Below are 57,671 nucleotides of genomic sequence, written 5' to 3'. Positions count from 1 at the left end.
GTGTCGGTGTCTTACGAACAACGCGCACTTTTGGTCAGCACGTCGACGACCTTCTGGATGTCATGGCTGTCCATTGTAGACTTCTACCTGGTCTGTCCCACAGCGGCCGTCGGCTCGATGCGGCCGGAGCCGTCACAGCAAGCGTACCCGGCCCATCAATCTCGAACACCTGCTTCAATCGGCAAGGGTTGCAGCGTTTCACGGTGGCGGGTATCGCGGGATTCCGGCTAACCGGCAGCAGGGTTTGGCGCCATCCGTGAAGACACGCCGGTCACCAAGCCGGATCGTCACACGTATGACGAAGCCTGTGAAGGCACCAGATCGGAGCCCACGCCCCGCGAAGCCGCTGCTTTCAACACTCGACCCGACACATCCCGCCGAAGCCGGCGACCACGGTGAGGACGATGGAACCGAGTGTGCCGGGAGTCTCGTGGCAGGCCGCTATCGGGTCGAGTCGCTACTGGCCCGCGGCGGAATGGCGCTGATCTGGCTCGCCGAGGACGAGTTCCTACGGCGGCAGGTCGCGCTGAAGCAAGTCAACGTGCACTACCGCGCATCTGAGCAATCACGCAGAGCGGCTCGCGTGCGGGCACTCCGGGAGGCGCGTACCGCTGCGCGAGTGGGCCACCCCGGCGTTGTCACGGTCTACGACGTGGTCAGGCAGGACGGCGATCCGTGGATCGTCATGGAACTGCTGCGGGGGCGGAGTCTGGCCGAAGCGCTCGACGCCGAGGGACCGCTGCGGGGCGAGCACGTGATCCACATCGGACTGAGCCTTCTCGACGTGCTGCGCGCCGTACACCGGGCGAACATCGTGCATCGCGATGTCAAACCGGCCAACGTGCAGCTCTGCGATGGTGCGCGGGTGATCCTCACCGACTTCGGCATCGCGACCGCCCCAGGCAGTGACTCACGAACTCAGATCCGCATGGTGGCCGGCAGCCCGGGCTATGTCTCGCCCGAACGGCTCCGCGGGGGCAAGGCCGGACCGGCGTCCGACCTGTTCTCTCTCGGCGCAACGCTGTTCACCGCCGTCGAAGGCACGTCACCGTTCGCCAGGGACAACATGGCCGCCACACTCACCGCCGTGGCCGAGGAACCACCGGCCCCGTTCTTGCGCGCCGGCCCGTTGCGCCCGGTCATCGAGGGTCTCCTAGCCAAGGAGCCGAACCGACGACTGAACGCCGACCAGGCATGCACCCTCCTTCACGAAGCCGCTCTATTTGTCAACGAAGGCGAGCGGTACTGCGCCGGGTCAAGTCCTGCATCTCTGGCCCCAATCCGGCGAGCACTGCGCGGCCGGCGTCGGTGAGGCCGACGAACGTGCTGTCGACCAGCAGCGTGTCGCCGCCGATATCGACCGCGAGCGCAACCGGCGGTGGGAGCGGTCCGGCCGAAGGCCCCGCCGGGCCGTCACCAACTAGTTCAGCCCGCGCCCAGGTGAGGCATGAACGCCTTGTTCCGTACCGGGTTTGATGGAGACCAGCAAGCCTGGATGATGAGGACTGATGGCCCCACCGAAGAAGTACCCAGACGAGCTGCGTGAGCGGGCAACCCGGATGGCCGTGGAGGCGCGCCGGGACCCGGCTGCGGCGACTGGTGCGATCAAGCGGATCGCCGAGCAGCTCGGGATCCACCCCGAGGCACTGCGGACCTGGGTCAAGCGCGCGGAGATCGATGCCGGGGACCGGCCGGGCACCACGACCAGCGATGCGGAGCGGCTCGCGCAGCTGGAACGGGAGAACCGTGAGCTGCGGCGAGCGAACCAGATCTTGAGGTCAGCGGCCAGTTTCTTTGCGGCGGAGCTGGACCGTCCGTCGCGATGAAGGTCGCGTTCGTCGACTCCCAGCGGGAGGAACACGGTGTCCAGCCGGTCCTGCAGGCGCTCGCGCAGACGCCCGCCGAGATCGCACCGTCGACGTACTACGCGGCCCGTTCCCGCCCGGAATCGGCGCGTGCAGCACGAGACCGGGAGCTGACCGGGACGATCAAGCGGGTGCACCAGGACAACTACGGCGTCTACGGGGCGAGGAAGGTCTGGGCCGAGCTGCACCGCGAGGGCGTCGACGTGGCCCGGTGCACGGTCGAGCGCCTCATGCGCGAGAACGGACTGCGCGGCCTGCTGCGCGACAAGTCTCCGCGCACGACACGACCAGCGACGGAGACCAGCAGGCCCGCTGACCTGGTGAACCGGGACTTCACGGCCACGCGTGCCAACGAACTGTGGGTCGCGGACATCACCTACGTGCGCACCACCGCCGGCTGGGTCTACGCCGCGTTCGTGCTCGATGTCTTCTCCCGCCTGATCGTGGGCTGGCAGGTCGCCACCAGCCTCTACACGGATCTGGCGCTGGACGCGCTGCAGATGGCCATCTGGCGCCGCCAGGCCGCCGACGCGGACCTGACCGGGCTCGTCCACCACAGCGACCGCGGCGTGCAGTACCGGGCGCTTCGCTACACCCAGCGCCTCGACGAGGCCGAAGCTGTCACATCTGTTGGCAGCAAAGGAGATTCCTACGACAACGCGATGGCAGAGGGTTTCAACTCGCTCTACAAGGCCGAACTCGTCCGCAACAAGGGCCCGTGGCGAGGCATCGACGACCTCGAGATCGCCACCATCGAGTACATCGACTGGTACAACAACCGACGCCTGCACGGCGAGCTCGGACACGTGCCGCCCGCCGAATACGAAGCACTACACGCGATGACCCACCCAGTCACCGCAACCCTGGAAACCAACTAATCCAGTCTCCACCAAACCCGGTACTTGACACCTCGTTTTGACAGGTAAGGCCCGAAAAGTGCCGCCCGTGTATCAACTGGCGTTTCTCGACGATTTGGTGGTGTTGATCGAGGAAGCGACGGGGGATGGGTGCGGTGACCGAAGCAGCGGTGGGGATGTCCTGCACAGGTGTGGGCGCCAGGCAGTGCGGCGGTGGCCGTGGGCACCGGTGACGACGGGACCGAATCGTTGGCGGTGTGGCAGGTGAGCCCGGCGGGGGCGCCGACGGGAGCGTGGATGGTGCCCGCCGCCGAGGCCGTGGCATCGCAGGACACCGCGCGGCGGCTGGTGTCGGCGCTCGAGCGTCGCGCGATCGCCGCGAGGGATTCGGTGGAGGTTGTCAGGTTGCCGGCACCGCCCAAAGCCTCGCCCTCAGTGCCACCACCCGTTGCCTGTTGTACGGCAGCACCCTTGCCGACCGGGCACCGATCTTCAGCGTCGTCTACCTCCTCTCCTACAGCGGCGCCACGATCCCGGCCCACATCGCCGGCCAACTTTCGGGCACCTTCTCGCTGCCGCAAATCGCCCTCGGATACGGCGGACTCGCCCTCGTCGCCACCCTGTTCACCGTCCTCGCCGCACGCAACCCGCGCAGCGGCGCGACCAGGGACCCTCAGCCCAGTGAGTAATCGCGACGAACCTCATCGCCATTCGGACGTGGCGCCGCCGGAAGCAAATAGAGCGGGTTCCCCAGCTCGTCGCGACGACCGTGCCGATCCGATCGGGATCGTTTCGTCCTGGGGCGCCGCCGCGCAGGAAGTCCAAGGTGTGGTTCTTCTCGCTGGAGCTCAGGTCGTCTTCCAGCCCCGCTTCGGCACAGGTGACGTTACGGGCGTCGACACTCATCGGCATCGGTGCATCCGGATTGCGCGGCGCTGTACGCCTGCACCGAGGTATAGAGAATGTACCCAGTCTGGACCGAGTGTCGGCAGCAGAGGGGCCCGCTCTCCAATACCCACAAGGTGATCACCGTCGACCTGCGTGGCACTGGCGACTCCCAGGTCACTAAGAGCGGTTACCAGGCAGCGCAGTTGGCCAAGGACGTGCATCCTGCCGAAGCGGCTGGGGCTCAACAACGGCGTCGAGGTAGTCGGTCGTCGCGGTGGCACCAAACTTCATCCTGGTGCTGATCGCCCGGATGTCCTTCGGCGCCACCCTCGGACCCTTCTGGACCGTGGTCTCACCGGACCCAAGCTGGGGGCCCCGCCGGCGACACTCGCGCCATCACCATCATCGCGGCGGGTATTTCGGGTGGAACGGTGGTGGGGCTGCCTGCGGGACAGTTCCTCGGCAACCTCTGCATGATCTCGTGGGAGTCGTGACGAGGCGGGCCGCCCGGTTCGCAATGGCGGCGGGCGCTGGTGTTCATCGGACAGTTCACCGCCTGGACGTACGCATTCGATGTCAAACTTCCGGTAGACGCAAGACGGAGAAGCAGCCGGGCTGACCATCAAGTGTTGCCGCACTCCGTCGCTGGTGTACCCCGACTTGATCCCGGTGGAGCGTGTGGCCTTGTCACATGCAGATGAGGATCTGTCTCTGGTTCGGGTCAAGCCGGTGTGTCGGCGTCAGCCGGCGGTAAGAACCGATCGTCGACTGACGCCGACAAGAAGACCAGTACAGAGGAGAGCGCGAATGGCTGAATCCAACGAGCGGCTGGACTCCGCCGGCAAGGATTTGCGAGTATCGAATGCCTCGGTGTTCGAGCTCGTCGAAAGGTCGAGCAGGCTTGGTCGTTCCGCTTCGCAGGGCTTAAGCGCCACGGAGGCGCCGGCGGGCGCAACATCCCCATGTCGACGAGCCTGGTACGCGAGTGGATCCGTGCGGCGAAGTCGGTCCGCTCGGTGATCACGAGCAACGTCGAGCGCGGCAAGCGACGGTGAGCCCGTCGCGGGCCCGAGGCCGCTCGAGCATCTCCCACCATCCGCGGGCTGGCGCAGCTGCTCTTCGTCGCAGGTGTCAGTGGGCGCACTGGTTGGCGCCACATGGTGTGGTCGAGTTCCCATGGGGTGCGGCCCAGCCGAGTTGCGAGGGCGGCGAGCAGGTCGCGGGCTTCCGGCACGCTCACCGCGCCGTCCTGGTTGAGGGGTCGGCCCCGGTGAGCATCCACGGGTAACTCAGTCTGGCTGCGCGACCGTGCCCAGGCACCGTTGCCAAGCGGGTCTGCGCTTCAGCCAGCGCGGTAAGAGCGCCAAGTGGGTTTCGGGAAGCACCCCTGACGGCCGATAACGAGCCAGCGCGCTGGGAGACCAACGGCTATGACGACCACGGTGACCCGTGGCGGGAAGAACGGTACAAGGGCGACTGATGATCCTTCCCCCATCGTGGCAGACAGCGACAGGACTGCAGTTCGTGCCCAAGACGCCTCGGACCAAGACCTGGAACCGGGTCCGGATTGAACTTTTCGGTCCGACAAGGTGAGTTCTCCACGAAAGATCAGGCCGGACCGGTGCCGTCGAACGGCTCACAGCCTCCGGACCCGGGATCAAAAAGCAAACAGTCCAGCATCCAGCCGGAGGAAGTCATGCCGACCATCACGCCCAGCCCGGTCGTAACGCGGCCCTATCGCACGCGCGTTTTCACGAAGGGCGCGGCGCTTCTTCGGCTGATGCGGACGACGGACCACAAGCAGATCGGCGTGATGTACCTGGTCACGGCGTTCGCCTTCTTCATGGCCGGCGGTGCGATGGCCATGCTGATTCGCACGGAGCTGGCCCGGCCCGGGCTCCAGTTCCTCTCGCAGGAGCAGTACAACCAGCTGTTTACGATGCACGGCACGGTCATGTTGCTGATGTATGCGACCCCGGTCCTGTTCGGGTTCGCGAACTTCGTGCTGCCGCTGCAGATCGGTTCGCCCGACGTCGCGTTCCCGCGGCTCAACGCGTTCTCGTACTGGCTTTACCTCTTCGGCAGCCTGATCGTCATCTCGGGATTCCTGACGCCGGGAGGTGCTGCCGAATTCGGTTGGACGGCTTACACGCCACTGTCGGAGGCCACCCACACGCCAGGCCCCGGCACCGATATGTGGATCGCTGGCCTCATCGTATCCGGTCTCGGCACGATCCTCGGCGCGGTCAACATGGTCACCACCGTGGTCTGTCTCCGCGCGCCCGGGATGACGATGTACCGGATGCCTATCTTCACCTGGAACATCCTGGTCACGAGCATCCTGATCCTGCTCGCGTTCCCGATCCTCACGGCCGCGTTCTTCGGCCTGGAGGCCGATCGCCGCTTGGGTGCGCACGTGTTCGACCCGGCCAACGGTGGGGTAATCCTGTGGCAGCACCTGTTCTGGTTCTTCGGCCACCCTGAGGTCTACATCATCGCGTTACCGTTCTTCGGGATCGTCTCGGAGATCCTCCCGGTGTTCAGCCGCAAACCGATCTTCGGGTACAAGGGCCTGGTCTTCGCGACGCTGGCGATCGCGGCCCTCTCGTTCTCCGTGTGGGCACACCACCTCTATGCCACCGGCGCCGTGCTGCTGCCGTTCTTCTCCTTCATGACCTTCCTGATCGCGGTCCCGACCGGCGTGAAGTTCTTCAACTGGATCGGCACGATGTGGAAGGGCCAGCTGTCCTTCGAAACACCCATGATCTTCGCCGTCGGCTTCCTGGTCACGTTCCTCCTGGGCGGCCTGACCGGGGTGATGCTGGCCGCCCCGGTCATCGACTTCCACGTGTCGGACACGTATTTCGTGGTGGCGCACTTCCACTACGTGCTCTACGGCACGATCGCCTTCGCGACCTTCGCCGGCATCTACTTCTGGTTCCCGAAGATCACGGGCCGGATGATGGACGAGAAGCTGGGCAAGTGGCACTTCTGGACCACGTTCATCGGCTTCCACGGCACGTTCCTGGTCCAGCACTGGCTCGGCGCCGAAGGCATGCCCCGCCGCTACGCCGACTACCTGAGCTCCGACGGGTTCACCACGCTGAACACGATCTCCACGATCGGCGCGTACATCCTCGGTGCGTCCACGCTGCCGTTCATCTGGAACGTGTTCAAGAGCTACCGCTACGGCGAGATCGTCACCGTCGACGACCCATGGGGCTACGGCAACTCCCTCGAATGGGCCACGTCCTGCCCGCCGCCGCGGCACAACTTCACCGAACTGCCCCGGATCCGGTCCGAGCGCCCCGCGTTCGAACTGCACTACCCGCACATGATCGAGCGCATGCACACCGAAGGCGAGATCGGCTTCTTCGGCAAGTCGCGCCACCAGGCCGCGCCGTCGCAGAAACTCGTCGACGCGACCATGCCGGGCGACCACAGCAAAGACAACGCAGGCGAGCAATAATCCTGTCGTCCGCTCCGCATCCAGAGAAGACGAACCGAGCTACGGGAGCAAGGCTTGCGCCCGCGCGCGATGAGTCCGGTCCGGACGCACGGGGTGTGGGCGATCGGCTCGCAGGTCAGGCGTGGCGTCCGGGGAACTGTGAGCCGTCTCCGCAGTGGGTGAAGCGCAGGCCGACGATCGAGCCGTCCTCGACCATCCAGTGCAGATCGTAGGAGGCGCGGTAGTCGGTTTTGGAGACCAGACGACTCTCCGACGACCTCATCCTCGGAAACCTCAACATCGACTTTTCCTTCACCGACCGCCCGACGGTCAACGTCTACCTCAGCATCCTGCTGAAACGGACCGAAACGGCTGGGCCATCGCCCTCTACCAAGTCTCCAAACTCGACCAGGACACCACCGGCGAAGACCCCGAGTGCCAGTAGCAGCGGGGCACGAACATCGAAGGAGCGGCTGTTCAGGCCCAGTGAAAGGACCCCATCCGAGGTCTACCCTGGCAGCCGGCGCCTGCCTTCACCAGCCCCACCGGCCAAGATCACGAAGTCCCGCTGGAGTATCAGATGGAACGTCCGTGCACGTCAGCATCGCGTACAGGGGCATCGCAACGATGACCCACCTGCGGCGAACGCCGAGCCGCACGGGTAAGGAGCAAGAAATGAACGATAGCAAGCAGTCCGCCGAAGATCCGACGGTCCTCGAGCAACTCGACCTGAACCGTCACCATGTCTGATATCGCCGCCCAGACGCGCTACGAACAGTTCGTCGAACTCCATCGTGGCCCCGATACGTTCATCATGCCCAACGCATGGGACGGCCTGTCGGCCCTGCTCTTCAAGGAGGCCGGGTTCAAGGCCATCGCGACCTCTTCAGCGGCTTTCGCGGCGACACTGGGCCGGCTCGACGGCGTCCACGCCGTCAGCCGTGACGAGCACCTCGACCACGCCGCACTGCTCACGTCCGTGAGCGGACTGCCGGTCAACGGCGACTTCGAGGACGGCTACGGCGAGACTCCCGAAGATGTCGCTGCCACTGTCGACGCTGCCATTGCCCGGCGTCTCGCCGGCATCGGAGTCGAGGACACCACCGGTGACCCCTCCAACCGGATTCGCGGCTTCGAGGACGCGGTTCGCCGCACCGAGGCCGCTGCCGCAGTTGCGCGCAGACGGATCGTTCTGACCGGCCGTACAGACAACTTCTTGTGGGGGATTTCGGACATAGATGACACCATCCGCCGCCTCACGGCCTTCGCGGAAGCGGGAGCTGACGTCCTGTACGCGCCAAACCTGCCGGACATGGCCTCGATCAGTGCCGTCATCAACGCTGTCGCGCCGAAACCGGTCAACGTCCTCGTCAGCCCCCAGGACACGACCACCCTCGCGGAACTCCAGACGATCGGTGTCCGCCGGATCAGCCTTGGGGTCGACCCGTACACGCACGCCCTCGGAGCTACGAAGGCGGCTGCGGCGAAGCTGGCCGAGGGAGACCTGACGGCGCTCGCATCAGAGCTCAACTTCGGCCACGTCATCGACCTCATCAAGGGCTGACACGGCCACGCAACCGGCCGACCACCGCTGCCACCCGACGCGCTACTTCGCACATCCGCGCAAGTTCACGGCCGCCACGTGTCCTCGTGTCACACCCGGGGTGGGTGCTGTCATGGCTGGGACGGCCCGCGGGACGGGTGCATCGAGTCCGAAGAACAACCCCTGGCCAGCGGGCGACTGCCCGCGCGGTGACACTGGGACGGCTGGGACGGGTACACGCGAACCTGTCCCAAGCGCTGTCGAGCGCCTACCTGAAGGCCCGTTCGGGAGGGGCCGGGCTGTGCCGGCAGGTTCGTCCCACCGCGTGCACTGTCCGCGACGTCGGAGGTGGCACACGAAGCTGAGGTGACTCCTGTTCAGTTCGGGTCCACGCCCACGCGCTACAGGGAGACTTCAGCCAGAACGGCGGTGCCCGCGCCGGGCGCAGTCTGCACCCAGAGCCGGCCGCCGAGCGCTTCCACCCGGTCCTTGAGCCCGACCAATCCGGATCCGCCGGCGAAGTCAGCGCCGCCACGGCCGTCGTCGCGCACCCGGATCCGCAGCACGCCGCCGCCACCGTCGACGATCTCGACCTCGACGTGGACGGTCGAGGCCCGCGCGTGCTTAGTCACGTTGGTCAGCGCCTCGGAGACGACGTAGTAGGCGGCGATCTCGACCGGCTCGGGCAGGCGCCGGTCGACCTGCACCGCCAGCTCGACCGGGACTGAGGAGCGGCGGGCGAGTCCCTTGAGCGCCGGGCGCAGCCCACCCGCGGCGAGGGCCGCCGGGTGGATGCCGCGGGCGAAGTCGCGCAGCTCGTCCAGGGCAGTGGCGGCTTCGGCCTCGAGAGTCGAGAGCTGTTCCCCCAGCTCGCCGGACCCGGGCGGGACGGCCGCTCGGGCGATCCGCGCGAGCATGACGAGCGTGACCAGACGTTGCTGGGCGCCATCATGCAAGTCCCGCTCGATCCGCCGACGGGCCTGGTCCGCGGCGACGGCGATACGCGCGCGCGAGGCGGTGAGGTCGGAGTAGAGCTGGGCGTTGTCGAGGGAGACGGCGAGCTGCGCGGCGATGAGCCTGACGGCGTCGAGCCGTTCCGTGGCAAACGCGGCGCGCATGAGGCGGTTCTCCAGCAACAGCACCGCGCGCAGCGCGCCGCGGCCGAGGATCGGCATGGCCAGCAACGAACAGGCGTAGAGGCCGGCGATGTACGGGTCGCGGGCGAAGCGGTCATCGCGGGTGGCGTCGTCGACGATCAGGATCTCAGCCGTCCGCTGGACGTAGCGCACTGCCGACATCGGCAGGTCGCGTTCGTGCGGGCCGCCCGCCGTGGCGGTATCCGTGGAGTGGTTCGGTGTGGGCACCAGCCAGTCGTGGCGGTCGTCGTCCCACAACAGCAGGTGCACGCCGGTGGCGCCGGTCATCGCACTGAGCACCTCGAAGACGCGGGTGTGCAAGCGTTCGATGTTGGTCTCTGAGCTGAGGGCCTGCGACGCGGCGAGGATGCCGCGAAGGTCGAGCGTGCCGGTTGTGACCGCTGAGGACAGCCGGAGATCACCGGCACGCTGGTCGCCGCCGGGCTCGCCGGTCGTGGGTGCTCCCAGCCGTGAGGTCGGGTAGGCCCAGTCCAGCTGGGCGACCTTCGCTGTCGCGCCCCATGCGGCGTAGTACTGCCGCGCGTGCGCAAGCAGGTCGCGGCCAGCCTGCTCCAACCCGTGTGCGAGGTAGAAGCGGGCGGTGCGTTCGGTGATGAGGGCCCGGTGCCACGGGCGCTGCCGGCCGGCGGCCTCGCGCCGGGCGGTGTCGAAGGCGAGGGCTCCGGCGCGGAAGTCGCCGACCGCCCAGGCCCGCTCTGCCTCCAGCAACCGCTGCAGGTGCCGGAAGTTGTCCGGCGCGTCCGCGGCGCGGGCGGCCAGCCAGCTCGTCATCTCGTCCAGTTCGGACAGCAGACCGCCGCGCTCGTCACCATGGAGGGCGCGGGCCTGCTCGGCGAGGGCAAGCCCGCGCAGCAGGCGGGCCACGGCGGTGGGGTAGAGACCCGACACAGCTGTTAGCAGCGGCATCGCCGCCGCAGTGTGCCGCGCCAGGTCGCCTGGATCGCCGAAGATCGCGGCGACGAGCGCGTGGCCGAGATGCGCGTGGAAGAGCGGCATCAGGTTGTTGGCGTACCTGTCGGTGGGGACATCCTTACCGGTTGTGTCGACGCTTTCGCCGCGCAGTACACCGGCCAGCCACTGGTAGCTGTCGAGCCACTGGCCGGTCTGCTCGTTGCCGGTACGCCGTACGAAGGCCAGCCCCGCCTCCACTTCGGCGACGAGTACGTCCAGTGACGGCGCGCAGTCGAGCAGGTAATGCGCGGTCGGGTGGTAGGTATAGCCGGCGTTGGCCAGGTCGCCTCCCGCGATCAACCCCTCGCGGGCGCGCCCCGCGGCTTGGACCCCGTTCTCGATCGGCTCGAACCAGCAGCTCAGCAGAGCGAACCGGCGGCGGGCCTCGGAGGTGCCGGGCTCGTAGCCGCGGGCCTCACCCAACGCCAGGACGCGGCGCACCGCCTGGTACCCGGCGGCGTGGTGGCCACACCGCGCCACCGTGGCGACGGCGGCAGCGCTGACAGGTCCGATGAGGGTAGGGCCCGGGCCGTGCTCGATCCAGATCCGCAGCGATTCCAGGCTCAGCCAGGCGCCCGTGGCGTCACCGCCGGCGAAGTAGGCCGCCGGCTGGACTGCGTCGATCAGACGGGTCGTAGCCAGTAGTGTGGTCTCGGTGAGGTCGGGCCGAGCCAGATCACCGGCAGCGTCGGTGCGGTCCAGCCACCGGTACAGGCGGTCGAACTGGTGGTCGAGCTCGACAGCGAGCCGGTCCGCCGCCGGCACGGTGATGCCGAGCTCACGCAGCGAGTCGATGCCGAGTCCGATGGCGTCCGCAAATCGGTTCCGGTGCGTCAGGCTGCTCACCTGCACCGCCGTCGCGGCCGCGCGGTCCAACGCGGTGGGGCCCAGCGCTTCGATCGTGCGGTATTCCTCGTCTGCATCATCCAGGCGCCCCAGGCCGTAGAGGGCGGCGTGGCGGCCGGTGTGCACCGCGATCAGCGTGGCGGTCTCACCCGGGTCGATCAGCCGCAGCGCGGCGGCCAGCAGCGCGTTCACCAGCGCGTGGTCCCCGATCAACGTGGCCTGGTCGGCAGCGCGCCGCATCAGCCCCACCACCCGACGCCGCTCGCCGCCATCGTCGATCGCGTCGATGACCGGCAGGTACTGCTCGGCGGCGACCGCGAACAGCTCAGGCACCTCGGCCAGCCGCCGGGCCGTGGCGAGCTGCAAGGTGCGTCGCCGCCCCGAGTCGAGCCCGCGCAGGATCGCCTCGCGCAGCCGGTCGTGGCGGAACCGCACCGCCTCGTGGGCGCCGGGCTCCATCACGAGAAGGCCTTCGGCGAGGGCAGGCGCCAGCATCGATTGCACCTCGGCCGCCGGGTCACCGGCCGCAGTCTGCAGCAGGCTCAGCTCGGCGCGGCCGCCCAGACAGGCCATCACCTCCACCAGCTGCCGGGACCGCAGCGGTACGGTCTCGATGCGCGCCGCCAACAGCTCGCCGACCTTTGACCGGCCCAGATGAGCGCGCACCGCCGCCGTGTCCCACCGCCATCCCGTGGCGGTCGCGGTGAGCACGCCTTCGCGGCGCAGCGCGTTGAGCAGCTCCACGGTCTCGTACGGGTTGCCGGACGTGTGCGGCCCGATCACCTCGGCCAATCCGGCCGCCACGGCCGGGGCCGCGTGCAGCATCTCGGCGACCATGGTGACCAGGCTCGGGACGGACAGGTTGTCCAGTCGCAGGTGCCGCACTCCGGCCTGCTGACGCCATCGGGACAGCGGCGCCGCCAGCGGATGCGCCGCGTCCACGTCCTCGTCGCGGTAGGCGCCCACCAGCAGCAGACCCCCGACCAGTTCCTCGTCGAGCATCATGTCGACGAGGCCGAGTGCGCCGCGCCCGGCCCACTGCAGGTCGTCGAGGAACAGCACCACCGGGCGTTCCCGCGACGCGACCGCCCGCAGCGCCTGCACGCCCATCCACTGCGCCCGGTTCTGCGCAGTCAGCGGATCCCCGGGATCGGACGGCACCGCCAGCAGCGCGGCGAACTCCGGTACCACCGCGGTCAGTAGCCCGGCGTTCGGGCCGAGCGTCGCCAAGATCCGTGCGCGGATCTCGGTCAGCTCGGCCTCCGGCTCGGCCAGCAGCAGCCGGCCCAGCGCCCGAAACGCCTGGTGGACCCCGTTGAACTCCAGGTCGCGCCGGTACTGGTCGAATTTGCCGGCCACGAACCAGCCGTCCCGGCCGGCCACCAGTGGCCGCAGCTCGTCGACCAGCGCGGTCTTGCCCACCCCAGGTGTCCCGCCGACCAGCACCAGCCGGCACCGGCCCTCCTGCGCGTCCTCGAACGCCGCCCGCAGGGTCGCCACCTCGTCGTCGCGGCCCACCAGCCGCTGCGGCAACAGCCGCAGCGGAACATCGTGCTCGCCGACGCGAACCGAAGCCGTCGCCGGACGCACCTGAACCTCCCGCACGCGCTCCAGGTCGTGAACCACGCCGTCGGCGGTCTGATAGCGGTGGTCCGGTTCCTTCTCCAGCAGATGCAGGATGATCTCCGACAGCGGCCCCGGTACCGCCGGGTTCACCTTCGCCGGCGGCGCCGGCACCCGCGCCAGGTGATCTCGGGTGAGGCGCAGCGGATCCCCGGTACCGAACGGCGGCTCCCCCGTGGCCAGCTCGTACAGCGTCGCGCCCAGCGCGTAGAGGTCAGCCCGATGGTCCACCGACCGGCCGGTGCGCCCGGTCTGCTCCGGCGCCAGATAGGCCAACGTCCCCACGATCAGCGTGTGGTGGGTGAACTCCGGGCGGATCTCGGCGAACGAGGTCGCCAACGCGAAATCGACCAGGCACGGGACACCATCGCCGGAGATCACGATGTTGGCCGGGTTGATGTCACGGTGCATCACACGCCGCCGGTGCATCCCCGCCACCGCCTGGGCCAGCCCCACCGCCAGCCCGATCAGGACATCAAGCGGCAGCGGCTTGGCCAGCCCCGCCAGGCTGGTGCCACCGACATCCGCCAGCACCATCGACCTCGGGTACAGGGGCGCCTCCAGCTGCGCCACCCCCGCGACACCGCGCAGCCGCTCCAGCATCGCCCGCTCATGCCGAAGCCGACGCTCGGCATCCGGCCCCAGCGGCTCCTTCCGGATGACCGTGCGCCCAGTCAAAAACAGCCGACTCACACGCGTGCGGTCGCTCTCGTGCAGTACCTCGGCCTGCGGATCTCGGCCCGGCAGCACCCCGCCTACCCCATCCGACACCTCCACGCACGGACGGATTTCGCTCACACCTTGCCTACACCTGTTCGCGGGCGAAGGCGACTGTTCGCAACACCGCGACACGGAACGTCCCGGTCGCCGCACCCGGCACCGACCGGCCGACACCCTCCAGTCGCGCCGCCCTACCGCGCCCTCGCCGGCAGCGGGGGATCTGCGAAGTATTCGGGAAAAATCGGGCGGATATGGCTGGGTGGGCTCTTGACGAGGGCATCTTTGGGGTTCTGGTGGGAGGTTGCCGGTGGGCGCTCCGGTGTTCACGGACGAGGAGCTGGAGGGGCTTCAGTTCCTGGGATCGGCCGGGAGGACTTGTTCCAGTTCTTCACCCTGGCCCCGGCGGACGTGGCGTTCGTCGATCCCGGCTGCGTCACACGCGCTGACGTGGCTGCGCCAGGCCGACCGGCGCGACCGCACCGCCGGACAGCCCGCCGCGGGGGATCCTCGCCCTTGGTGATCAGAGCCCACACCGAGGAATGCCGACCCGGTGAACCACTTCTCCGCGAGTTCTGGGGTAACCGCGTCGAAGCGGCCCGGGCCAGCAACAGCTTCCCGAGGTCACGGACCTGACTGATCGGCACCCGGACCGACCCGATGCGAAGTGGACCTGGCATCGACGGCTGGCCGGCGATGGAACTTGGGATGTGGTGTTGCAACGTCTGCTTACCGAAGCGGACGCGTCTGGGCCGGTGGATCGGGCGGTGTCGGTGGATTCCACGATCGCGGGCGCATCAGCACGCCACCAACGTCAGTCGTGTCACCGGGGGCCGGGTCGAATTACACGGACCTGCTGAGCGAGCCGCCTGATCATGCGATGGGCCGCTCCCGTGGTGGCTGAAGCACGAAGGTCCATCACCTGCTCGACGGGTGCGGCCGGCCGCTGGTGGCTCTCGTCGGTCTCGGTCAGGCCGGGGATGCTCCGATGTTCGCGCGCCTGATGCGCCATCTGCGAATCCGTCGGGCTGGGCGCGGTCGGGCCCGCACCCGCCCCGACCGGCTCCGGGCGACAAGGCGTATTCGTCCCGGGCGATCCGCGGGCATGTGCGCTCCCATGGCATCACCGCTGTCGCTCCCGAGCCCGCTGACCAGGCGGGGCATCGGAAGCCTCGTGGCTCACGCGGTGTCGTCCGCCGGTATTCGATTCGGTCGACTACCGCGGTCGCAATGTGGTCGAGCGGGGCTTCAACGTGCCCAAACAATGGGCAACCGTCGGCAGCCAGGCCCAAGGCAACTACGGACGCGATCGCGGACTACCTGCCGTTGCCTTCTCCAGTCCGAACGATGATGCCTGCAGGTCCCCACAAAAGGTGCGGCCCGCACGGGTGGCCTCGACGAGGATCCCAGTGGGCCCCGCGAAACTCGACGAATTCCGAGAGCCACCAGGCGGCGCTCAGCCATCAGATGCGCCTGGGAACGACCACGCGCGCATAATCTGCCGCATCCTGATCAAGGAGTGCACCGCCGGTGGCACGGCGATGCACCAGCCCGGATTTCGACTCTTCTGACGTCGGATGGCATCAGATCAAGAACGCCACCATCGCTTGGGACGTGCGAGTACGCGCGACATCGCTGCTGATCACCCAACCCGGAGTCATCGCCGCAGACAAGCGACCGCTGCCGCGCGCGGCAGAAATGGCGCGCGAATTCCCACCTTCCCAGCATTAGTCATCCTCATACGAAGAGTTTCAATCCGCCGGGCATCGGCAACCGATCAGGCCGGCGCCGGCGCGCATTGTGGTGCGCTTCAGCGCTCGCACTGGTAGGTGAGGGTTCAGTCTCCCGCGCGTGTGGGCCTGACCTGAAGCACGACTGGGCCGCCTTTGGCGCCCGAAACAGCGCGCTCGAGCGCTGCCGCCGCCTCGGCGAGTGGCAGGACGGTGCCCACCGACAGCGCCAGTCGGCCATCGCCCAGCAGCGCACAGAGCTCTGCCAGCTGGGTGGCGTCCGGGCGCACATAGACGTCGGCGACACTGATGCCACGCTCGGCCGCCGGCGGGTCGCCGGTGATGGTCGCCATCCGGCCGCCCTCCCGCAGAGCCAGGACAGCGTCGGCGCTGCCTCCAGGGACGGTGTTGACGGCAGCGTCGACGCCAACGCCGCCGGTCAGTTCACGGACGCGATCGGGCCACCTGGCGTCGTGGTAGTCGACGATCTCAGCCGCTCCCCCCTGCGCTACCCGAACCGCGCTCGACGGTCCGGCAGTAGCGATCACCCGGACCCCACGCAGGGCAGCGAGCTGCACAAGCAACCCACCGGTCGTGCCACCAGCGCCGTGGACGAGCAGCGTCTCGCTCTCGACGACCTCGAGCGACTCGGAGATCACCTGCTCCGCAGTCAGCGCAGGCACCGGGAACGCCGCCGCCTGCTCCCACGACACGCCACGAGGCTTCAGCACGACCAGACCCGCGTCCACAACCACACGCTCCGCCCAGCAGCCCTGGTGACGCAGTTGAAGCGGATGACCGAGAACCTCGTCGCCGACCCGAAGGTCCGTGACCTGCGAACCGACCGCGACAACCGTGCCGGCGACTTCCACACCAAGCGCCATCGGCGGAGTCAGGCCGACATTCCACGCCCCGGCTCGGACGATGTCGTCCCAGTTACCGACTCCGGCTGTCTCAACCTCAAGCACCACTTCGTCCGGACCGGGACCATCGGGCTCGGGCAGCTCGAGCAACTCGACCCGGCCACCGACTTCACGCACTCCAGCAGCACGCATCACATTTTCTCCATTTCACTCTGACCAGTCTGGTACTTCTTCGACCATTCGGCTATGAGACCGGTTTCCTCGGCACCACCGAACGCATAAGCGGGCGACATGATCGGTCGGATGCGATCGACGTGCACCAAGACAGCCTCGTGCGCGGGGTAGCCTGGTCCGTTCAGGTCGAGCAGCCAGCGGTGCAGCCACTGGTAGACCGGCGATTCGTGATCATGAATCGCCGCTGTTCCGGTGAACCGATAGCCCCGGCGCCGGAAGATGTCTACGACATTCATCTCAATACGCGGGTCCGCCGTCAGGTTCTCGATCGTCCCGGGTGAGGCGATGTTCATGAACGCGATGTGCTCATCGTCGTACACCCGCGCCGACGCCTTCGGCGACAAGCTGGGCGAACCATCTGGCCGCACCGTCGCGACAAAGGTGAGTTTCGCAGCCTCCACGATCAGCCTCATATCGGCGTCGATCACGTTCGGCTCCTTTCGTTTCGAATGTGCCCCAGCTGTGAGGCAGCGGCCTGGAAAAGTGAAAAGCTCTCACAGACAAGCCGGCCCGGGTTGTCGTTGGCGCGCAGCGCGGTGAGTCGGCCGAGGCGGTCGCGCGTGCTCGAGGGTATTGGTCGCGGGTGGCTTGGTGGCGTTCGTCGGACCGGCCGAGCGCGGCGGCGAGCGCGACCGGCGATGTCTCGACTGCCTCGAAACCGGCATCGGCCAACATCAACGCCGAGCGACGATCCCGAGCGTTCGCGAGACGAGGTCCTGCCGCCTTACCGGGGGCCACCGGTCAGCTGGGCGCAGCGGCCGAGTCGACGGCGGGGATGTCGATCTCGGTCTCGTTGACGTTGTTGATGAAGTTGGTGAACAGAGCCTGCACCGCGACCGCGACGATCGCCAAGATCTGCGAGTCGGTATACCCAGCGCCTCGCACAGCCGCGAGATCTGCGTCACTGACCCACCCACGACTCTCAACCACTCGCTGGGCGAACCGAGCGACCGCAGCACGCTTGGGATCGACTGAGCTCCCGGCACGACCGAGGGCGATGTCCTCACTCGACATACGACCGAATTCGGACGATACGTACGTGTGGAGCGCCAAGCAGTAATCGCAGCCGTTGGCCTCCGACACGGCCAGCGCGATGCTGTGCCGGGTCTTCGCGTCCAGCACTCGGCTCAAGTTGCCCTGCAACGTCGTGACAGCCTCAAGAACAGTCGGGTTCGACGCAATGACCTTGAACATGTCCGGCACGAAACCGAGCTGCGCGCCGACGCCGGCGAGAATCCGCTGCACGCCGGCGGGTGCATCATCTGGAGCGGCAACATTCAGTCGTGACACGGCGAATCAACCTCCGATAAGTGGGTGAATGGTCGGCGTCGAGCCCACGTCGACTCTTACCGTCGCAGGGTCACCGTCACGTTTTGCGGCCGTGAACCCTGGCGTATACGGGGCCAGGGGCATCTGGGCCGAGCTGAACCGCCACGGTGTGGATGTGGCCCGGTGCACGGTCGAGCGGCTCGTGCGCGAGACCGGTTTCGCGGTTGCTGCGGACAAGTCCCCACGCACCACTCACCCTGCCGCCGAGACCGGACGGCCGGGGCGATCTGGTCGAACGCGACTTCACCGCAACCAGGCAGAACCGGTTGTGAGTCACGGACCAGAGCTACCCCGCACCGCCGGCGGCTGGGTCTACGCCGATTTCCTCCTGGACGAGTTCTCGCGCCTGGTCGTGGGTTGGCCGGCTGCCACCGGTCTCTGCGACCTTGCCCTGGACTCGCTTCAGATGTCGATCTGGCGCCGCCAGGCCGACGGCGCCGACGAGATCCGCGTGGTGCAGGGCGATCCGGACGAGGTCCGGTTCGTGGCGCTCTACCGCTCGGGTGCAGAGACGAATCCTACGACAACGCTATAGCCGAGGCGTTCGAACTCCCTCTACAATGCCGAACTTGTCCGCGACCGGGGCCGCTCACGAGGGATCGACGACCTGAAAATTGCGACGGTGGAGTGCATCGACTGGTACAAAAACCTGTGTCTGCTCGGCGAACTGGGACACGTCTCCCCGCCGAAATACCATGATTCGGCAAAGTGTTCGATCACGCGCCTCAGTGTTGTGAGAATCGGCTTCGACTGGCAAGATCTTTTGCTCGACCAGTCGGGCTGATCGTATGTCTTGCTGCCCGGTCGCGATTGTATCCTTACAACGGCGTAGGGGTGTTCGCCGAAACCGTACTCGGAAAAGGAGTGGACCTCATGACAGACCCTGCGATCGTCGTCGGCGTCGATGGATCGGACCAGGCGCTGGACGCCGTACGTTGGGCCGCCGCCGAAGCCGCACCCCGGGCCCTTCCGCTGCGGTTGGTGTCCGCCGTCGACCCGGCGATCGCCGTCGCTACAGCCGGGCCGCCCGTCGTGGAAAAGGCGATCGAGGCCATCGAGCCGATCGCGCAGGCGGACCTCGAGAAGGCCGCCCAGCTCGCCCGTGTGACCGCAGACATCACCGCCCGCACCGAGTACTTCTCCAGTCCGGCGATCCCGGTACTGGTCGAGCAGTCCAAGCACGCTCGCGTGCTCGCCCTCGGTGCGTCCGGGCGTAGCGGGTACGCCGGCATGCTGCTCGGGTCCACCGCGGTGTCCGTGGTGGCGCACAGCGAATGTCCCGTTGTGGTCGTCCGCCCGGCTGCCGAGCCCGCGGGTCCGGTGGTAGTCGGCGTCGACGGCAGCGAAACCAGCCTCGGAGCGCTGGCGGCGGCCTTCGACGAGGCGGCCTGGCGGCGGGCGCCTTTGGTCGCCGTGCACTCCTGGTTCGACTCGGACTACCTGCTCGCCACCCAGTACGGCCTGGTCAAAGGTGAGTCGGAAGAGGACGAGCAGGCTCAGGTGCTGGCCGAAAGCCTCGCGGGGTGGCAGGAGAAGTACCCGGATGTGACGGTCCAGCGCGTCGTGGTCCGCGACCAGCCTCGCCACCAGCTGCTGGAGTGGAGCCGCAAGGCCCAGCTCGTCGTGGTCGGTAGCCGGGGCCGCGGCGGGTTCAAGGGACTGGTGCTCGGTTCGACGAGCCAGGCGCTGATTCAGCACGCGCCCTGCCCCGTCATGGTCGTGCGCGGGTAACGGGAGAGCCCGTGCGCGAAGGGAGCGACGTCAAGGCCGGCAGCCGCACATTCGCTTTACCTCGTAACCCACTGGTCTAATTAGGACGACGCTGACAATGACGAACCTCCGGGGCCAGTAACCCCGGAGGTTATTCCTCACTCTGTCGACGTCGAACACGACCCTGCCGCGCAGCCCACCGCCTCAGGATCATGGCTGTACGGTGTGGACAGGCACCACCAGCCACCCCTCGCTCGGGTGGCCGTGATCGACCCTGCTGACCTGCCTGGAAACGGCCGTGCACATGTTCGGGCACTGACTCCCGGCGCGGCGAATGGAGAAACCGGCCGTGGCCGCGCGAAGCGCCGCCGCGATCTGCTCGGGCATAGTCGCGGCGCATGACGAGCCCCGCCAACTGCGTGACCTGCGCGCAACGGGGCGAGTTGTTGCCGGTTTATCCAGTCCGATTTGGATCTGAACACTTGCTTGGCCCGCGCGGACGAACCGGCAACCGCGGATTGTCCGGTGGCTACTTACCGTCCCGGCGGTTCCGCGGTCGCGTCGGCCTGCGGGTTGCGTGCGGAGAGGACGGTGAAGAGGGTGGCGATGAGGGCGAGTCCGCCGTAGCCGAGGGCGATCTGCGGCAGCGAGAAGGTGGTGGAAAGTTGCCCGGCGATCAGCGCCGGGATCGTGGCACCGCTGTAGCTGAGGAGATAGACGACGCTGAAGATCGGCGCGCGGTCCGCCAGGGTGCTGCCCGACAGCAGGCACCGGGTGGAGGCGCTCATGGCGATGCCTTGACTGGCGCCGGCGACGATGGTTGCCGTGATGAACAGCACTAGTGTGCCCGTGGCGATCGCCGTGATGATGCCGATCATGCCGGCCAGGAAGGCGATCATGCCGAGGCGTTGGGCCGCTGCTGGGGTGAACCGGCCGCTGAGGGGAGCGCCGAGAACACTAGGGCCCATATAGGCGGCGAACACGAGTCCGAGGACGAGCGGGCTGCTGGCGTGGAGTTGATCTTCGACGAGGGCGGGCACGAACGCTTGATAGAAGGCCCCGGTCGCCCAGGTGGCGAGCAACACCGCTGCCGCAACGGGAAGCAGGTGCCTGGCCCGCGCGGGTACCCCGACCCGGGGGCGCAGCGACCGCCAAGCACCCGGCGTCGGAGTGGCCGTTTCCGGGCTGACGACGATGAGTGCGATGGAAAGCAGAAGCAGGCCGATCACGACCAGGTAGATGAGATCACGTGGCCAGGGGCCGAACTGGACGAGGGCGCCGGAGGCGATGGCGCCGACGGCGAGGCCGAGCATGACTGTCTGACTGGAGGCGACCGAGGCCAGCCACGCCGGCCTGGCGGGTGCGGCGTCCACTATGTACGACGTGAGACTGCTGCTGGCCAGCCCGGCACCGAAGCCCATCAGGAGCCGGCCGGCGATCAAGACGCCGAGGTGGTGCACGTTCAGCAACAACAGGCAGCCCAGCAGGAGCAGGCCGAGGCTGGCGATCGACGTGGGCCTTCGACCCAGGTGATTGGACAACCGCCCCAGCGTCAGCAAGGTGCTGAGGGTGGCGGCGGAGTAGGCGACGACGGTGATCGAGATCCCGGCGTTGGTGAACCCGTCCTCCGCCCGGTAGACGTTGAACAGCGGAATCGTCGAACCCACCGCCACAAACACGGCCACCAGGGAGACCACCGCCGATACGAATGCCAGCCGGAGCGTCCTGACCTTGCCGGCAGGGTTCGTCACTGGTGCCGCGTTGTGCATCGAGCCACGTCTTTCTGGTGTTGGCTACGCCTAAAGGTTTTGTGCGGTCCCGATCGAAGTGCACGGATGTCTCACGACCAGGAGTCTCGCGGGCGGCGGGGCAGGTGCCCGGAGCGACGCGCCGGCCGAGACACAGACCCAGGCGCCATCACGCCTCTGATACACGTCTGTGTGCAGAGCGCGAAGAACTCCTCAGGGTTGCGCGTGACACCTGAAACCTACCTGATGAAAATCCTCAGCGAGCACGGCCCCGAAGCACGCGGTATCGCTAGCCTGGTCGGCTTCGACGTAGCAAAGGTTGAGCGACTCGAGGATCGCCAGATCCTCGAGTGACTGCTTGGTTTCGCTCATTTTCCTTGCCCCTCTGCGTGCGGTTCAGCGGTCGTTGTAGGCGCGCACAGCGACCAGCGCCATCGTGCAAGTGCTTAGCGCCGGTCCGTCGCGCCGTCTTACGAACAGCGAGGTGTTCTCGGTAAGTTGATCAATCCGGGTTGCTCGTGGCCGGCGGGCGATTGCTCTCGCTGGCCGGTTGGACGTACGCGCCGCAGCTGGCCGACCTGCCGGACGGAGCGCCGCACAAGCTTCGCCGTAAGTTGCGCAATCTGCGACGCGTCTTCGCCACCGCAGCCACGACCTCGCCCCGCGGTCTCCACACCGCTAGAGGCACCTTCGCTGGCCTTCTGCGCAGATTGCAGCAGTGCGGACAGGTCCTGGGTGCGCAGCCAGTACGCGTCCGCCGCAGGCCCCGACCACGGCCGCAGATCAGCTGACATCGCGTCGTTCAGGTCGGACGAGACGCTCCCGAGCTCCGACCTCGAACAGCCTCAGCTGGTCCCTTCGCACCAGCATCGAGGTCACGAACGCCACCGGCACCGAACTTCCCGGCTCGACCGGCGTGGTGTCTCAAGGCACCGGAAACGTCGTGAACCTGTCTGTTTCCGGCGATGGCCGCGCCGTCTTCGCCGGGACGACGCGCTTGGGCAGGGGCCGTCACGACCGGTTTCTCATCGATATTCCCACCGCGCACCCCCGGAATGAACAGTCAGTCACGGGGGTGCAGGACCGACGCCAAGAGCGCGAGGTTGGCAGACGTGAACTCGCCGGGTGCGGACACGCGGATGCCGAGCATCGCGGTGAACGCGGTCAGAGCGTGGAGGGCGATCAAATCTCCTGCCGGGCCGTCGCCGAACGAGGCAGCGGCCGCAGGGAACCGCCCCTCGAAGAGCGCGTCCAACGCGGTCGACACGGCCAGCTCGTGGTGCGGTGGCACCGTCGCGGCCAGCCGCGACAGAACCCCGGTCCGGATCTGCGCGGCCCTCAGCCGGACACCCGCGGCGCGGGCCTCGGCGGTGAGGTACGCGGCGAACCGGGTTGCCTCGGCGAGTACCTCGCCCACACGCCCGCTTGCGCCCACCTGACGGATGACCCGAGCGATCCGGCCGACATCGTCCTCGACGTAGCCGCCGATCAGGTCGAAGACCAGCGCCGCGCACCGGCTGCGGCGCGCCTGCTCGCCGATCTTGGCGCCGCTCCCCCGCTCGTCGGCTTCGCCCGGCACGGCTTTCGCTCCAAGCCGAACGCCGACGGCAGAGTTCAGCTGTGCCGATGACTCGTCCACACGCCCACTCCTCTGCAGCTTGGCTCAATACTGGCGTCGGGCGACGTTCAGTTCTTACCGGCGGATGACGCCGACGTACCAACGCCGCGACGAGCCGCCAAGCGGTCCAGCCTTCCGCCTATCAGGCGCGGAAACCATGGTGACGCTGCGGGATGCGCGCCCACGCGGCGACAAGTCCGCCAGCCACAGCATGGCGCCTTCCGGTGTCATCTCCTCGGCTGTTCGCCTCGCGAGCGAAATGCGATCACTGCCCGTTCCGGACGAGGAGGCTTTCCAGGCCGTGCATGAGCGTGCTGTCACGCCAGCGGAGCTCGTCCGGCGCGACGGCGAGGCGCAGGTGCGGAGAGCCTGTGATCAAGGCGGCCACGGCGAGGCGGCCCTCCAGCCGCGCCAGCGGCGCGCCCGGGCAGTAGTGGATGCCGTGGCCGAAGGCCAGGTGCCCGGCGGCCGAGCGGGTGATGTCGAAGCGGTCCGGGTCGGGGAACACCGACTCATCACGGTTGGCCGAGAGTACCGACAGCAGCACCGTCTCGCCCTCGGGGATGGTCCCGCCGGCCAGCTCGATCGAGGAACCGGCGAACCGCGTCGGCAGGATGTTCACCGGGGACTCGTACCGCAGCACCTCTTCGACGACGTTGTCCACCAGCGAAGGATCGGCGCGCAACGCGGCGAGCTGGTCCGGCGAGGTCAGCAGGCACAGCACGGCGTTGGCGATCAGGTGCACCGACGTGTCGTGCCCGGCGATCAACAGCAACAGCGAAGTGGCGACCAGCTCGTCCGCGCTCAGCCGGTCACCATCCTCGTCGGACACCGCGATGAGTTCCGAAAGCAGGTCCGTCCCACGGTTCACCCGCTTGCGTTCGATCAGCGCGCTCAGGTACTCAACGGCTTCGGCGAGAGCCTCGTAGTACCCGTCGCCGGCTTCGGCGTCGTTGATAGCCTGTGCCCAGCCCCAGAACGCGCCGCGGCCGTCCTGCGGGATACCGAGCAGTTCACAGATCGCCAAGGTGGTCAGCGGCACCGCGAACTCCCCCACCAAGTCCACCGTCGCGCCCGGCGCGAATGCGGCGACCAGCTCGTCGGCCACCGCCGACAGCCGCGGGCGGAGCCGCTCGACCGCGCGCGGGGTGAAGGCCTGGTTCACCAGCCTGCGCAGCCGCGTGTGGTCGGGTGGGTCGCGGTAGATCATGCTGCCGCCCAGCGCCCAGTACATCAGCTCTTCACGGGGCGTGAGCTCACGCCGCTCGGCCGCGGCCTCGCGCTCGGCCTTCGAGCGCACGTCGTGGCGGACTCGGCCGTCAGCCAAGAGGGCCCGCACATCCTCGTAACGGGTGACGAGGGCCGCCGCGGGCTGGCGCGCCTCCGAAACCGGGCATACCGGCGCTGACCCGCGCAGCTTCGCCATGAAGCCGTGCGCGTCCTGCATCGCTTCACCATCCACCGCCACTCGCATGCATGCCACCGTAGGCGCACACATCGATTGATCAACTACTACGCAGAAACCACGACCTGATGAGGCAGCAGACGAAGGTGTGATCAGGCAGTAAGACCTGACGATCGGGAACAATCGGATATCAGGAGCAGTGGTGGGCTCGTGCTTCTCCAGCCAAGCCAGGATCGGCCCATGCCAAACCCGGGAACATCGAGTTACCCGTTTGCCGGAGGACCTTCGCCACCACCTCCTGGTCGCGCCAGCGACGCAGCGTCGACGCGCCACGAGCGTCCATCCAGGACACCGCGCAGCGCACCGCGCGCCCGTGCTCATCGGCGAGTCACACCCCATCTCCCTGACCGGTCAGCCCGATCAATTCCGGGGTGGTGCGGCAGCGACCGCCGCGCGGGTGACATCGACGACCGAGCGGAGCACTTCTACCGAGTCCAGTTCGAACTGGCCGGGCGCGGGCCGGTGCACCTTCGTCCGCTGGGTCCGCGCCGCCGGCAGCATGCCGTTCTCGTCCATGAACCACGGCCTTGATGATCGACGTACCGAGATCAATACCCAAGGAGGTCACACTCATCACAGATCCCTACGCGGCTCGGCGGGCCGCGCGCTCACTCAGACAGAGTGACGGTGCCTAAATTTTTGCTTCTCCTTGCCCGACCGGTCTTACCGGTTTGCAGGCGACCAAAATCACTTTGCGGGGCCCGAACAAGCCGGCAGTTCGCGGGCGCAAGTGGCTGCGGGCGCTGACGACGGGCGGTGCTCGGGGCCGGCACCGCATTCGCCGCGTACCTTACTGACACATGACCGGTACATGCGTGATCATTATCATCAGTCCGCGCTCGGCAACCGCATGTCCGCCGATGAATGTCCATTGTGGCTGATGGCAGTGCGCGGTACGGCAAGTACCGGCGCAGCGCGGGCGCAGCATGCATCGAGTGGCCGGCAACTTCCACGGCCGCACCACGACGATCGTCAGCTTCTCCGACGACCCGGACGCGCAGGCCGGGCTCGGGCCCTTGACCCGGGATTCGGGCCCCAGCAACTTGTGCGACCGAGCGAATCCGGCGAGCAGGCCGGATACCATGCGTTGCAGACCGTCCACTGGCACACCTTCACTGAACAGTGCCGATGACCCTTTGACGAGAGACTGAAGTGGCACCTGAACGAACTTCCCACACGCTGCCGGGGCTCACTGCGCCCGCGGAGATCGTGGTCGACCGCTGGGGTGTGCCGCACATCTACGCGGCCAGCACCTACGACGCGTTCCGCGTGCAGGGCTTCAATGCCGCCCGCGACCGGTTGTGGCAGATCGACTTCTGGCGCCGGCGGGGTCTCGGCCGGCTGGCGGAGGTCTTCGGGCCCGAGCATGCCGAGCGGGATCGCGCGGCGCGGTTGTTCCTCTACCGCGGCGACATGCACCGCGAATGGCTCGCGTACGGCTCGGACACCAAGCGCGCGACGACGGCGTTCGTCGAGGGCGTGAACGCGTTCGTTCAGCTCACCCGACAGAACTCCGATCTGCTGCCGGCCGAGTTCCGCGAGCTGGAGTACGAGCCGGCGCTGTGGGAGCCCGAGGATGTGGCGCGCATCCGCAGCCACGGCCTGTTCTATAACGTCCGCGAGGAGGTCGCCCGCGCTCGCACGCTGCGCGACCTGCCGGCCGAGGCAGAAGAGCTGCGCCGCCGACGCGAGCCGTGGCGTCCCCTCGAGGTCCCGGACGGCCTCGACCTCGCCGCGATCCCCGACGACGTGCTGCGCGTGTACGACCTGGCCACGACCGCGCCGGTCTTCGCGCCGCCCGCGCCGCAGGACCCGCAGGGCGACGTCCTACCCGAAGGCAGCAACAATTGGGTCCTCGCCGGGTCCCGCACGCGCTCGGGCCGTCCGCTGCTGGCCAACGACCCGCACCGCCCGGCCGCCGAGTTGCCCGGGCTGCGCTACATCGTGCACCTCAATGCGCCTGACTTCAACGTGATCGGCGGCGGTGAACCCGCGTTGCCCGGCGTCTCCATCGGCCACAACGGCCGGATCGCCTTCGGGCTCACCATTTTCGCGATCGACCAGGAAGACCTCTACGTCTACGAGACCGACCCGGCGGACCCGCGAAGCTACCGCTACGACAGCCGCTGGGAGCCGATGCGGCGCGTGACCGAGACAATCGCCGTGCGCGACGGCGACCCGGTGGAGACCGAGCTGCTCTTCACCCGCCACGGGCCGGTCGTGTACCGGGACCCGGAGAAGCACACGGCGTTCGCGGTGCGCGCAGCCTGGCTCGAGGCCGGCATGGCGCCCTACCTCGGCAGCATGGACTACATGCGCGCACGGAACTGGGATGAGTTCTCGGCGGCGATGAACCGCTGGGGCGCCCCGCCGGAGAACCAGATCTACGCCGACCCGTCGGGCCGCATCGCGTGGCAGACCGGTGGTCTCACACCGATCCGGCCCAACTGGGACGGCACGCTGCCCGTGCCCGGCGACGGCCGCTACGAGTGGGCCGGCTTCTACGACACCGACCAGCTGCCCGGCGCCATCGACCCGGAGACGGGGTTCCTGGCCACGGCCAACGAAATGAACCTGCCTCCGGGCTTCCCGTCGGACCGGCATATCACCTACGACTGGTCCGCGCCGTATCGCAAGCACCGCATCGACGAGGTGCTCGCGCAGACCACGGACGCCACCCCGGAGAGCATGGTCGCCCTGCAGAGCGACTTCCTGTCCGTGCCCGCGCGGCGGGTCGTGGCGCGACTGCGGGAACTGCGGGCAGACGTCGACGGGCTGGACCTGCTGAAGAGCTGGGACGCCGTGCTCGCCCCCGACAGCGCGGCCGCCGCGCTGTTCGAGGTCTGGTACCGCCGGCACCTGCGGCCCGCGCTGCTGGCAGAGGCTCTGGAACCGCTGGTGGGCGCGGAAGCTGTCGACACGACGACCGCTCGTATCTCACCCGCGGAGGACTCGCTCGCCGACCCTCGCGTCGACCTCGAACTGGTCGAGCATTCCGATGCGTTCGCCTATGTCGTCGCGAAAACCCTGCCTGTCGCGGTGGCCGAGCTCGAAGAACTGCTGGGCACCGACCGGAGTGCGTGGGAGTGGGGCCGGCTGCACGTCGCCCGCGCGCAGCACCCGCTGAAGGCGCTGCTGCCCAACCTGCCCGCGGACCGGCTCGCCACGAAGCCGCTCCCGCGCGGCGGCAGCGGCGACACCGTCGGGAACACCGCGTACGGCCCGAATTTCGTGCAGTCGGCCGGCGCGACGTTCCGGATCGTCGTCGACGTCGGCGAGTGGGACTCGTCGCTCGCGATGAACGCACCGGGCCAGTCCGGTCGGCTGGACGACCCGCACCTGACCGACCTGTTCGCCGCGTGGGCCCGCGGTGAGGCCTTCCCCCTGCTCTACAACCGCGATCGGATCGACGCCGAGGCCGAAACCGTGATCGAGCTGAACCCGCCCGCCTGACATCTCTACGCGAGGTGCGCGACGGGGCCGCCTCGCGGACGCACAGAATGCCCGCAGTAGCCTATGAATGGGGTTTGGAACGGAGATATGGCAACGACGCGTCAGGCTTCGCCAACCCCCTGAGGGGTTAACCTCGCGAACGAAGTCGCGATCAGGTACCGGCGACTGTTCTCCTCCGGGAACGCGTAGTTGGGCACGGTGTGGGTAAGCGGGGAATGGCGTAGATCGTGCGGGGCCCGCCCGTTGGTGGCAGTGCCGGTGGCGAGGTGGCGTTCGGCGGTGCCGCAGGCCATCCGGCGCCGCACCGCAGACTGCCGTTGTCAATATTCCAGAGCGCGATGCCGTCCTGGGGTGCGCGGCAGGTCGACAGGAACATCGGCCTCGTGCGGAACCGCCCGAGAAGTTGCCTGACCGTCTGGCCCGTGGACAGCGAACCTTTGGACTTCACGTCCCAACACGGCGAAGCGTTCATCCTGGCGAGGCTGACACTGGCTGCACCATCGACATCGCACTTCAGGGCTCTACTTAAGGGGAACGGAGCGTGGGTCGCACGTGGCGGCCGAGGCGGTCGCCGGACAGCTCCACTGTGGTGTTCCAGTCCTACCGTGAAAGCAGCTTCGGCCTCTGGACGATTCGGGCCGACGGCACCGGTCTGCGCCGCCTCACGAGCGGGCCGTTCGACCACCGGGAACCAGTTTTTTCGCCGGACGGCGAGAAAATCGCCTACTCGTCCGACGCGCCGGGCAGCTACGGCATCCACGTGCTGGACGTCGCGTCGGGACGGGCCACGCTCGTCACCGACACGCCCGACGAGGAGTACGAACCGGCGCGGTCGCCGGACGGGATCAAGCTCGCCTTCGTGGCGGCCGGGACGAGGATCGACGTCGTCACGGTCGCCGGCGGCGCCCGCAGCACGTTCGCCACCGAGCCGGGCACGGCGCTGCACAGTCCGATGTGGACACCGGATGGCGGCGACCTCGTCTACGCGCGTTACTCCGGCGGCGTACCACCGGTCGCGGTCGGCGTCGCCGAGCTGGTGCGGGGCGGGAAACGCTGTTCACCGGCAAAGACGTCTTCCCGTTCCGCGTCTCGTGGCCGAGCGCCGACGAGCACCTCATCCTCAGCGCCGCAGCGGTATCGTTCTAGATGCAACGGTGTCGTCCCGCCGGCCGGGACATATCACCGTCAGGGAGGACCGCCCGACTTCCTGTTCTGCATATCTTCTCGGACTGCTCGGTAGTTCGCGACTCCCCTTCGAATCCGTCAGCACGCAGATGCCTGCGGATCGCACGGGAGGAATACGACTTGTCGCCGCGGACGCGGTTGAACCGCGATCGATCACGTGATCAGGCGGCTCGCCGAGCAGATTCGTGTAGTTCGACCCACCCCCGTGGGTCGAACTACGTTGGTGGCGTGCAGATGCGCCCGCGCGATCGTGGAATCGACCGTCGACGTCCGCGGCTGGGTCGACGTCCATTACGAGGTCACGCGACCTGGCGGCGCGGCTCAGCGTTGGTCGTCGAAGACCGGCCTCTCCTGTGGCGAGCGACGGCTTGTCGTGCTTGCGTCGGTGATCGCGGCGGTCGCTGCTGCCTACGACGGTCTCGGGCCGTCCGGTCTGCGGCAGACGGCTCTTGATGAGGTGCCGGCCGAGGTCGATGAACGTGGACGCGAAGGACTGGCCCGCTACCTGGCCGAGCTCGACCTGGACTTGATGTGCACCAGTTACCTCTGAGACGGTGCGCCGGGGGCGTGGGACAGCATCGACGCGCATGACCTGGAGGAGGCCGCTGACGGCACCGTCGTCGCGTTCCCCATGCTGATCCGCGGTTTGACCGAGCTGCCAGGAGACGAGGGCGTAATACCGTTCCGCCGAGCAGGCCTACGGCCGCCGTGCGAGCCTCCGGATCCGCAGGCGCGGTGACTGTCACCGTCCCCTCGGACATCGTCACGTCGGCCAACAACGCAGGAGCGTAGATCTGGGTGCTTTCACCCGTCGGCTGCGAGCCCGCAGCGAAATGCTGACGCCCGCCATCGTCGCGGCTCACGCTCTCCGAAGACAGCTCGCTACTGCGGCTCTCGATAAGCGGAGTCTGCAGATGGAAAACCCGACGCTGACGCTGTCTCCGATGTACTGGAGTTCCGAATCCGCGACGCTGAACAAGCCGTCCAGAACAGCGGGTTTCCCGAGCGTTACGCCCCACGCGAGCAGCAGGTGACGGACATCGTCGCGAAATTCTGCACGCTTGCAACCGATTGTAAGATCGAGACCGAACGACCGGATTGCGGTGTGCGGAGACCCGGCCGGCCGCTTCCGTAATTGCGACGCCTAAGACTCGTGGAGCCGCGGCCACGTCGGCGATATGTATGCCCGTGCCCATACGGCTGCTGTGCACTGTCCGGACCCCGTCGGCACTTGAGGCGACGGTCATTGCCGCGTTGGCAGACATCGGCTGGCAGGTCGCTGTCCGAGCGGACTTCGACGTCGCCGGGCTCGCGCACGTACGCATGCTGCTGGCAGCGTGCAGTCGTGCGCGTCCCTGGAGGATGGGTGCGCTTGACTACACCCGGTCGGGTTCGGTCGCCCAGAGTACGCCGGTCGAGGCGCCGGCCCGGTTCCGGCAGCGCGGCCAGTACCTCGGTCGCCTGGCGATGGAGCCGGAGGGGGCCGGGTGAGCGGCGATTCGGGCCAACCAGCCCATCGACCGCAGCCGCCACCGCACCGCGGGAACATCAACTCGTTGCACAACGTGCACAGGCAGGTCGTGCAAACCGCTGTCGAGATCGGTGCGGGTCATGTCCAGCAACTGGCTGCGGGCTTACCACGACGATCGGCTTCCCGCCGCCTTGCCGTCCGGAGGCGAAGGCCTGCGGTGCCTCGGCCAGCGAATGGCGCGACCCGATCGGCACGCGAAGGTTGCCTTCGCGCACGAGTGCGACCAGCTCGGCCAGGCGGGCGCGGTCGGCTTCCACAACGAAGAAGACCGACCGTCCGTAACGCGGCTCGACCTCCGGCGGGGCGGCGATGGTAACGAGCGTGCCGCCCGCCCGCACCAGGCCGGCGGATTGCACGCCGATCTCCTCGCCGAACACGTCGAGAACCACGTCGACCTCGCCGACGTCTTCCAGCCGCTCGTTCTCCAGGTCCACGAACGCGTCGGCACCCAGGTCGAGGGCGACCTGACGATTGCCGGCGCGGCCCGTGCCGATCACGGTCGCGCCCGCTCGCTTCGCCAGCTGCACCGCGAGCGAGCCGACCCCCCCGGCGGCGCCGTGGATCAGCACGGTCTGCCCCGCCTCGAGCCGGCCGTGGTCGAACAGGGCCTGCCACGCGGTCAGCCCGGAGACCGGCAACGCGGCGCCGACGGCGTGTTCGACGTCGGCCGGCAGCGGCGCGAGGTTGCGGGCTTCGACGGCGGTGAACTCGGCGAGCGACCCGTCGCGGGTCCAGTCGGCGAGCCCGAACACGCGCTGCCCGACGGTGAGCCCGGTGGTGCCGTAGCCGAGCTCGGTGACGACACCTGACAGCTCGTGACCGGGCACGCTGGGTGTCCGGTCACGGCCCGCCCGATCGGTCCAGCTGCCCGGCCACTCCAGCTCGCCGGAGGTGAAGCCGGCCGCGTGCACCCGCACGATGACGTCGTTCTCCGCGGCGTGCGGGGCCGGGCGGTCGGTCAGGGTCAACCCTTCGACCCCGGCGGCGGGGTCCTTGACGGTGATGGCTTTCATGCTGAGTCCTCGTGGTGAGCGGGCAATGGGGTTTGGCCGTGGGCCTTCATCGGCCTGTCCGCGAGGCTAACTCCGGGTCGACTCGGCACCTGGGTCCACTTGGGACGCGCGAGCGGGGACCACTCGGGTCACGCGAGCGCGCGGACCAGCGCGTCGAGAACCCCCGACCACCCGCTCGGCGAAGGTGCGGCGAAACCGATCACCACGCCGTCGCGGTTCGAGGCGGCGTCGGGATGCCGGAAGAAGCTCAGGGGTTCAACCGTCAGCTGCTCGGCGGCGATCCGCCGCACGAGTTCGCGGCCCGTGCGCCCGGGTTGTTCGAGCAGGACGTGTAATCCCGCGGCCCTTCCCGCCACGCGCACTTTCGGCGCGCGCTCGGCGAGCGTCTCGACGAGGTGCCGGCGCCGGCGGCGGTACTGCGCGCGCATCGCCCGGATGTGCCGGTCGTAGGCACCCGATTGCACGAACTCGGTCATCGCCAGCTGGTTCACGAACCCGACGGTTTCCTCCGTGTCCCCCTTCTGGGCGGTGATCACGTCGACGAGGCGGTCGGGCACCACGAGCCAGCCGAGGCGCAGGCCCGGCGCGAGCGATTTGCTCGCGGTGCCCAGGTACAGCACGTGATCGCGGTCGAGTCCCTGCAGCGCGCCGACGGGGGACCGGTCGTAGCGGAACTCGCCGTCGTAGTCGTCTTCGATGATCAGCGCGCCGTGTCGGCGGGCCCACTCGACGATCGCGGCGCGCCGGTCGTACCGCAGCGCGACGCCCAGGGGGAACTGGTGTGAGGGGGTAAGCAGAACGGCGCCGATCCCCGATGACCGTTCGAGTACCGAGGGGTCGACGCCGCCCGTGTCGACGCCGAGGGGAACGGTTTCGAGCCCGGCGTCGGCCAACGTGCGGCGCTGGCTCGGCAGGTCGAACTCTTCCACGGCCACGCGCGTCACCCCGGTCGCCGCAAGCGCGGCCGCGACGAACCGCAACCCCTCCGCGGCGCCACTGCACACGACGACGTCGCCGGCATGCGCACGCAGGCCGCGGGCCCGCGCGAGGTACCGGGCGAGAGTGTCGCGGAGTTCGCCTCGGCCGCGGGGATCCGCGTAGCCGAACGCCTCGAACGGCGCGGTGCCGACCGTCTTCTTCACTGCGCGAATCCACTCGTCGCGCGGGAACGACGACAGGTCCGGATGGCCGGGCCGCAGATCGTGCCCTGGCCGCGAGCGGGTGTCGGCCGGCCGCGGCCGAGCTCGTTCGCCGACGAATTCGGCTACCCGCTCCGAAACTTCGGTGCCGGAACCCTGAAGCCCGGTGAGCCAGCCCTCGCTGATGAGCTCGGAGTAGACCCGGACCACGGTGTTGCGGGCCACCCGGAGGTCCGCGGCCAGGGCGCGGCTCGACGGCAGCCTGGCCCCGGGCGCGAGCCGGCCGGCGCGGATCGCGTCGCGGACCGCGTCCATGAGGCAGGCCCGCACGTTCCTGTCGAGCCGGCCCAGGTGCAGGTCGAGGCCCGTCGTCCTGGGGCCGCGCTCAGCTGCTCGGTCGGTCACGGGTCAACGATACTGACCGGCCGGGATGATCGACTGTGATCACCTTATCCGGTGATCGCGTTCTTGCGAAGTTCGAGCGCACGGCCCGTCGAAACGATCGGTTGCGCCTATTGGTCAGCAGGATCGACCAGAAAGGATCCGCAATTGCAGCGGAGCTTACCAAGGAATTGCTGCTCACGTTTGCAAGGAAAATTCGTACTGCTTGGTCCGCAGCGGTCCTGGTGCACAACTGCGAACTGGGGGATACCGATGATCTGATTCACGTCCACAGAAGGGCAACGGGCCGGTCGGAATTGCTAACGGACTAAACCGCTCGACACGTGGATCGCGACGGTCGCGCCTACGTCGGACCGAAGATGCGGCGCAGACGTGGGCTGGTAAATTGGTCGGCACACACGAGAACTACTACTTCAAATTCACCTTGAAAGCGTTCAGAGCTTGAAGAGCAATTCGGCACTGGTTATCACTAAAGGCGGACCTGGCTTGGAATGGGAGATTTCACATGTCGAGATTGACCTCTTCAATCGAATGATGCCGGACAAGGAGAAGCTGTGGCCGCCACATTCGAGGCAGAAGGTCGAGATATCCATGATCTACCGCTGGAAACATGTGGGAAAAGTGAGTCCTGACCTGGCCGGAAGTGTAGTAGAGGTGCGGATCCTGCGTGTCCACACCATCGACCGCGACCCCAAAAGCCAAATCTGGCGTCGTCGAGGTGATCCGAACGCTCCGGATCACCCGGACCAGCGCGGTCAAGGCCCGGACCCAGACGTTCAACACCCTCTGGGGCGTGATGATCGGTGCGCCCTCGCCGTTGCGGGACGACCTGGTGGCCTTGACCAAGAGGACCCTGATCAACCGATGCCTGCAACTGGACCCAGAAACCGATGACGTCCTCACGCTCATCGGCGCACCCGAGCAGTTGCTCACGGCCGGAGTGACAACAGCACTGCGCGACCTGGCGCGCCGCTGGAAGACATTGGACGAAGAGATCACAACGCTCAACAAGCAGATCGAGGCGTTGGTCCGCTCCACCGCGCCGGAACTCGTCGAACTCCACGGGGTGGGCATCGAGTTGGCTGGGCAATTCCTGGTCACCGCCGGCGACAACGCCGAGCGCATCCGCAGCGAGGCAGCCTTTGCCAAACTCTGCGGAGTCGCTCCACAACCAGCCAGTAGCGGCCGCACCACCGGCCGCCACCGGCTCAGCCGCAGCGGTGATCGCGCCGCGAACAGCGCCCTCTACATCGTGACCATCGTCCGCATGCGCCGTCACCAGCCCACTCGCGACTACGTCGACCGGCGCACCGCCGAAGGACTGAGCAAACGCGAGATCATCCGCTGCCTCAAGCGCTACATCGCCCGCGAGATCTACGCCAACCTTCCGCGATCGGCACCGATCGCCCCAGAGCCAGCCCTCCCGAGCACCGCTTGACGAACACAGGAGCATCGAACGCTCCCACCGCATCGACGCCGAAGAGTTCTACCGCCTGCTCGACGGCGTCGTCCTCGGCGACATCGGCGCCTTCAATGAGAAACTAAGGAATGGGAGGACTACTACAACTTCACCGGCCCCACGGCGGCCTCGCCGGCCAAACCCCGTATGAGAGGCTGCTACAGAAGACCCAACCCCACGCCCAACCTGTCAACCAACCACCAACGACAGCAGCACACCTAGGTCGAGGCCACGCCCCCGCCAGCCCGGCGCGCCCCTTCTGCGCACCGCCTCTGCAGCGCCGCCCCGACAGTCCCGGTCGCCGCGTCCGGTTGCGACCACGCCTGCACGTAGTCGTCGGTTTCCTCTGGTGTGTAGGCCGGGTGGGCGTCTTGCAGGAAGTGGCGGAAGAAATGCCAGTTGTTGGCGTGCACGACCGACTCGGGCAGGTCTGGGAGGGCGAACATGAAGAAGTACCATGATTTCCGGAGCTGGCCGGGGTGATGCAATCCCTGCGACAGCTTGCGCGGGTGCGCCGCGTTGAGGATGGCCACCCGGTCCACGACCTCGGGGTAGCTCATGGCCGTCACCCAGGCGACGGTGCCGCCCCAGTCGTGCCCGACCAGCAGCGCCTTCTCGGGGCCGCGTTCTCGGATGAGGCCGCTGAGATCGGCGGTCAGGTGCTCGGTGTCGTAGGCCTCGACTCCTTCGGCCGCGAGGACAGGTTGTAGCCGCGCATATCCGGCGCGACAACGTGGAACCCGGCCGCCGCGAGCGGTTCGATCTGCAGTCGCCGGCCGTACCAGGACTCGGGGAAACCGTGCAGCAGCACGATCAACGGCCCCCCGCCCGCCTCCACGTAGTGCAGCCGCACATCGCCGACGTCCGCGTGCCCTTCACGCAGATCGCCGCCCTTCAGCCACGCCGCCTGCCGATCGGGTTGTCCGCTCGCGCCGCCACCGCGGTCCTCGCTCGTGCTCATCGTCGCCTCACTTGGCAGCGCGATCGGCGCGGCTTCAAACCGCCGACCAGCCAGGTCCCGCCGGTTTCGCCGCCCAGCCCGGATTCGTCCCGGACGCTGCGGCCGCGAGACGGGAACGATGCCTACGCCTGCCGGGCGCGGCATCATCTCTGAGGGGTGATCCGTGTCCTCCCAACACATGCCAGTCTGCGGAGCCGCGTTCACGTGCGCTTCGGGAGGTCAATCGTGGCGACGACTGCTGAGCAGCGAACCGATGCCATCCGCCCGTTCTCGGTGTCCGTACCGCGCGAGGCACTCGATGACCTGCGGCGGCGCCTCGCCGCGACCCGATGGCCGAGCCGGGAGCTCGTCGAGGACCGGACGCAGGGCGCGCAGCTGGCCGCCATGCAGGCCGTCTGCGGGTACTGGGCGAGCGGGTACGACCTGGGCCGGGTCGAGGCGCGGCTGAACGCGCTGCCGCAGTTCACCACCGAGATCGATGGTGTGGAAATCCACTTTCTGCACGTGCGCTCGCGCCACGACGACGCGCTGCCGCTGATCATGACGCACGGCTGGCCCGGCTCGGTCATGGAGCTGCTCGACTCAATCGGTCCGCTGACCGACCCGACCAACCACGGCGGCCTCGCCCAGGACGCGTTCCACCTCGTGGTGCCGTCCCTGCCCGGCTACGGCTTCTCCGCCGAACCAGTCGAGGTCGGCTGGGACCTCGGCCGCACCGCGCGCGCCTGGGCGGAGCTGATGCGCCGCCTCGGCTACACCCGCTTCGTGGCCCAAGGCGGCGACGTCGGCGCCGGCGTCACCGACGCGATGGGCCGCCAGGCACCCGACGGACTCGTAGGCATCCACACCAACCTGCTCGTGCCCGCGCTCAACGACCCCGCCGCCCTGCCTGCCGGCACTGAGCAGGAACGCGCCGCGCAGGCCGCGATCAAAACCTTCCAGACCAGCGGCAACGGCTACTTCGTCGAGCAGTCCACCCGGCCGCAGACGATCGGCTACGCGCTCCTGGACTCGCCCGCGGCCCTCGCCGCCTGGATGCTCGACCACGACACCGACGCCTACGACAAGATCGCCCGTGCCTTCCTCGACGGGCAGCCCTCCGGCAACCTGACCCCCGACCACGTCCTGGACAACATCACGACCTACTGGCTGACCGGCACCGGCGCCTCGGCCGCCCGCTCGTACTGGGAGGCCTACGGACCCGATGCACCCGCCGCGCAGAACCCGGCGCCGCCACCCGGCGTCGGCGTCCCGGTCGGCTTCACCACGTTTCCCGGCGAGATCTGGCAAACCCCCCGCAGCTGGGCCGAACAGGCATACCCCACCCTCGACTACTTCCACGCAGCGGGGCGAGGCGGCCACTTCGCCGCGTGGGAAGAACCCGAACTGTTCGCGGCCGAGCTCCGAGCCGCCTTCCAACCGCGCCGAGCCGACATAGCCGCGAAACCCGGTCGCTGACCCCACGCCCACCACACGCAACCGGATGTCACGAAGAAGGAACCTGCCGACGCTGGAGCTTCCGTACCGCGCGGGTGAGTGATCGAGCGCCGCCGAAGTCCACGGCGGCGTGGCACCTCGGCGACCAGTACGACGACGGCACCAACCAGCAGGTCGCGACTCTGCTGCTCGCTTCGGCTGTGTCCGGTGTTGTCAGCGGCGAGACCACGGGGAGAGGGAAGGTGAGAGGCACGGGAACTTCCCGATGGGTGCCGCGCACGGCGCGGAACTGCCCTACCTGTTCGACGGGAGCTTCGCCGGACCCCGAACGGCACCGCCCAGCCCCGCCCAGTTCGCACTGCCCCACACGCTGATCAGCTACTGGACCTCGTTCGCGAAAACCGGCAATCCGAAAGCGACGGATCTCCGGCATGGCCCGTATATCGAGCAGCAACACCGCTACCATCCCTGTCCACGGACGGCACGCGGCAAGTCGATTTCGAGGCCGAACATCACTGTTCGTTCTGGCAAACCGTGAGCCGGTGATCACCACCGGTGCACCAATGCGCACCAATCCGGATAACGCAGCTTCTGCGATCCAGCCAATAAATCCCAGACCACGCCGTTGACCGCCGCCGCCGCGATGGCCACGGGCTCGATGTCCGTCCAGACCATGTCGGCAGGCTTGTGGCCGTGGCGGCGGATGATCTCGGCCGCGGCCCGGAGTGCGCCCTCCCGATCGTGGAATTCATCGACACCGCCCAATCCACCAGCCCGGCCGCGTCAGTAGCAGTGAGCAACCGCTGCAGCACGGTGTCCCACGTGCCCTCCCCCGCCATCCGACGATGCCAGGTCCAGATCGTCCGCCACGGGCCGAACACCGCCGGCACATCCCGCCAGACGATCCCGCAGCGGAACCGGTAGATGATCCCTTCAACCATCGCCCGCGCATTCGAGAACGGACGACCGCGCTTGCCCGTACGCACCGGCAGCAAGTCCTCGATCAACGCCCACTGGTCGCCCGACAGCAACTGAAACCGCGACACGACCCACAGCAGCCGAGCAGCCACACGATGATTGTCAGCCACGCCCTAGTTCGTGAGCCGCGCCTTGAGCTCGGTCAGGAAGCCCTTGTCGTGGTTGCTCAGGTGGTCCAGGTCGATCTCCTGCGGCATTTCGTCCCCCGGTTCGCGGTCGAGCAGGTACTTGACCGTCTCCCTCGCCACGCGGTGCGTGTCGAGGTCAGGTATCAGCAGGTCGTCCAGCACCGCGTGCGACATGGTGATCCGGTGCTGCGTGGTGTCCAGCCCGTCCTGCACGACCGCCCGGTACTCCATCGGGCCCGTGCGGGTGACCTCGACGCGTTCGCTCATCGGGCGAGTCTAGCGCCCGGTAACTCGGGAAACGGCTGGGTTGAAATGCTTCCGGGTGCCATCGACCGCTCGGACCACGTTCGTGTGTTGCCGGTATGCATCCGGCCCGGCAGGTCGAGCACGGACCGACCTTCGGTCGATCTGGCGCGGTTACGCCGGCCTCGGCGTGGCCGCAACGCTGACGGTCTCGGCCGTGCTGCTCGTGTTCGGCGCCATTTCCCTGGTGGTGCTGCCGATCCACCCGAGTACGGGCGCACTGGACCGGACCGTGGTGATGCCGTGGCCCGAACCGAGATCGGCATCCTCATCGGCAAAGAGGAAGAGCTCGACTCGTCAGCCGGGCCGTGCTCGTCGAGGTCTGCTATCACGTGCCGTCGGAGAACTCGGCGGAGTTCCTGAAGGCCCTCGCGCGCGTGGGCCTTTCGCGGCAGCGCACGTGCGCACGGAGGTGGACCGCCTACCGCGAACTCAGCGCCCCCGACCGGTACTTCGAGCTCTTCGAGCGTCGACGCCGATCTCTCCCGCAACGCCGCGGAGTTCGCGCTCGAACCGCCGGAGTTCCGGCACCTTCGCGCGACGGACCTTTCGCGACCGACGGCCCGGCCGGCACGCAGCCCGCGGCGTCCGACGTGCGCGCCCGCCGCCCGAACGTACCGGGTCGGCTCCGGACGACGGCTTCGCAACCCGGCCACGGCTAGCTTCGCTCTTGCGCACACCCGCGTGGGAGGATGGCCGAGTCACACGTCGCCCTCTTCTGGCAGGTCGTGAACCTGGCACCGCCCGAGACCGCACCCGAGCACTTCGATACAAGCGTGTGTCCTCAGTGGCAGCGTCGCGGGCCTGTTCGCCGCGCGGGTGCTCGCCGGCCACGCACAGCCAGCTCGACGCGCTGGCGACGGCGAAGTGCGCGCGCGTATTCTGCGAGAAGATCAGCACCCGGATCCGGGTGCGCCCGGAATTCAAGGCCGCGCTCCCCCTGGCCCGGGCCGCTGACCGGGATCTACGACCCATACGGCATGGGCTCCATGCTGTTCGCCGTGCTCGCGGATGGGCGCTGGCGACCGTGCCGAGGTGCCGCTACGAGACAACCCCGCCCTGTACGACCTTCCCCATCAGCCGACGGAACAAATCTGACCCTACGCGGCGTCGATGTTCGCGCGAGGCAGGCGCGACGTTCACGATCCGGACGCGAAGACCCGCTGAGCCCAGGTGGCGAAGGAAGTCCACTCGATCTCCGGATGGGCGGCGTGCAGCGCGGTGATGTCCACCTGGTAGCCCGGTCCGTTGAGAAACTCCCACATCGCGTGCATGTCCGGATTGCGGATGGACTCGAGGGGATACCGGTTGTGGCGCACCTCAAGGCCGACGGCGGCGCTCAGCGAGCGCGACATCTCCGCCGGTGTAGGGGCGTCGCTGGCGAGCTCGATTCGCCGGCCGGCATACTTGCCGGCGTGCACCAGCACCTGGGCGGCGAACGCGCCGTGATCGGAGCGCGCGAGCTGCTGCAGCGGCCGGTCACTCGGCAACGGGAGGTCGAGTGATCCCGCTAGAATCCGTTCCTGATCACCGAGAGCGTTGTCGAAGAAGTACGTGGGCCCCAGGATCGTGTAGGGGACCCCGCTCGCACGGACCTCGGACTCCACGATCGCTTTGCTTTCGAAATGCGGAACCCCAGTCCGCTGAGCGGCGCCGGCGACCGAGCTGAACACGAGGTGCGGCACGTCCGCCTCGCGCACGGCCGCGAGAATCGCCCGCCCCTGGGCCACCTCGGCCTCCACCCCCGACTCGAACGGCGTGGTCAACGCGAACACGCCTGCCACGCCGCGCATGGCGCCGGTGAGGGAATCGACGTCCTCCAGCAAGCCGGAAACGACCTCGACACCGCGCCGGCTCAGAGCCTGTGCACCCGGGCTGCCAGGATCACGCACCAGCGCCCGCACCTCGGCGCCGCGGTCCAGGAGCGCCGCGGTGACGGCACGCCCCTGCCCGCCGGTGGCGGCCAGCACCAGAATCGGACGGTCAGCCATCGCACACCCCCGTGTCAGTTGCGGAACAGCTCACGGCTGCTGCGCACCTCCTGCCCTGTCGGACTGCCCGCCCGAAGGAACACCTTACCGTCGGTCGGTGCAGTGGCACGGCGGCTCGCGGTGACCCTCGGCCGTGAACCAGGCCCGGCACGCTGCCGACGTCGCCGATAGGAGCTGGCGGCCACGGACCTCGACGGGCACGCGTTGCGCCGTTGCGGCCGGCCGGTGGCAGCCACCTCGCAGCTGCTGGGCCTGGACCTCGACCATGCGGAAGATCCGGGCGAGCCTGGTGGTCGCGATGGCCCGGGTCGCCGAGGGTGAAGACGCTGTGGGCGGTGGTCCGCAGGTGCGTGTTGGTGCCGGCCGGCCAGTGTTCGTGGCGTTTGGGCCAGCCAGGCCAGCAACAGTTTCAGGCAGAGCTCGTCGAGGAAAGATCGTGTGGGTCCGACCGCGCCGGCGGACGGTGACCTCATCCACCACTCAGGAGAGCCCGTAGTTGTGCTTCACGTGATCCAATCCGTCGCGACGTTCGCGGCTTTAAGGGGTTGGCCCCAGTTCACGCGTCCGGTAGCCCTGCCGAATCGAGTGGCGACCAAGTCAGCGACCTGCACCTCGTCGACCAGTTCCTTTCGGTCGGCTGGGAAGTACTGGTCGGGTCAGGCGCCGAACACGGTCATGGTGCGGTGCGCGAAGAGCCACTCGCCGTCCACGCGCACGACCCGGTCGTCGAACCGGGCGAGTGCGGCGACACGAGGTGTGTTCTGCTTCGGCGGCTCGACCGACGTCACGACGAGGTAGCTCCAGACGCTCGCGGTGTCGGTATCGATCTTGATGATGAGATGGTTCACGGTGTAGTGCCGGTTACCGAGCCGCTCGGGCTCGAAGTCCTTCAGCCACTGGGCAAGCGCCTTACGGCCTTTGGTGACGCCCGCGAAGTTTTCGAGCTCACCGTCGGGAGTGAAAGTGTTGGCGAAGCCCAGCAGGTCGCCGGTGTCGACCGCCTGCCAGTAGCGGGCGGCTAGTTCGAGGATGGCGAGCTGATCATCGGTGCTCAATCTGTCGACCATGAGTGACACCTCCCAGCGTCGAGCGCCATCGTGGCAGCCGAGACGTTGCGTGGCAAAGCGGTCCCGATCACGCCCCTAGCGGGGCTGATCGCCAGGTCAGACCCGGCGTGAGCCACCCGAAAGGCACTACCTCTTCGCGGTCGGATCGTCCGAGTCAGATCGTCTGGGTCATGCTGCCGTCGATGATGATGCCGGACCCCCATCAGTTTGCCGACGCGGCCGCTGGCCAGGAAAGCCACCAGGTCATCGACCCCCTCGGGTCGTGTGAACCGCCCGGTCACGGAGTCCGCCGCCGCCTTCGCCGCGACGTTGCCGGGCTCCGCGCCCACCGCACCGGTGATCGTCTCCGCTACCCCGCCCTCGCCGAGCCTCACATCCGTCGCAACCGGTCAGCAAGCGCTGGGGCTGACTCAGCAGTCAACGTCGCCTGTGACCATTCTTTGCTCCTTTGGTGCCCGCTGAGTTTCGCCAACGGACCCATCACGGGCGCGCGCTGTTCCTGGAGCAAAGGCACCCCGGGCGTCCGTTCCAGCGCCGGCGCGCGCAGCGGGTGCGTGTGCTCCCGGCGTCACGCGACTTCCGATGCGCCGCAGCCACGCCCGCTTCGCCGGGCAGCAGTGACCACTGCTGCTCATCAGTTCGCCGGGCACCGGTCACCGCCAGTATTTCGGCTGTGCCAAATGGAGCCGTTGACCGCCGTCACGACGATCGTGGCGAAGTACGGGATCACCGCCCTCGCCTGATGCTCTTACTGGGGCAAGGGCGTTGGAGCGTCGCGTCCGAGCCGATGCGCACACTCATCGCCGGCGAGGACCGGCTGGGAGAACCGCTCGGCATAGGACACGCTCTGGACTGGCCGAAACCGCACTCCTCCGACCGCCGCACCGAGGCGAGGTTTCCGGTCACCCTCGCGCGCGACCGTGAGCTCTGGACCGACCAGCGGTGCGTCGTGTGCATTTTCCCGACGACCTCAACCAGGTCATCGGGAGCTGCGGGCGATGGGCGGCGCACCGAAGTTTGATCCGTCGCAGACTCTGCCCAGAGTCCCGTATGCGGACTTCGCGCGCAGCATCGGGCTCGGCGGAATCGCCGTCGACGACCCCGAGTGACTCGGCCATCCCTGGGCCCCGGCGCTGGACGCTGACGTACCGACCCTCCTCGACGTACGCTGCGACCCGGAGGTTCCGCCGATTCCCCGCACGCGACGTTCGAGCAGTCCACGTCCATGACCGAGGCAGTGCTCAAGGGCGACCCCGCCGCGTGGCACCTGGTCGCCCGAAGCCTCAAGACGAAGGTCCAGGAGCTGCTGCCGTCGAGAAACTGAGAGGAGTCCCCTGTGGACACCATTGGCCTGCGCCCGCTGACCACCACAACCGGGCCGTTTGTGTCCGTGCACTTCGACGAATCGCACGACACCGCGGACGCCGCGAAGCAGCTTCGGCTGCGGCTCAGGGAGATCGAGGCCGCGCTGACCGAGCAGGGCGCCGACGCACCGAGCGTGGCGGCGATCCTGCGCATTGTCGAGGCCGGCACACCCCCGGTCGGCAGGGCCGGGCGGAGCGTGATCGCCGCGCACGGTGAGGTCGTCGCCGACCGCCGGCTCCCGGCCCCGCCCGCCACCCAGGAAGCCAGGTACTCGGATCTGCCGTACTTCCTGCCTGTGATCACGCACAGCGCGGACGCGCCCGAACACCTCGTGGTACTCGTGGACCGCCTCGGCGCGAACGTCGAGGTGCACCACCCCGACGGCACCACGCGCGAGGAAACGGTTCAGGGCCGTGACGAGGAGGTACACAAGGCGCGCACGGGCGGCGTGGATCATCGAGATCTGCAGAACCGCATCGAGGAGACTGTGCGGCACAACCTCGAGGACGTCGCCGCGCACATCACCAAGACCGTCGAACGCACCGGCGCCCGGCTGGTCGTGCTGGCCGGTGAGGTCCAGTCGCGAGCCGAGCTGCACAACCTGCTGCCGGAAGCGGTCCGCAGGATCACCACCGAGACCGAAGCCGGCGGTCGCGCAGCGGGCGCCGACCGGGCCGAACTCGACGAGCGGATCCACGAACTGATCGCCGGCTGGCACCTCGCCGAGCTGGACGACCTCGCCGAGCGCGTCCGGGCCGAACTCGGTCGTGGGTCCGGCCTCGCCGTAGTCGGATTGGAAGGCGTCACCGGCGCGCTGGCCGAGGCGAACGTGGTGACCCTGCTGGTCGGCGACCCGGGTAACGCCGAGGTGCTGACCGGCCCCCAACCCGCGCAGGTCGGGGTGACCGAGTCCCGGCTGGCCGCGCTCGGCGCCACGGACCCCACCCCGCACCGGGCCGACGAGGCCCTGCCGTTCGCGGCGGTGGCCGTGGGGGCCGACGTGGTGGTGATGGACGAGCGGATCGACCTCCCCGACGGGTTCGCCGCTCTACTCCGCCACTCGTGAGCACCGGGCGGGGCGAGCACGCGCCTGTCTTGTCTCAGGTCCTCACAAACTGAACGGGACGTTGAGTCCGCCATGGTGTTAGCTCCTTCAGGTCGGCTTCGAGAGAGTCCGACACGCGGTTTCGCAGATCGCGGCGGGTCCGGAGAAGGGAAGTGCGGAATGCTGATCCAGATGAGCACCGACAGCAACTTGCGCGGCGATGAGGAATTGATCGAGCGCCTCGAAGCCGAGCTCAAATCGAAGCTGGCGCGGTTCAGCGACCACCTGACAACGCTGGACGTCCACCTGAGCGACGAAATGGGCAGGGGCACCGACGGTGAAGACCTGCGATGCGTGATCGAAGCAACCCCTGCCGGGCGGAAGCCGGTTGCTGTCACGAACTACGCGGGCTCGGTGGCCGAGGCGTTCAACGGCGCCGTGCACAAACTCGAGCGGGTCCTCGAAACGCTGTTCGGCCGCGCCGGCCACCACAAGGGAGGCGAGACCATCCGGCACATGAAAGAAGACGGAACCAGCTGAGCGGATCGCCGGGCCACGGGTAAGCGGCTCCGGTCGAGGGGCTGGGCGGATGAGCCTGCACCTGGCCGGGGGGCCGGTTCCGGTTGGTCGCGCGCTGGGTGGTCTATCGCTACAACTCACTCGTGAGTAGGCGCTGGGAGCCGGAGGTGGCCTTCACGAGCATTCGTCGGCCTCGGCCGGGCGGGATGACGGAGTTGATCCCCGATCGCCGCCCGATGGAGGGCAGGCAGCACCTCCTCCCGCAACTCGATGACCAGGGCTGGCTCGGGCGGCACGACGTACTGCAACGGGTTGGTGAAGATCGCAGCTCCATCAGTATCAGCTAAAACTGTGATGTCGGACGATACGTCGATTCCCTGGGCTGCGCCGTCCCTGATCCGCCGCACTGCGGCAGCAGCAGTTCGGACTGTCGTGAGCATGGCATCGGCTCCCGAAGCGGTTTCGATCTCGGCATCGAAATCGTTCCAGCCGTCAAAGGCCGGCTTGACGGCGCGCAGACGGATCGGGACGTCGAGAACTGGACCTCCCGTCCACCGCTGGCGGCCTCAACCATGACCGCTCGTCCGGTCACGCGGACACGCACCGTCATTGCTGCTGGCTTGAACGGTAACCCAGACGGCCCATTTCGCCGTGTTTATGCAGGTGGGGGCATCCTGCTGTCGATCGGTTCGCTCGACGCGACACTCCCGCCCTGCCTGGGTCAGCGGGCGCGGACCCACGCTGCAAGTCGAGCAGTCCGGAACTTGACGAGCCATGGGTGCGCAGCAGCGCCGAAAGGGTCCGGCGAACCGGGAGCACGGGTGTGCTCGGGTGCGACCCGGCGGGCACCCTGTAGCGGCAGGTAGGCATCCTCGTGGCCTCCGAGGGAGAGCTGCGCGCTCGCCAGCTCGATGCAGTAGTGAGAGCGGCGTCCCGCCGGCAGCGTTGCCGGCGGGTGCCAGGCCGCAGCCTGCTCGATGCCGAGCGGATCCCGCAGCTCCGCGGCAACGGCGAGCTCGTGAATACGCACCGAGGCAGGTCCGAATGCGGTGTCGTAATACACGCCCTCCGGCACACCGGCTGCGGCGCGGCAGGCGTCTCGCAGGTGCTCCGCGACGCCGGCTCTTCCCTCATCGAGGGCCTTGAGTAGTCACCCGACTTTCAAGCTTGAAGACGAGTGCCTCGACGGCCAGGGCGTAGCCGTGCCAGCCCGCGCCGGCCAGGTACACGGCGGCCGAAGAGGCGAAGATGTCGTTGCGCTCCTTGCCGTCGAGGGCGTGCCACTGAGAGATGTGCACGACGGCGAACGGGCGATCGGTGTCCCGGATGGCGTCGAGGAGCGAGTAGGCCACCGGGGTGAGCCCGGCCGGGTTGATCACGATCGCGTCGACCGCGTCGCGGTGGGCGTGCACCCAGTCCACCATCGCGCCTTCGTGGTTCGACTGGTAGTGAACGGCCGTGGCGCCCCATCGCGCCGCGGTCCGGTCGACGTCGGCGGTGATTTCGGCGAGCGTAGTGGTCCCGTACTTTTCCGGGCGGCGCTCCCCCAGCAGGTTGAGGTTCGGACCGTGGAGGACGGCGAGGTGCATCAGCGTCCCGTCTCAGCGATAGGTGGGCAGGATCGAAGTCGGCATCGGGCCCTTGTTGCGCCGACCGGAATTCGTTTCCTCCCAGGCGTGCGCGAGGATGCCCACGCTGCGGCTCAACACGAACAGGCCCCGCGCGAGCTCCGGCGGGAATCCGAGCTCGGCGTAGATCACCGCGGTGGCTCCGTCGATGTTCATCGGCACGGGCTCGCGTCGCCCTCGGTTCAGCTCCGTCTCGACCGCCCGAGCAGCCGCCACGTGCCTGCCCTCGACGATTCCCGCCGACACCGCCTCGTCAACGAGGCCGAGCAGCGGATCACGCCGGGGATCGACCGGGTGGAAACGGTGACCGAACCCGGGCAGGTACGGGTCGCGCGCACGGTACTCGGCGACCACTTCCGCCGTCGCAGCGTCGAGAGCCGCTCCTGCCGACTCCCGCGCCACGATGTCGGACAGCAGTTCCACGCACTGCTGTCCGGCGCCACCGTGGGAGTCGCCGAGGGCGTTGACGCCGGACGCGATGGCGTTGTTCATGCCGACGCCGCACGTGGCCGTCATCCTGGCGATGGCGATGGAAGGTGCCTGCGGGCCGTGGTCGACCGAGGCGACCATCGCCGCCTCCAGCAGCGCGGCCTCGGCGGTGGTCGGGCTGCTGCCGCGGACCATCAGCCAGATCGTGGACACCAGACCGCGGTGGCCGATCAGCTCCTGCACCGGGATCCCCCGGAGCTCGACCACGCCGGGCTCCATCCGGCAGATGCTGTTGGCCCACCAGTCGGCAACACCCCGTTGGCCACAGCGCTGGGACTGCGGACCGATCCCGACGCTCGGGTCCTCGACCGGCACCGGAATCCGATCCCGCGCCTCTACGCCTGCGGCAACGACGCGGACTCGGTCATGGCGTCGGAATACCCCGGCGCGGGTTGCCAGGTGGGCGCGGGCCTGATCTTCGGCTATCTCGCCGCCCGCCATGCCGCGAGGTAGCCGCCCTTCACCGACGACCTGGTGCCGGGCGGAGTCACGCACGCGGCCGCGCGGGCCCGGTCGACTCCCGGATCTTCAAGTGCGAAGGGAGCGAGAACCGGGGCGCGCGCACGGTGGCTTCCGGCTGTGTCACCAGGATCTCCACGGCCTTGCGGCCGGCCTCGTCGAGGGGGCCGGTGAGCGTGGTGAGCGGCGGAGCGCAGAAGTCGGCGCCGAAGATGTCGTCGAAGCCAACCACGCTGATGTCGCCGGGCACGGCGAGGCCACGGTCGCTGAACCGCCGCAAGGCCCCGATCGCGAGCAGGTCGTTGTGGGCGATCACCGCGGTGGCGGCGGTTCCGATGGCCGCGTCGGCGGCGGCCGGCCCACCCGCCATCGACGGCGGGAACGGGCCGAGGCGCGTCGCCGCGATGCCGAGCGACTTCGCGGTGTCGCGGATGACGGCCCAGCGCTGGGCCCCGGACCACGATTCCCGCGGCCCGCTCAGGAACACGAGCGCGCGGTGCCCGAGCGAGTGCAGGTGCTCGACGATCTGCCGCGGGCCGTCGACGTGGTCGGTGACGACGCTCGTGACGTCCTCGGCCTGACGGTTGATCAGCACCAGCGGTTTCGTGGCCGCGTAGGCGCGCAACTCCGCCGGCGGCAGCCGGCTGGCGGCGAGGATCAGCCCGTCGACGGATGCGTGGATCCGGTCCACCACCGTCCGTTCGGTCTGCGGCGACTGCTGCGTATCGCCCAGCAGCAACGTGAACCCCGCCGTCGAGGCCTGCCGTTCCGCCCCGCGCACCAGGGCGAAGAAGTGCGGGTTGGTGATGTCGGAGACGACCAGCCCGAGCGTCGAGGTCCGGCCTGACTCCAACGCCCGGGCCGCGGGGTTCGGGCGGTACCCGAGTTCGGCCGCGACCCGCAGCACGTGTTCGCACGTAGCGGCGTTCACGCGCCCGGGTTTGGTGAACGCCCGCGACACCGTCGAGGGCGCGACCCCGGCGACGCGGGCGACGTCGGTCAACGTCGCCGGGCGGGGACGGCTCCCGACGCCGGTGGGCTCGGTCGGCTCGCGCACGGTCATCGGAAGGGCTCCTGTCTGTTCCAGGCGCCACCGTAGCCAGGGTTGGCAAAATCTGGCAAACGCTTGCCGTCGTCGGGTGGGCCTCCTACGTTCCAGGCAACGGACCGCGGAAACCGTGCAGGACAACCGAAGCACCCACAGAGAGGAGCCCCGCGATGGTCGACGATGCCCCGGGGGCCACTGCACCCCCGCTGTTCGAGCGCACCCCGAAGAAGGCCGCGATCGCCGCCTGGATCGGCAGCGCGTTGGAGTACTACGACTTCTTCGTCTACGCCTCTGCCGCCGCCCTCATCTTTCCCAAAGTGTTCTTCCCCCAGGGCAACGCGACCGCCGCGGTGCTGGCATCACTGGCGACCTTCGGCGTCGGATACCTCGCCCGGCCCGTCGGCTCGTTCTTCATGGGGCACCTCGGTGATCGTCTGGGGCGCAAGAAGGTGATGGTCGCGAGTCTGCTGCTGATGGGGACCTCGACGTTCCTCGTCGGCTGCTTGCCCGGTTACGGACAGATCGGCGTCGCCGCACCCGCGCTGCTGGTGCTGCTCCGGCTGCTGCAGGGTGTCTCGGCGTCCGGCGAGCAGGCCGGCGCGAACTCCATGTCCTTCGAGCACGCGCCCGACCACCGCCGCGCCTTCGTCACCAGCTGGACGCTCGGCGGCTCCCAGGCCGGCCAGGTCGTGGCGAGTGCGGTGTTCATCCCGCTGGCCGCGGGCCTCGACGATGCCGCGCTGTACTCCTGGGGCTGGCGCATCCCGTTCCTCGTGTCCGCCGTGATGGTCGTGCTGGGCTTCCTGATCCGGCGACGGCTCGACGAAACCCCGTTGTTCACAGAAGAAGTCGAACGCGGCGACGTGCGCCGGCTGCCGGTGGCCGAACTGTTCCGCCACCACAGCCGGCAGGTCGTGCGGGTGTTCTTCGCCGCTCTCATCGCCAACATCGGCACCATCTTCGCAGTCTTCGCGCTCACGTTCGCCACGGACGACGTGTACGGGATCGGCATGTCGAAGACCGTCCTGCTGTGGGTCACCGCGGGCGGCAACGCACTCGCCGTCGTCACCGTGCCGCTACTCGCGCTGGTGTCGGACCGTCACGGTCGCAAGCCGATGTTCGTCGGCGGCATCGCGGGCTGCGCGGTGCTGACGGCGGCGTTCCTGTGGTCGATCTCCACGGCCGATGTCGCCATGGTCGCCGTGACCGGCGTCCTGCTGCTCGGCGTTGCCTTCTCCGCAACTCTCGCGGTGTGGCCGGCGACTTACGCCGAGATGTTCCCCACCGGCGTCCGGCTGTCGGGCATGGCGATCGGCACTCAGTTCGGCTTCGCGACCGCCGGTCTCACGCCCCTGATCACCGCGAGCGTCGCCGGGCACTCGCCCTCCGGGTGGATACCCGTGTCGATCTACACCTGTGTGATCTGCCTGGTGTCGGCGATCGCGGTGCTAGTGGGCAAGGAGACCTACCGGATCCCGACCGCGCAGCTCGGCGCGCGTCGCACAACAGCCACGGCCGTCCCGGCCGAGCGGTGATGGGTACAGAAGGAGTGCACGTGGAGAAGGTCGCGATCGTGACCGGCGCCGGCGGCGGCCTGGGGTCGGTGATCGCTCGGGAACTGGCAGCCGATGGGTACCGGCTCGTGCTGGCTGACCGCGACGGGGCCGCCGCGGAAGCCGCCGCGACGGCTGTCGGGGGATCACCCGTGGTGGTGCCCGCGGACCTCACCGACGCCGGCGAGGTCCAGCGGCTCGTCGACGAGGTGGCGCAACGGTTCGGCCGCCTCGACGTGGTGGTCAACAGTGCCGGGATAGAACGCGCGCATCCGCTCGAGACCACTCCCGAACCGGACTGGGACGCGACGATGGCCGTCAACGTCAAAGGCCCGATGCTGCTCTGCCGGGCCGCGGTGCCGCTCTGGCGTGCGCAGGGATCCGGCAGCGTCGTGAACATCAGCTCCCGCGCGTGGCACGGCGGTTCGGCCAACACGTCGTACGCGAGTTCGAAAGCCGCGCTGGTGGGCTTGACGGTGTCGATGGCCGTCGAGCTCGGCCCGCTCGGTGTGCGGGCGAACGCGGTCGCGCCCAGTTTCGTGCGCACGCCCTTCAACCAGCAGCGCACCGACATCGTCGACCTGGACCGGATGATCGAGCGCTACAAGGCGTTCACGCCGTTGCGCAGGCTCATCGAGCCGATCGACGTCGCGAACGCCGTGGTGTTCCTGGCGTCGGACCGCGCACGCAACATCACCGGCGAGGTACTCCACGTCTGCGCGGGCGCGCAGTTGCCGCCGATCCCCTGATGCAACCGAAGGAGAACCCCGTGCACGTGCTCGTGCTCCAAGGCCCGAACCTCAACCGGCTCGGCAAGAGAGACCCCCGCTTCTACGGCACCCACCCGCTCACCGAGGTGACCTCCCGGATCGACACCCGAGCCGGCGAGCTCGACGTGAAGGTCGACCACGTCCAAGCCAACTGCGAGGGCCGGCTCATCGACTGGCTGCAGGAACGCCAAGACGACGCCGACGCGATCATCTGCAACCCCGCCGGGCTCACGAATTACGGCCTGTCCTTGCGCGACGCCCTTTCCGACTCCGGACTGGACCTCGCGATCGTGCACCTGTCCAACCCGCTCGGACGCGAACCCTGGCGACGCGAAGACGTCTTCGCCGAAATCGCCGACCTCTACCTCGCCGGCGCCGGCTGGCACGGCTACGTCATGGCACTCGACGGCCTCCACGCACGCGCGGCGGACCGGACGTGAGCCTCGCACTGGTGGCGAGTCACGTCACGCTCTCGGGCGCCGGCTTCACCGAACCGGCCCGCTTCTCCCTGGCCGATCGCTGTGCTGCCGCGGCCGGCGCCGGATTCAGCGGAATCGGCTTGAACACCAACGATCTCTCCACGAACTCACCGATGGACCCGATTCGCCGGCACGGACTGGAACTCGTCGAGATCGAGTTCCTGTCCGGCTGGGCACGCGGCACCGACCCGGCCGCGGTCGCCTCGACCGAACAACGCGCCTTCGCCCTCGCCGATCAAGTCGGCGCGCGCTACCTCTCAGCAGGCGAGTACCACCCGGGCCCACTCGATTTCGCTCGCGCCGCCGCGGCCTTGCGCGAACGCTGCGCCCGAGCCGCCGTTCACGGGCTGCGCATCGCCGTGGAGCCCTTCCCGTGGTCGGCTATCCGCGACGTCCCCACCGCGCTGCACCTTCTGGAACTCGCCGACGCACCCAATGCAGGTCTTCTACTGGACACCTGGCACTTCTTCACCGCCGGCGGCCGCGTTGCGGACCTCGCGCGGATCCCGCCGGACCGCATTGTCGCCGTCCAGCTCAACGACGGCCCCGCCACCGTCTCCGGCGACCTGCTCACCGTCTCCCGCAACACCCGGTTGCTCCCCGGAGACGGCGCGTTCGACCTCCGTTCGGCGATCCGCGTCCTCTCCGAGTCCGGATACGACGGCGTCTACACCGCGGAGATCGGCAACCCGGCCTTCCGCGCCTTGCCGGTCGAGGAGGCAGCACACCTGGCGTACGAAAAAGTCCAGCGGCTGTTCACCTGATCATCGGCTCGCGGCACCCGGCGACCCGGGCGATTCGCCTCTACCAGACGACTTCGCCTCCGCTCTCGGCGAGGATCGTGGGCGGCGGCCGTCCGCGGCGGCCAAGCAGACGGCGGCCGCCGCGGTTTCGTGCGGGGTGGCGAAGCGACCGACCGGGATGCTGCGCTGTCGCAGCACACTCTGGCCGCTGCTGCGGCGGTGTAGATGGTCTCAAACTCAATGGGGGTGAGCTTGCCCAGGCCTCGTTGACGCGTTTGCGGTGGTATTTCGTCTCGATCCAGGTGACGATGGCCAGGCGGAGTTCGTCGCGGGTCGGCCACCGTCGGGTGTCGAGAACGTTCTTTTGCAGCAGGGAAAAGAACGATTCCATGGCGGCGTTGTCGCCGCAGGCGCCGACCCGGCCCATCGATCCGGTCAGCCTGTGGGCGCGCAGCAGGCGCCGGTAGCTTGTGGATCGGAACTGGGCGCCCCGGTCGGAGTGCACGATGACGCCGCGCGGTTACGGAGTGCGATCGCGTTGCGCAGCGCGGCCACCGCGAGTGACGATCTCATGTGGGAGCCGATCGAGTACCGGACGATCTTGTTGGAGTAGCAGTCCTTGACCGCACACAGATACAGCTGCCCTCGCCGGTGGGGTGTTCGGTGATGTCGGTCAGCCACGTCACGTTCGGCGCGCCGGCCGCGGCCAGGTCACGGACGAGCGGGAAGGCTATTTTCCCGGCAGATTGCCCTGCGCCAGATAGGCGGCCGCCTTGCGCAGCACCTCGTTCTCTTGCTCCAGCAACCGGTTACGCTTGCGCAGTTCCCGCGGCTCAGCGGACTCACCCCGGGTCACCCCGAGGCAGCTGACGAAGCCGACGATTCGGCTACGCCAGGTGGCTCAGCACGTCGGCCTCAAGGAGAGGGACCATGCCAAGCGGCGTACGGTGGACGACAAGATTATTTCTCCATCAGGCAAAGGTATGGACCTGAATTCGGCAAAGTAATCCTTGACATCGACGATGGTGATCCCCAGCAATCGGTAGTCGACGTTCACCCGCGCGGTGTCCCCCGTCGGCGACGGCGACCTCGAGCGTGTTCGCGCCCGCGTTCAACGTGACCGGCACGGTCACCACCACCCAGTCGTCCCAACTGGCCAGGCTGGGCACGGACAGCTACTGGAGCGTGCCGTTGACGCTGATGTGGATCGTCTGCGGGCTGCCGCTGCCGTTGCCGTACCGAACGGCCAGCGTCGCCGGGCCGGCCGGTGCGTTGCGGATCGGAATGACGTCGGTGCCCAGCTCCGCCTGGACTGTGGCTACCGGTGGTGTCAGCGGGTGATCAGGGGGCGGCCGAGGGGAAGGCTGCAGCCGCCGGTGGCGATGAACATGAGGTCGGCGTAGAGATAGACCGTAACCGCGACGAAGGCGAAGACAAAGGCACCGCCGACGCGGATGAGGCTGGTGGCTCCGCTCATGGTGCCGGCGAGCAGCAGGGCGAGCGCAACGTCGACCAGGCCCAGTTGGAGGGTGAGACTGGACGGCAGGCGGAGGGTCACGAGGGTGACCACGACGATGGTGATCAACCAGCACCACAGCCAGGCGACCTGGGCGTCGGTGGCCGAAACCGCTGAGGTGCCGAACCAATCGTGGGACAGGCCCAGCACGAGGGCCGCGTAGCTGGCGTAGAAGCCGAAGAACACGCCGAACAGGCTGGCCGAGGCGTTCTGACCGAGGGCCGCGGCCCAGACCGTGGTGATCAACAGTCCCACGGCGGTACAGGTGCTGAGGATGGCGAGCGTGGCGCCGGCGGCGCCGCCAGGCAGCGCGCCGATGTTGACCAGGCCGAGGCCGATGGCGCCGGCGATGACCGTGGGCACGCCCACGACTCCCGGGCTACCGCCAGCGGATTTTTCGTCGGTGCCGAGGGGTTCCGGCTCCGAGATGTTGTTGGTTGCACCGTTGCTCAGGTCTGGTTCGTGGCCGGAGATGACGGTCATCGCGGCGCCCCCTCGTGTTGCGGATCGGATCGGTGGGCGGCGTCGATCAGGTCGGCGTGGTGGCGCTGCTCCACGGCGGGATGAGCGGACAGCCGCATCTTCAGGATGTTCTCGCCGTAGGCGGCGAAATCGGGTTGATGGCGCGACACTCGCCCCACTTGGCACCTCCGCTGCAAGGTGGTCGGGCAGAGCGATCGAGGACAGATCCGCTCCGAGGCGCGGGTTGACAGGCAGCCTGGCGACCCGGTGCACCCTGGCTTTGAGATAGCACCAGGCGAGCGAGCGTGCACGCTGCATCGTCCGACGGGGGTGGGCGTCACCGTTGTGCACGGTTGTACTGCACCGGCGTCCGGACCGTGCCCCCGAGCTCGGTCGCGGCTCGACGCGCCCAGTACGGGTCGCGCAGCAGCTCGCGGGCCAGGAGAACCGCATCAGCCTTGCCCGAGGTGATGATCTCCTGTGCCTGCGCAGGCTTGGTGATCAATCCGACGGCAGCCACCGGCATCCCGGCCTCGGTGCGGACCCGCTCGGCGAACGGCACCTGGTAACCAGGACCCGGGATAATCTTCGCATCGGCCACGTTGGCGCCGGTGGAGACGTCCATCAGGTCCACGCCGTGCGCCTGCAGCTCGTTGGCGAAGCGGACGGTGTCGTCGGCTGTCCAGCCCTCGCGGTCGTCGTCGGGGTTCTCGGCGAGCCAGTCGGTCGCGGAGATACGGAAGAACACTGGCAGGTCCTCCGGCCACACCTTCCGAACCGCGTCGACGACCTCCAAGGCGAACCGCGTCCGGCCCTCGAACGAACCACCGTACTCATCGGTGCGATGGTTGCTGTGGGGCGACAGGAACTGGTGGATCAGATAGCCGTGCGCACCTTGGATCTCGGCGACCTCGAACCCGGCTTCCCGGGCACGTTCCGCGGCCGCCGCGAACTCCTGGACGATCTCGCCGATTCGCGTCCGGGTCAATGCCTCCGGGACGGACGAGGACTCGCTGAACGGGATCGCACTGGGACCGACCGGCGTCCAGCCGTGCGGTTCGTCCGGTGCGAGTCGGCGTCCGCCGTCGACCCAGGGGCGCTCCAGGCAAGCCTTGCGGCCGGCGTGCGCCAGCTGGATCCCGGCTACCGTGCCCTGGGACTTCAGGAACGACGTGATACGGCGGAAGGCGTCGACCTGCGTCCGGTTCCAGATGCCCAGGTCGTAGGGGCTGATCCGGCCCTCGGGGCTGACCGCCGTGCCCTCGGTGAGGATCAGACCGGTACCACCCGCGGCGCGCGCGGCGAGGTGGGCGAAGTGCCAGTCCGTCGCGACGCCTGCCTGCTCGCCTTCGGGCGCCGCACTGTACTGGCACATCGCCGACATCCAGATCCGGTTCGGGATCGTCAGCGACCTGAGAGAGTACGGGGTGAAGAGCGTGTTCAACCTCGGCTCCTTTGTGGACTTCAACCTTGGGGTCGGCCCCGAGGCTCTTCCGATTGCGAGATTAGAGATCCAGCGTCAGGTGTGTTGTCTTCGCTCGGGAAACGCAGATCATCATCGTGGTGTTCTCGGCGCGCTCCTCGTCGGTCAGCAGCATGTCGCGGTGCTCGGGGATGCCTTCCAAGACAGTGGTCTCACAGGTGCCGCACACGCCCTCCTCGCACTGGGATATCTGCTGGATACCCGCGTCGCGGAGGGCAGCGAGGATGCTTTGATCGGCGCGTACGGTCCGTCGGATTCCCGATCTCGCACTCCTGACCTCGAACGCCACGTTTTGAGAGGTGTCGATGTCCTCAGCGGCGAATCGTTCAGTCCTCAGAAGAACGTGAGCGGGTGCGGCATCCTCGAGCGCGGACAGCAGACGGGAGGGCCCGCAGGCGTAGACGCAGGTGCCCGGGGACAGCCGCTGAAGCAGCTCCGGGACGTCGAGCCGCCTGGTTCGCGACGGATAAATGTCGACGCGATCGCCGTAGCGAGTGAGCTCGGCGGCAAATGCCATATTCTCAACGCTGCGCCCGGCGTAGTGGAGTTCCCATGGTACGCCTTGTGAATGTGCCTCGGCGATCATGGCGCTGATCGGCGTGATCCCGATCCCTCCGGCGACGAAGACAACCGGATCACCGCCCGTGAAACCAAAATGGTTCCGCAGACCGCTGACCCGAAGCGTCGTGCCTTCGACCGCATGGCTGTGCAACCAAGCCGAGCCGCCTCTCGACTCGGGTTCCCGCAGGACGGCGATGCGCAGAAAGTCGGCATCAGGCGGCCCGCACAGGGAGTACTGGCGAGTCAGTCCGGTCTGCGGAATGCCCACGTCGATGTGAGCGCCTGCATCCCACGGCGGAAGCGCCATCCCTGCCGGTGGCACGAGGTCGAGCATGATAACCGCATCGGCTACTAGTCGGCGGCGAACGACGCGCAAGACGAGCGGGAAGGCGCCAGTGCCATCGATGACTGGTTCATTGCTGGACGAGGTGAGCGACACGAGCATCCTTTCACGGCGAGAAGACGATTTACCGATGTCCTCAGCGCGGTGCACAGCGGCCAGGTCGGGAACGGTGCTTACTGCCCAGGGTCACCGTGCGGCGCGCCGGGCCGACCTCGGCGTTGGACTCGGAAGGAAATCGGGCCGGGTGGGCGAGCGGAAGCACCGCTCGCCCACCACGGGTCCTGCGGGGGTGGCGACCGGGCGGCAGTCGGGCCTCAAAACGCGACTCAGGCCACGGCGGGCAGCACGGCCTTGTCGTGATTCTCCTTCGCTGCCTTGCCGAGCAGGCTCATCGAGATGAAGCTGATCACGCACAGGGTGACGGAGTATCCCGCCACGGCCATCCACGAGCCCGTCGCGGTCAGCAGAGCTTGCGCGATGAACGGCGCAAACCCGCCGCCGAGGACAGCTGCGACCTGGTAGCTCAACGAAATCCCCGTGTAGCGCACCTTGACGCTGAAGGTGGCGGCGAGAATCGAAGCGATCGGAGCATACGCAGCGGCGTTGAAGGCGTTGCCGACCATGCGCACGGCGAGGATCGCCGCGAAGGACCCGGTGTTGACGATCAGGTAGGTCGGGAAGGCAAGGACAGCCAACCCGATGAGGCCGACGTAGAAAACCGCTCGGTTGCCGATCCGGTCGGCCACCCGGGCCGCGACGAAGGTCATTCCGGCGTTGACCGCCGAACCCATGATCGTCACCAGGAGCATCGACGACGCCGGCACTCCTGCCTTCGCCGTGGCGTAGGACAGCAGGAATACCTGACCGAGGTAGAAATCCGTGCTCGTCACGATCGTCAGACCGATGGTCAGCGCGACCGAGCGGGGGTACTTGGTCAGCACCTGGAGCAGCGGCGGGCGTTCTGCCCTCTTGCTCTTGGCCGCGAATTCCGGACTTTCGGGCACGCCCGAGCGCACCACGATGGCGATGGCCACCACCACGATGCTGAGCAAGAACGGGATTCGCCAGCCCCAGGAGAGAAGTGCCGGCCGGTCGAGCGTGCCTTGGAGCACGAAGAACATCGCTGCCGAGAGGAGATAGGCGATGGGGACAGCTGCCTGGGTGAACGCGCCGTAGAACGTGCGACGGTGCTGCGGTGCGTGTTCGATGGCCATCAGCGTGGCCCCGCCCCACTCGCCGCCGGCGGCGAAGCCCTGGAGCAGCCGAAGCAGCACCAGAAGCGATGGCGCCCAGATCCCGATCGCCGCGTAGGACGGCAGGATGCCGATCGCGACAGTGGCGCCTCCCATGAGCAGTACCGTCGCCACGAGCATCGGGCGACGTCCGTACTTGTCGCCGAGATGCCCGATGATCACCGCGCCGAGCGGGCGCATGATGAATCCCGCGCCGAAAGCGGCGAACGCGGTGAGCGTGCCCGTCGCCGGATCGCTGCTCGGGAAGAAGACGTGCGAGAAGATCAGGGCGGCGGCCGTGCCGTAGATGAAGAAGTCGTACCATTCTATGGTGGTG

Annotated in this window: 53 protein-coding genes and 6 pseudogenes (1 of these 59 running past the window's edge); 30 read left to right on the top strand and 29 right to left on the bottom strand. The window is 68.1% G+C overall.

Annotated elements, in window-relative coordinates:
- Positions 1–295 precede the first annotated feature (295 nt).
- From AB0383_RS34510 to ctaD, 5 genes and pseudogenes are all read left to right on the top strand, one after another.
- A complete protein-coding gene (locus tag AB0383_RS34510; protein WP_366189516.1) occupies positions 296–1,312 on the top strand; it encodes a serine/threonine-protein kinase in 1,017 nt (338 codons plus the stop codon).
- 196 nt (positions 1,313–1,508) lie between these two features.
- A protein-coding gene (locus tag AB0383_RS34505; RefSeq protein ID WP_364183575.1) for an IS3 family transposase occupies positions 1,509–2,743 on the top strand; the annotation gives its coding sequence in 2 pieces (ribosomal slippage) (positions 1,509–1,788 and positions 1,788–2,743; 1,236 coding nt in all).
- Between the two features lie 168 nt (positions 2,744–2,911).
- Positions 2,912–3,115, top strand: a pseudogene (locus AB0383_RS34500) (DUF6218 family protein); the annotation flags it as partial.
- Positions 3,116–3,177: 62 nt separating this feature from the next.
- Positions 3,178–3,411: a hypothetical protein gene (locus tag AB0383_RS34495; RefSeq protein WP_366189568.1), complete on the top strand. Its 234-nt coding sequence runs from the start codon at positions 3,178–3,180 to the stop codon at positions 3,409–3,411.
- A gap of 1,895 nt (positions 3,412–5,306) precedes the next feature.
- Positions 5,307–7,079: a cytochrome c oxidase subunit I gene (ctaD, locus tag AB0383_RS34490; RefSeq protein WP_366189515.1), complete on the top strand. Its 1,773-nt coding sequence runs from the start codon at positions 5,307–5,309 to the stop codon at positions 7,077–7,079.
- A 115-nt stretch (positions 7,080–7,194) separates the two neighbouring features.
- Here ctaD and AB0383_RS34485 read toward each other — a convergent pair whose 3' ends face one another.
- The gene (locus AB0383_RS34485) at positions 7,195–7,341 is read right to left on the bottom strand and encodes a hypothetical protein (RefSeq protein WP_364189895.1); all 147 of its coding nucleotides are present in this window, start codon (positions 7,339–7,341) and stop codon (positions 7,195–7,197) included.
- Between the two features lie 308 nt (positions 7,342–7,649).
- On the opposite strand from AB0383_RS34485, the gene AB0383_RS34480 reads away from it, so the two are divergent.
- Together AB0383_RS34480 and AB0383_RS34475 are read left to right on the top strand one after the other, a co-directional pair.
- Positions 7,650–7,808: a hypothetical protein gene (locus AB0383_RS34480; RefSeq protein ID WP_364189893.1), complete on the top strand. Its 159-nt coding sequence runs from the start codon at positions 7,650–7,652 to the stop codon at positions 7,806–7,808.
- Complete coding sequence (locus AB0383_RS34475) at positions 7,801–8,622, top strand: isocitrate lyase/phosphoenolpyruvate mutase family protein (RefSeq protein WP_364189891.1); 822 nt, start codon at positions 7,801–7,803, stop codon at positions 8,620–8,622. Before AB0383_RS34480 ends, AB0383_RS34475 begins: the two co-directional genes overlap by 8 nt.
- A 380-nt stretch (positions 8,623–9,002) precedes the next feature.
- On the opposite strand, the gene AB0383_RS34470 is transcribed toward AB0383_RS34475, so the two are convergent.
- The 4 genes from AB0383_RS34470 to AB0383_RS34455 all read right to left on the bottom strand — a co-directional run bounded on the left by AB0383_RS34470 (position 9,003) and on the right by AB0383_RS34455 (position 18,012).
- On the bottom strand, positions 9,003–14,030 hold the full coding sequence (locus tag AB0383_RS34470) for an AAA family ATPase (RefSeq protein WP_366189514.1): 5,028 nt from the start codon (positions 14,028–14,030) through the stop codon (positions 9,003–9,005).
- Between the two features lie 1,702 nt (positions 14,031–15,732).
- Positions 15,733–16,680 (bottom strand): NADP-dependent oxidoreductase, encoded by a 948-nt coding sequence (locus tag AB0383_RS34465; protein WP_366189513.1) that lies wholly within the window; start codon positions 16,678–16,680, stop codon positions 15,733–15,735.
- Positions 16,680–17,150, bottom strand: coding sequence for a pyridoxamine 5'-phosphate oxidase family protein (locus tag AB0383_RS34460; RefSeq protein ID WP_366189512.1), 471 nt, complete (start codon positions 17,148–17,150; stop codon positions 16,680–16,682). The genes AB0383_RS34465 and AB0383_RS34460 overlap by 1 nt, the downstream gene beginning before the upstream one ends.
- 313 nt (positions 17,151–17,463) lie before the next feature.
- Positions 17,464–18,012 carry a carboxymuconolactone decarboxylase family protein gene (locus AB0383_RS34455; RefSeq protein WP_364189878.1) on the bottom strand — a complete coding sequence of 183 codons (549 nt, stop codon included), beginning with the start codon at positions 18,010–18,012 and terminating at the stop codon, positions 17,464–17,466.
- Between the two features lie 28 nt (positions 18,013–18,040).
- Here AB0383_RS34455 and AB0383_RS34450 point away from each other — a divergent pair.
- The 4 genes and pseudogenes from AB0383_RS34450 to AB0383_RS34435 form a co-directional block, all read left to right on the top strand.
- Positions 18,041–18,199: pseudogene (locus AB0383_RS34450) on the top strand (IS3 family transposase); the annotation flags it as partial.
- 120 nt (positions 18,200–18,319) lie between these two features.
- Positions 18,320–18,586 carry a hypothetical protein gene (locus tag AB0383_RS34445; RefSeq protein ID WP_364189912.1) on the top strand — a complete coding sequence of 89 codons (267 nt, stop codon included), beginning with the start codon at positions 18,320–18,322 and terminating at the stop codon, positions 18,584–18,586.
- An 87-nt stretch (positions 18,587–18,673) separates the two neighbouring features.
- Positions 18,674–18,835, top strand: coding sequence for a hypothetical protein (locus tag AB0383_RS34440; protein ID WP_364189875.1), 162 nt, complete (start codon positions 18,674–18,676; stop codon positions 18,833–18,835).
- Between the two features lie 89 nt (positions 18,836–18,924).
- Entirely contained in the window at positions 18,925–19,782 is an 858-nt protein-coding gene (locus AB0383_RS34435; protein ID WP_366189511.1) for a universal stress protein, read from the top strand.
- Between the two features lie 512 nt (positions 19,783–20,294).
- On the opposite strand, the gene AB0383_RS34430 is transcribed toward AB0383_RS34435, so the two are convergent.
- A complete protein-coding gene (locus tag AB0383_RS34430; RefSeq protein WP_366189510.1) occupies positions 20,295–21,530 on the bottom strand; it encodes an MFS transporter in 1,236 nt (411 codons plus the stop codon).
- Between the two features lie 171 nt (positions 21,531–21,701).
- On the opposite strand from AB0383_RS34430, the gene AB0383_RS34425 reads away from it, so the two are divergent.
- Positions 21,702–21,863, top strand: coding sequence for a hypothetical protein (locus AB0383_RS34425; protein WP_364189866.1), 162 nt, complete (start codon positions 21,702–21,704; stop codon positions 21,861–21,863).
- Between the two features lie 709 nt (positions 21,864–22,572).
- Here the strand turns inward: AB0383_RS34425 and AB0383_RS34420 are convergent.
- The 3 genes from AB0383_RS34420 to AB0383_RS34410 all read right to left on the bottom strand — a co-directional run bounded on the left by AB0383_RS34420 (position 22,573) and on the right by AB0383_RS34410 (position 25,108).
- On the bottom strand, positions 22,573–23,148 hold the full coding sequence (locus AB0383_RS34420) for a hypothetical protein (protein ID WP_366189509.1): 576 nt from the start codon (positions 23,146–23,148) through the stop codon (positions 22,573–22,575).
- Between the two features lie 244 nt (positions 23,149–23,392).
- A complete protein-coding gene (locus AB0383_RS34415) occupies positions 23,393–24,601 on the bottom strand; it encodes a cytochrome P450 (protein WP_366189508.1) in 1,209 nt (402 codons plus the stop codon).
- A 351-nt stretch (positions 24,602–24,952) separates the two neighbouring features.
- Entirely contained in the window at positions 24,953–25,108 is a 156-nt protein-coding gene (locus AB0383_RS34410) for a hypothetical protein (protein WP_364190255.1), read from the bottom strand.
- Between the two features lie 377 nt (positions 25,109–25,485).
- Between AB0383_RS34410 and rocD the strand changes: the two are divergent.
- The 5 genes and pseudogenes from rocD to AB0383_RS34385 all read left to right on the top strand — a co-directional run.
- A pseudogene (gene rocD / locus AB0383_RS34405) lies at positions 25,486–25,614 on the top strand (ornithine--oxo-acid transaminase); the annotation flags it as partial.
- A 130-nt stretch (positions 25,615–25,744) separates the two neighbouring features.
- Complete coding sequence (locus AB0383_RS34400; RefSeq protein ID WP_364190258.1) at positions 25,745–28,045, top strand: penicillin acylase family protein; 2,301 nt, start codon at positions 25,745–25,747, stop codon at positions 28,043–28,045.
- 541 nt (positions 28,046–28,586) lie between these two features.
- Complete coding sequence (locus AB0383_RS34395; protein ID WP_366189507.1) at positions 28,587–29,285, top strand: hypothetical protein; 699 nt, start codon at positions 28,587–28,589, stop codon at positions 29,283–29,285.
- A gap of 168 nt (positions 29,286–29,453) precedes the next feature.
- Complete coding sequence (locus AB0383_RS34390; protein WP_366189506.1) at positions 29,454–29,780, top strand: SbcC/MukB-like Walker B domain-containing protein; 327 nt, start codon at positions 29,454–29,456, stop codon at positions 29,778–29,780.
- A gap of 632 nt (positions 29,781–30,412) precedes the next feature.
- The gene (locus AB0383_RS34385; protein WP_366189505.1) at positions 30,413–30,721 is read left to right on the top strand and encodes a DUF2399 domain-containing protein; all 309 of its coding nucleotides are present in this window, start codon (positions 30,413–30,415) and stop codon (positions 30,719–30,721) included.
- A 57-nt stretch (positions 30,722–30,778) separates the two neighbouring features.
- Here AB0383_RS34385 and AB0383_RS34380 read toward each other — a convergent pair whose 3' ends face one another.
- The gene (locus tag AB0383_RS34380; protein ID WP_366189504.1) at positions 30,779–31,774 is read right to left on the bottom strand and encodes an NADP-dependent oxidoreductase; all 996 of its coding nucleotides are present in this window, start codon (positions 31,772–31,774) and stop codon (positions 30,779–30,781) included.
- 128 nt (positions 31,775–31,902) lie between these two features.
- Positions 31,903–33,318 (bottom strand): PLP-dependent aminotransferase family protein, encoded by a 1,416-nt coding sequence (locus AB0383_RS34375; protein ID WP_366189503.1) that lies wholly within the window; start codon positions 33,316–33,318, stop codon positions 31,903–31,905.
- 664 nt (positions 33,319–33,982) lie between these two features.
- Between AB0383_RS34375 and AB0383_RS34370 the strand changes: the two genes are divergently transcribed.
- Complete coding sequence (locus tag AB0383_RS34370; RefSeq protein ID WP_366189502.1) at positions 33,983–34,753, top strand: transposase; 771 nt, start codon at positions 33,983–33,985, stop codon at positions 34,751–34,753.
- A gap of 239 nt (positions 34,754–34,992) precedes the next feature.
- Here the strand turns inward: AB0383_RS34370 and AB0383_RS34365 are convergent, their stop codons facing one another.
- Both AB0383_RS34365 and AB0383_RS34360 read right to left on the bottom strand, forming a co-directional pair.
- Positions 34,993–35,409 carry an alpha/beta hydrolase gene (locus AB0383_RS34365; protein ID WP_366189561.1) on the bottom strand — a complete coding sequence of 139 codons (417 nt, stop codon included), beginning with the start codon at positions 35,407–35,409 and terminating at the stop codon, positions 34,993–34,995.
- Between the two features lie 20 nt (positions 35,410–35,429).
- Positions 35,430–35,735: an alpha/beta fold hydrolase gene (locus tag AB0383_RS34360; RefSeq protein ID WP_366189501.1), complete on the bottom strand. Its 306-nt coding sequence runs from the start codon at positions 35,733–35,735 to the stop codon at positions 35,430–35,432.
- 225 nt (positions 35,736–35,960) lie between these two features.
- Here AB0383_RS34360 and AB0383_RS34355 point away from each other — a divergent pair, with 225 nt between their 5' ends.
- Together AB0383_RS34355 and AB0383_RS34350 are read left to right on the top strand one after the other, a co-directional pair.
- The gene (locus tag AB0383_RS34355) at positions 35,961–37,193 is read left to right on the top strand and encodes an epoxide hydrolase family protein (RefSeq protein ID WP_366189500.1); all 1,233 of its coding nucleotides are present in this window, start codon (positions 35,961–35,963) and stop codon (positions 37,191–37,193) included.
- A 244-nt stretch (positions 37,194–37,437) separates the two neighbouring features.
- On the top strand, positions 37,438–37,710 hold the full coding sequence (locus tag AB0383_RS34350) for a carboxylesterase family protein (protein ID WP_366189499.1): 273 nt from the start codon (positions 37,438–37,440) through the stop codon (positions 37,708–37,710).
- A gap of 8 nt (positions 37,711–37,718) precedes the next feature.
- On the opposite strand, the gene AB0383_RS34345 is transcribed toward AB0383_RS34350, so the two are convergent.
- From AB0383_RS34345 to AB0383_RS34335, 3 genes and pseudogenes are all read right to left on the bottom strand, one after another.
- The gene (locus tag AB0383_RS34345; protein WP_366189567.1) at positions 37,719–37,937 is read right to left on the bottom strand and encodes a hypothetical protein; all 219 of its coding nucleotides are present in this window, start codon (positions 37,935–37,937) and stop codon (positions 37,719–37,721) included.
- Between the two features lie 56 nt (positions 37,938–37,993).
- Positions 37,994–38,218 (bottom strand): annotated as a pseudogene (locus AB0383_RS34340) (transposase); the annotation flags it as partial.
- A 45-nt stretch (positions 38,219–38,263) separates the two neighbouring features.
- Positions 38,264–38,545: a hypothetical protein gene (locus AB0383_RS34335; protein WP_364190787.1), complete on the bottom strand. Its 282-nt coding sequence runs from the start codon at positions 38,543–38,545 to the stop codon at positions 38,264–38,266.
- A 344-nt stretch (positions 38,546–38,889) separates the two neighbouring features.
- Between AB0383_RS34335 and AB0383_RS34330 the strand changes: the two genes are divergently transcribed.
- A complete protein-coding gene (locus tag AB0383_RS34330) occupies positions 38,890–39,243 on the top strand; it encodes an MFS transporter (RefSeq protein WP_364190784.1) in 354 nt (117 codons plus the stop codon).
- Between the two features lie 477 nt (positions 39,244–39,720).
- Here the strand turns inward: AB0383_RS34330 and AB0383_RS34325 are convergent, their stop codons facing one another.
- Together AB0383_RS34325 and AB0383_RS34320 are read right to left on the bottom strand one after the other, a co-directional pair.
- Positions 39,721–40,572 (bottom strand): NmrA/HSCARG family protein, encoded by an 852-nt coding sequence (locus AB0383_RS34325; RefSeq protein ID WP_366189498.1) that lies wholly within the window; start codon positions 40,570–40,572, stop codon positions 39,721–39,723.
- 656 nt (positions 40,573–41,228) lie between these two features.
- Positions 41,229–41,639 (bottom strand): nuclear transport factor 2 family protein, encoded by a 411-nt coding sequence (locus tag AB0383_RS34320; protein WP_364188036.1) that lies wholly within the window; start codon positions 41,637–41,639, stop codon positions 41,229–41,231.
- 901 nt (positions 41,640–42,540) lie between these two features.
- Between AB0383_RS34320 and AB0383_RS34315 the strand changes: the two are divergent.
- From AB0383_RS34315 to AB0383_RS34305, 3 genes and pseudogenes are all read left to right on the top strand, one after another.
- Positions 42,541–42,963: pseudogene (locus AB0383_RS34315) on the top strand (thiamine pyrophosphate-requiring protein); the annotation flags it as partial.
- Between the two features lie 12 nt (positions 42,964–42,975).
- Positions 42,976–44,070, top strand: coding sequence for a Vms1/Ankzf1 family peptidyl-tRNA hydrolase (locus tag AB0383_RS34310; protein WP_366189497.1), 1,095 nt, complete (start codon positions 42,976–42,978; stop codon positions 44,068–44,070).
- Positions 44,071–44,229: 159 nt separating this feature from the next.
- A complete protein-coding gene (locus AB0383_RS34305) occupies positions 44,230–44,589 on the top strand; it encodes an HPF/RaiA family ribosome-associated protein (RefSeq protein ID WP_364188040.1) in 360 nt (119 codons plus the stop codon).
- A 700-nt stretch (positions 44,590–45,289) separates the two neighbouring features.
- On the opposite strand, the gene AB0383_RS34300 is transcribed toward AB0383_RS34305, so the two are convergent.
- From AB0383_RS34300 to AB0383_RS34290, 3 genes are all read right to left on the bottom strand, one after another.
- Entirely contained in the window at positions 45,290–45,631 is a 342-nt protein-coding gene (locus AB0383_RS34300) for a hypothetical protein (RefSeq protein WP_364188042.1), read from the bottom strand.
- Between the two features lie 67 nt (positions 45,632–45,698).
- On the bottom strand, positions 45,699–46,157 hold the full coding sequence (locus AB0383_RS34295) for a type II 3-dehydroquinate dehydratase (protein WP_364188044.1): 459 nt from the start codon (positions 46,155–46,157) through the stop codon (positions 45,699–45,701).
- Between the two features lie 12 nt (positions 46,158–46,169).
- On the bottom strand, positions 46,170–47,000 hold the full coding sequence (locus AB0383_RS34290) for a citryl-CoA lyase (protein ID WP_364188047.1): 831 nt from the start codon (positions 46,998–47,000) through the stop codon (positions 46,170–46,172).
- Here AB0383_RS34290 and AB0383_RS34285 point away from each other — a divergent pair.
- Positions 46,944–47,138, top strand: coding sequence for an FAD-binding protein (locus AB0383_RS34285; RefSeq protein WP_366189496.1), 195 nt, complete (start codon positions 46,944–46,946; stop codon positions 47,136–47,138). The two genes, AB0383_RS34290 and AB0383_RS34285, sit on opposite strands and share 57 nt — an antisense overlap.
- A gap of 34 nt (positions 47,139–47,172) precedes the next feature.
- Here the strand turns inward: AB0383_RS34285 and AB0383_RS34280 are convergent, their stop codons facing one another.
- A complete protein-coding gene (locus AB0383_RS34280) occupies positions 47,173–48,207 on the bottom strand; it encodes a LacI family DNA-binding transcriptional regulator (protein WP_366189495.1) in 1,035 nt (344 codons plus the stop codon).
- Positions 48,208–48,362: 155 nt separating this feature from the next.
- Between AB0383_RS34280 and AB0383_RS34275 the strand changes: the two genes are divergently transcribed.
- From AB0383_RS34275 to AB0383_RS34260, 4 genes are read left to right on the top strand one after another with little or no spacing between them, the layout of a single operon-like run.
- Positions 48,363–49,727 (top strand): MFS transporter, encoded by a 1,365-nt coding sequence (locus tag AB0383_RS34275; RefSeq protein ID WP_366189494.1) that lies wholly within the window; start codon positions 48,363–48,365, stop codon positions 49,725–49,727.
- Between the two features lie 20 nt (positions 49,728–49,747).
- Complete coding sequence (locus tag AB0383_RS34270) at positions 49,748–50,494, top strand: SDR family oxidoreductase (RefSeq protein WP_364188061.1); 747 nt, start codon at positions 49,748–49,750, stop codon at positions 50,492–50,494.
- A complete protein-coding gene (locus AB0383_RS34265; RefSeq protein WP_364188064.1) occupies positions 50,494–50,955 on the top strand; it encodes a type II 3-dehydroquinate dehydratase in 462 nt (153 codons plus the stop codon). The genes AB0383_RS34270 and AB0383_RS34265 overlap by 1 nt, the downstream gene beginning before the upstream one ends.
- On the top strand, positions 50,952–51,758 hold the full coding sequence (locus AB0383_RS34260) for a sugar phosphate isomerase/epimerase (protein WP_364188066.1): 807 nt from the start codon (positions 50,952–50,954) through the stop codon (positions 51,756–51,758). Before AB0383_RS34265 ends, AB0383_RS34260 begins: the two co-directional genes overlap by 4 nt.
- 197 nt (positions 51,759–51,955) lie before the next feature.
- On the opposite strand, the pseudogene AB0383_RS34255 reads toward AB0383_RS34260, so the two are convergent.
- Positions 51,956–52,432 (bottom strand): annotated as a pseudogene (locus AB0383_RS34255) (IS3 family transposase); the annotation flags it as partial.
- A 35-nt stretch (positions 52,433–52,467) separates the two neighbouring features.
- Positions 52,468–52,593, bottom strand: coding sequence for a hypothetical protein (locus AB0383_RS34250; RefSeq protein WP_364188069.1), 126 nt, complete (start codon positions 52,591–52,593; stop codon positions 52,468–52,470).
- 239 nt (positions 52,594–52,832) lie between these two features.
- On the opposite strand from AB0383_RS34250, the gene AB0383_RS34245 reads away from it, so the two are divergent.
- A complete protein-coding gene (locus AB0383_RS34245; RefSeq protein ID WP_366189493.1) occupies positions 52,833–53,078 on the top strand; it encodes a hypothetical protein in 246 nt (81 codons plus the stop codon).
- Here AB0383_RS34245 and AB0383_RS34240 read toward each other — a convergent pair.
- The 5 genes from AB0383_RS34240 to AB0383_RS34220 form a co-directional block, all read right to left on the bottom strand.
- Positions 53,068–53,736 carry a GPR1/FUN34/YaaH family transporter gene (locus AB0383_RS34240; protein ID WP_366189492.1) on the bottom strand — a complete coding sequence of 223 codons (669 nt, stop codon included), beginning with the start codon at positions 53,734–53,736 and terminating at the stop codon, positions 53,068–53,070. The genes AB0383_RS34245 and AB0383_RS34240 overlap by 11 nt on opposite strands.
- Positions 53,733–53,894 carry a hypothetical protein gene (locus AB0383_RS34235; RefSeq protein ID WP_364188074.1) on the bottom strand — a complete coding sequence of 54 codons (162 nt, stop codon included), beginning with the start codon at positions 53,892–53,894 and terminating at the stop codon, positions 53,733–53,735. The genes AB0383_RS34240 and AB0383_RS34235 overlap by 4 nt, the downstream gene beginning before the upstream one ends.
- Positions 53,895–54,052: 158 nt before the next feature.
- Positions 54,053–55,159: an NADH:flavin oxidoreductase/NADH oxidase gene (locus AB0383_RS34230; protein ID WP_364188077.1), complete on the bottom strand. Its 1,107-nt coding sequence runs from the start codon at positions 55,157–55,159 to the stop codon at positions 54,053–54,055.
- Positions 55,160–55,220: 61 nt separating this feature from the next.
- Positions 55,221–56,198 carry a PDR/VanB family oxidoreductase gene (locus AB0383_RS34225; RefSeq protein ID WP_366189491.1) on the bottom strand — a complete coding sequence of 326 codons (978 nt, stop codon included), beginning with the start codon at positions 56,196–56,198 and terminating at the stop codon, positions 55,221–55,223.
- 230 nt (positions 56,199–56,428) lie between these two features.
- Positions 56,429–57,671, bottom strand: partial view of an MFS transporter gene (locus tag AB0383_RS34220; RefSeq protein ID WP_366189490.1) — the 3' portion only. 143 nt of this gene lie beyond the right edge of the window; only the last 1,243 of its 1,386 coding nucleotides appear in the window; the start codon falls outside the window, past its right edge; its stop codon occupies positions 56,429–56,431.

Origin of the sequence: Amycolatopsis sp. NPDC051373 (assembly GCF_040689465.1) — a bacterium.
GTDB lineage: Bacteria > Actinomycetota > Actinomycetes > Mycobacteriales > Pseudonocardiaceae > Amycolatopsis.
Note: the sequence above shows the minus strand (reverse complement) of the source record. Positions and strands in the feature narration are given on the sequence as shown.

What these genes read in the sequence shown, in the direction of transcription:
- AB0383_RS34510 (WP_366189516.1), top strand. Translation starts at nt 296, where the DNA reads ATGACGAAGCCTGTGAAGGCACCAGATCGGAGCCCACGCCCCGCGAAG.
- ctaD (WP_366189515.1), top strand. Translation starts at nt 5,307, where the DNA reads ATGCCGACCATCACGCCCAGCCCGGTCGTAACGCGGCCCTATCGCACG.
- AB0383_RS34485 (WP_364189895.1), bottom strand. Translation starts at nt 7,341, where the DNA reads ATGAGGTCGTCGGAGAGTCGTCTGGTCTCCAAAACCGACTACCGCGCC.
- AB0383_RS34475 (WP_364189891.1), top strand. Translation starts at nt 7,801, where the DNA reads ATGTCTGATATCGCCGCCCAGACGCGCTACGAACAGTTCGTCGAACTC.
- AB0383_RS34465 (WP_366189513.1), bottom strand. Translation starts at nt 16,680, where the DNA reads ATGCGTGCTGCTGGAGTGCGTGAAGTCGGTGGCCGGGTCGAGTTGCTC.
- AB0383_RS34435 (WP_366189511.1), top strand. Translation starts at nt 18,925, where the DNA reads ATGACAGACCCTGCGATCGTCGTCGGCGTCGATGGATCGGACCAGGCG.
- AB0383_RS34430 (WP_366189510.1), bottom strand. Translation starts at nt 21,530, where the DNA reads ATGCACAACGCGGCACCAGTGACGAACCCTGCCGGCAAGGTCAGGACG.
- AB0383_RS34415 (WP_366189508.1), bottom strand. Translation starts at nt 24,601, where the DNA reads ATGCGAGTGGCGGTGGATGGTGAAGCGATGCAGGACGCGCACGGCTTC.
- AB0383_RS34410 (WP_364190255.1), bottom strand. Translation starts at nt 25,108, where the DNA reads ATGGACGAGAACGGCATGCTGCCGGCGGCGCGGACCCAGCGGACGAAG.
- AB0383_RS34385 (WP_366189505.1), top strand. Translation starts at nt 30,413, where the DNA reads ATGCCCGTGCCCATACGGCTGCTGTGCACTGTCCGGACCCCGTCGGCA.
- AB0383_RS34380 (WP_366189504.1), bottom strand. Translation starts at nt 31,774, where the DNA reads ATGAAAGCCATCACCGTCAAGGACCCCGCCGCCGGGGTCGAAGGGTTG.
- AB0383_RS34360 (WP_366189501.1), bottom strand. Translation starts at nt 35,735, where the DNA reads ATGAGCACGAGCGAGGACCGCGGTGGCGGCGCGAGCGGACAACCCGAT.
- AB0383_RS34350 (WP_366189499.1), top strand. Translation starts at nt 37,438, where the DNA reads ATGGGTGCCGCGCACGGCGCGGAACTGCCCTACCTGTTCGACGGGAGC.
- AB0383_RS34335 (WP_364190787.1), bottom strand. Translation starts at nt 38,545, where the DNA reads ATGAGCGAACGCGTCGAGGTCACCCGCACGGGCCCGATGGAGTACCGG.
- AB0383_RS34325 (WP_366189498.1), bottom strand. Translation starts at nt 40,572, where the DNA reads ATGGCTGACCGTCCGATTCTGGTGCTGGCCGCCACCGGCGGGCAGGGG.
- AB0383_RS34320 (WP_364188036.1), bottom strand. Translation starts at nt 41,639, where the DNA reads ATGGTCGACAGATTGAGCACCGATGATCAGCTCGCCATCCTCGAACTA.
- AB0383_RS34305 (WP_364188040.1), top strand. Translation starts at nt 44,230, where the DNA reads ATGCTGATCCAGATGAGCACCGACAGCAACTTGCGCGGCGATGAGGAA.
- AB0383_RS34295 (WP_364188044.1), bottom strand. Translation starts at nt 46,157, where the DNA reads ATGCACCTCGCCGTCCTCCACGGTCCGAACCTCAACCTGCTGGGGGAG.
- AB0383_RS34280 (WP_366189495.1), bottom strand. Translation starts at nt 48,207, where the DNA reads ATGACCGTGCGCGAGCCGACCGAGCCCACCGGCGTCGGGAGCCGTCCC.
- AB0383_RS34275 (WP_366189494.1), top strand. Translation starts at nt 48,363, where the DNA reads ATGGTCGACGATGCCCCGGGGGCCACTGCACCCCCGCTGTTCGAGCGC.
- AB0383_RS34265 (WP_364188064.1), top strand. Translation starts at nt 50,494, where the DNA reads ATGCAACCGAAGGAGAACCCCGTGCACGTGCTCGTGCTCCAAGGCCCG.
- AB0383_RS34240 (WP_366189492.1), bottom strand. Translation starts at nt 53,736, where the DNA reads ATGACCGTCATCTCCGGCCACGAACCAGACCTGAGCAACGGTGCAACC.